Source organism: Bacillus sp. TE8-1 (assembly GCF_008368855.1).
Taxonomy (GTDB): Bacteria; Bacillota; Bacilli; order Bacillales; family Bacillaceae_G; genus Bacillus_A; species Bacillus_A cereus.
In genome coordinates, this window is the sequence record NZ_QPET01000049.1 from 1 (window position 1) to 57,671 (window position 57,671).

Below are 57,671 nucleotides of genomic sequence, written 5' to 3' on the forward strand. Positions count from 1 at the left end.
TTAGTTGTAAAATAATGTTTGTTGATGAATTTTATAAAAAGTATGTTAGATGAAATTCATCTGTAGGGATGACATATAAATATTTTCTTAATGGGTATAAAATTGTGTGACGTTTTGAAAATATATTAGGAGTACATAGTAGATTCATATTTTTAAAAATTAATGTGACAATAAAGGGAGGTTGAGATACATACACGGTGGGAGTGTGTATGTATTTATTATAATAATGAATAAGACAATCAAACAACAAGTAATCGCACTATCAACAAGTCTAGTGATTTTAGGGAGCGCACCTTTATCAGCATCAGCAGAAGAGATCAACAAATCTCAAACTGATCAACTTAATATTGCCCAAGGAGAACACGGAACGAGCGGATTAAATTATTCTAATTTCAAGTTGGAAGTTCCTGATCATGTACAAATTAACGAAGCAGAAGTATCTGAAAATGAAAAAATGCTTTTAGAAGAATATAAGCATAAACATGATGAAACAGAAGAATTAAACAAAATGCAAGATGCTAAGAAGGGACAAGTAGCAGAAAAGGAAGCTATTTCAAACATTGAAAAGGCATTTGAATCTGTAGATGGTCGAAATGATGGATCTGATCGTCAAATGAAACCTGTTGCAAAGCCAAGAGGTATTCAATATAGTGCACAGAGTACGAAGAAATATGGAACACTTGCAGGAGTTCCATTTGTGGAGTGGATTGTTCCAGCAGGAAATCCTGATATTCGTCCTGCAAATCCGATGAAAGCACGTTACATTACAATCCATGAGACCGCAAATACAGCTGCTGGTGCTAATGCTGAAAATCATGCGAAATATTTATACAAGCAAGCAACTGAAGGCACTTTCCGAACAGCTTCATGGCATTTTACTGTAGATGATAAACAAATTTATCAACACTTACCAACAAACGAAAATGGTTGGCATGCAGGAGATGGAGATGGTTCAGGAAACAGGGAGTCTATCGGTATCGAGATTGCGGTTAACCAAGACGGTGATTACAATAAAGCGTTAGAAAATGCAAAACGACTTGCAGGTTATTTAATGAACAAAGAAGGAATTGGTGCAGATCATATTTACAAGCATCAACAATGGAGCGGGAAAAAATGTCCTGACATTTTAATTTCACGTGGTAATTGGGCTGGTTTCGTACAAGGAATTCAGTGGTATGCAAATATAAATGCGCAGATTGATACGCCTTTACAAGATAAAAATGACTCATTTAATCCAAATGAAAATAATCCAGCTGAACCTAGCATGGAACTAGTGGTAAATGGTAGTGGCATCAATGTACGTAGTGATGCGGGTATTGAACATCGTGTTGTACGTAAAGCTTCAAACGGAGATCGTTACAAAGTATTAGCCGTTAAAAATGGTTGGTATAAAGTAGGTAATGGAGAATGGATTTTCTATGACCCAAGCTGGATTAAAATTAACTACAATGTACCAAAGGAAGAAGTACAAAAACCAAAAGATGATATTACAGGTGGCTGGTTTGAAGGGCATATTCGTAAATTAAACAGTCTAGGTATTATGCAAGGCGAAGGTAATGGTGTATTTGCGCCATATCGAAATGTAACGAGAGCGGAGTTTGCGAAATTAATCTCGAATGCTCTTAAACTACCAGAGGGAAATAAGTCATTTGTAGATATTAATGAGGCACATCCATCACTTCATGACGGTATTAAACGTTGTGCAAGTGCAGGAATTATTAATGGTCGTGGTGAAGGGATTTTTGATCCTAACTCACCAATTACTCGTGAAGAAGTATCTATTATGATTGACAAAGCATTACGATATAAAGGAATTACAGGTGAGTTAGTAGCATTACCATTTACAGATAAGCATTTAATAACATACAAAGAATCGGTTCAACGATTATACAGTCTAAAGGTAGTTAATGGTATTGGAAATAATGAGTTTGATCCTCGAGGCACAGCAACTCGTGGTCAGGCGGCTGCCTTTATTGTGAAGATGTTAGATTCAATGCAAAAATAAAAGGAAACTTTAATCAGTGAGGGCCACTCGCATTGCAATCAAGCAGTTTATTCACCAAATTTTGAAATGAGAGTTTTACTGCCCACAAATAGCAGAAGAAATTGTATGTAGAAGCTGACATTGGTAGAAGTAAAAAAATAAGAAGAATTTGAAAGGAGCTATCCAAAATAATAATTTGGAATAGCTCCTATTTAGTAGGAAGAACAAATTGTATTTGATAGATTGTAATGTAGAATGCCCTTCCAAGCCCCTTATAAGCACCTACCAAGTAATAAATCACTAAGAAAAAACAAAAACAAAAACAACTACAAGAACAAAACAAGCGCGAAAAAATGAAACTGGCGTTGTAGTAGTAAAAAAATTGTAATTCGAATGCCAAAACCATTCTCGCATGCCTATCTTTATAATGAAGGATTAAAATTTTCCTATTTACTAGCAAAGAGTGGAGGGAAACATATGGCGGTATACCGTAATGTGCAGGTGAACTTTTGGCAAGATGAATTCATATTAGATTTAACGCCAGAGGAGCGTTATTTTTACATATATTTGTTAACTGGTACGAAAACGAAGCAATGTGGTATTTATATATTACCGAAGCGTGTGGCAGAGCTTGAAACAGGTTATAGTATGGAGACTGTTGAGAAGTTGCTAAACAGGTTTGTTGAGTATGGAAAGATTCTATATGATACGGAAACGAAAGAGGTATTCATAATAAACTGGTTACACTATAACCCTATTTCAAATACGAATGTGGAGAAGTGCGTATTACGTGAGTTAAAGACTATAAAAAGTAATGAGTTCATACATATATTTTTACGTAAATGCCTTGAAGAAGAATACAAGATTCCATTATTATTGCAGCATTTTGGTATGCCAAAAGAAGAGGATAATAGTAGTTCACAAGTAGTTATTGAAGAGAAAGAAGAAGCGGAAGAGATAGAGGTGGAAACCATAGAAGAGGACGTTCCAAATAGTGAAGTTTATAAGTTTTATGAACAAAATATTAGTAGATTATCCCCATATATTGTGAAGGAATTGAAGAATTGGATACAAAGACTTTCTGGAGAGAAAGTGTTAGAGGCACTTAAAATTGCGTTTGAAAATAATAAGAAAACGTTAGCTTATGTGAAGGGGATTTTGAGGAATTGGTGTAGCAAAAAGTTAAAGGATTTTAGTGGGGAGAAGTCTGTAATGGGAAGTTTAGAGAGAAGGAAATGTATGTTGAGTAGTGTATTTTAATTTACATTAATTTAATATAGAATGTACGTTCGTTTTTGTTGGTTTTATGCTATACTACCATTAAATAAGGGTATTTTTATAATAGATAAAAAGATGCGGGGGGTACAAAGTTTGACTACTAGTACATCTGAGTTGTTTCAATATATTAATATGACAGAAGAACAGAAACAATTATCACAACGATATTTACAGACAAAAGAAGAAGAGATTTTAAAAAATATTCAACTAACGACAATTCGTGATCAAAAAAGAAGTGATTTTGCGGAGCGATTTATAAACGATTTTAGGAAAGTGCATAAACAAGATCCGGATTTTTTTCGATTATTTTACCATATACTCGAGGAGCAATTATTAAATGTTCTTGTAGTCCGTTTTGCGCATGTCAGTTTTTCTAAAATGAAGATTTATTTAGAAAAAAGTGCACTTCCTTTGGACAAACTTGTAGCAATCGCATGTAAATATTTATCCAGTATTTCAAGTTATGTAAATGAAGCAGATGTTTTTCTTAGAGATTTAACAAAAGAGAGTCCGAACTATATAGAGGGACAATTACATACTTTACCAACTAAGCAACAATTAACATTACTTCTCATAATGTTTGATGTAGATTATGAAAAGTTTCGTACATATAGTTCTTTATTGAATGAAAGGTTAGAAGAACATACAGAATTTATATTAAAACTGCTAGGGGAAAAGGAAAAGGTTGAAGCAGTTAAACGGTATTTAAAAGGTGAAGATGATAGTGAAGTATTTATAGGTGGGAATTTACCGGAACATATTTGGCGGCTATTATTTTGTGTTCATAAATATTCGAATGTTGCGAGGCGATATATTGAAATATTGGCGAAGAAAAATGTTTGGGGTTTTATAAACTATGCAACACGTTATATGTGTCACACTCTCGGTCAGTCTCAAAACTACAAAAAAACTGGTAGTGTAAATAGAGAAACATATGAAGAAATTCAAAGTTTTTGTACACAGTTTTGGATTTCTAAGGAAAGATTTTTTGCGCATCGTCTAAGACAACATGATTTAAATAGTGAGGATTTTTGTAAGACGTATGAATATGAATTGCTATGCTTTATGTTGGAGGAAGATCCTGAATGTATTCAACATACTTTGCAATATGTAAGTAAAATGAATTATCTCATCATCGCACGAACGTTAGCTGAAAAAGGATATGAGCTAGATATAGGGAAAATGCGAGAAGAATTTTTTGTTGCTGCTTTGCAAATTAAATTGTCTACAGTGCGGGATACATATCGTGATTATTTACTAGGGAAATTGTCACTTGAGGATATGGAGCAAATACTTAAAAATCCGAAATATAGAAGTATGTATTGGGGTATGCCGGTGTTAGAGGTTGCGCTTCTTTGGGATATAGATGATGTAGCGAAGAGGGAAGCTGTACTTACACTACAGTTTGGAGATGATGATAGTGTTAATTTATACGAACTTCTTTACGAATGTTCTGTCAGAGGAGTAGAACCGAAACAAGTATTAGAAGATCTGCTTTCGTATGGGTTAAGTAAGGAAAAGCTTATCGCTTATGCAGTTGAAGAAGCTGCATGCTACAGTGAAGAGAGAAATAAGGCGAAGGAAGCGCTTGTTTGTGTAATTGTAAAAGAACAAGCAAATATAATTGAACGGTTTGATGAGTATTCTGCTGTGGCCAAAGCATATATTTTTGAAGAGTTAGCAAAGGATAACATGATTAAAATGCGTCCAATTTTAATTAAAAGCTTAGGAGATTCATCTAAAAAAATGCGTGAGTCTGTAGTTAAACTGCTTTCAAAAGATGTAGAAGCTGCAGCAGATGTAGCAGTTGAACTTCATAATAAAAAGAAAATTGTTCGTGAAAATGTGATAAAAATACTTATAGAGTATAAGATTGAAAAATATACGAAACTTGTACAGGAAGCTTTGCAAGAAAGTAAAAATGAATCTTTCGCAAGAAAATTCTCATTTTTATTCCAAACGGAGGAAGAAAAAATAGAAGAACTATGTGCACGTATTTTAACTGAACAAACAAGAAATTCACTTCTGCAATTGATTGGAGATGAGCCACAAATCCGTTTACGTGACTCTGGTGAAATTGCTGATGCTGCAATTCCGTTAGCCTATTTACAACAGTATATTTCAGATGCTGTTATTGAGAAGAAAGAAACGGCAGAAGTAATTGGTAGAGCTTTAAATGAAGAGGACTTAAAAGAATGTGTGCAAACAATATATCAAATATGGATTTCTCAAGACGCAGATGTGAAGAAGCGTGGAATTCTTTCGTTATACGGAATGTATAGTGACGACAAAATGATCGACATACTTATAAAGCAAATTGATGAATGGGTGCTTCAAATGAGAGGAAAGATAGCAGCGGATGCCGTTCGTGCTTTAGGTTTGTCTTCATCTAAGCTTGCACTTATGTCTATTCATGCAATAGCATTTAAATATAAACATAAGCAAGTACGTAATGCAGCAAAAGAAGCGCTAAGTCTTGCTGCGAAAACACGTGGTATAACAGAGGAAGAGCTGGAAGATCAATTGGTGCCGGACCTCGGCTTTACTATACAGGGTGAAAAGATAATTGATTTCGGGAATCGAAGTTTTACTGCCATTTTAACTACAGAGTCAAAAATTGAATTAGAGACAGAAGAAGGAAAACGTATGAAGTCACTTCCAAAGCCGAATGCAAAAGATGATGTAGAAAAGGCTGAAGAGGCTAAAAAAGAATTAGCCTCTTTAAAGAAGGAACTCCGAACTACTCTTTCCATGCAAAAACAACGATTAGAAGTGGCACTTTCGTTAAAGCGTTATTGGTCACATAATGCATGGAAGTCTGTATTTATGGATAATCCAATTATGAAGCAATTTTCTATTTCACTCATTTGGGGTGAGTATAAGGAAGGGAAGTTGCTGAAGGCATTCCGTTATGCAGAAGGTGGCGTGTTCTGTACAATTGACGGGAAGAGTTATGAACTTTCATCTGGCACTGTTATTGGTTTCGTTCATCCGTTAGAATTGTCTGGGGCGGAGAAGGAATTATGGAAAGAGCAATTAGAAAGTGCGGGAATTGTTCAGCCGTTCCTACAAATTGAGCGTCCAGTGTTTGTAGTAGAAAAGAATGATGAGAGTGCTATTGAGAGATTTGGCGGTATTTTACTAAATGGTCGTTCGTTATTCGGTAAGATGACAAAGCTTGGATGGATCCGTGGGTCTGTTCAAGATGGCGGTGTGTATTATACATTTTACAAAGAAGATACTCGTACCGGATTAGGCGTGCAATTGTCATTTAGCGGAGCGCCCATTGGTTATGAAGATGAAGAAGATGTATGTGTATTTGACATTCAATTTTATAAAGCAGGTACAGTGAATCGTGGTTCATATGAATACGATGAGATTGATGATGAAAGACGCATTGTACCAAAAGAAGTAGATAAACGCTTCTTTAGTGAAATGTTATATGATGTCCAAGTAGCGACAGATTCAAATCTTGGGCATAATGAAAGTTGGCGTAGCGAACGATAAGAAAAACCCCCTTCATTGGTAGGAAAATGAAGGGGGTTTTTCAATGTCTTTAAAAGGTTCTTTCTCAAAAAGAAGCGAATAGTGTGAGAAAGGGGTGGTTATATGGAAGTCGTTATAAAGAAGAAACGAAAAAGGGGAAAAAGAATTTTTATTTGGGCTAGTAGTATCGTTCTTTTGTTAGTTATTTCCGCTGCGATTTTTTTGAACATATATACGCTGAAATCTATGCCAAAGATAGATGGAACGATAAAGCTAGAGGATTTACAACAAGCTGTTACGGTGAAGCGTGATAGTAAAGGTGTACCGCATATTAAATCGGAAAATGCACATGATTTATATTTTTCACAAGGATATGTGCAAGCGCAAGATCGTTTGTTTCAAATGGATTTAAGTAGAAGACAAGCGTCTGGTATGTTAAGTGAAGTTGTTGGGGAAGCAGCTGTTGATCGAGATAAATTGTTTCGAACACTCGGTTTACGGCGAGCTGCCGAAGCTTCAGTTAGTCAATATGATGGAGAAGCGAAATATGCCCTGCAGTCATTTGCTGATGGGGTGAACGCTTTTATACGTGAGGCGAAAGAGGAAAAGAAATTACCAGTTGAGTTTACTATATTAGGTTATGAACCTGCTGAGTGGTCAATTGTTGATACTTTAACGATCGGGAAGTATATGGCGTTTGACTTAGGAGGACATTGGCACGGACAGGCATTTCGATATTGGGCGCTGAAAAATCTTCCGAAAGAGCAAGCGAATGAGCTATTTCCTGCATATCCGAAAGATGCTCCTAGATTGCTAGCTGAACTGAAAAATACAAATGTGGACGTAGCACAAAGTTTTTCAAAAACGATAATTCCGCCGGAGTTTAACGGTAGTAATAACTGGGTTGTGAGCGGTGAGAAGAGTGCGTCAGGTAAGCCAATTTTAGCAGATGATCCTCATTTATCTCTTGCGACCCCTTCTATTTGGTATCAAACGAGACTTGAAATGAAAGGTTTAAATGTGAGTGGCGTTATTTTCGCTGGAGTACCAGGTGTTATATTAGGACACAATGACAAAATAGCGTGGGGTGTTACGAATACAGGGCCTGATGTGCAAGATTTATATATTGAGAAGAGAAATCCTAATAATGAAAATGAATTTCTGTATAACGATAAATGGGAAAAAGCTACCGTTGTAGACGAGTCTATTAAAGTAAAAGGCGGGGAGACAATTCCTTATAACGTTACGATTACGAGGCATGGACCAGTAATTTCAGAGTTTGCGGATAAGGGGAAGGAGAAAACGAAAACAGTATTCTCTTTAAAGTGGACAGCTTTAGAACCGTCAGCTGAGTTAAAAGCTGTATTAAATATGAACAAAGCAAAAGACTGGAATGAGTTTGAAACCGCTCTTCAAGATTTTCATACACCAACCCAAAACTTTGTGTTTGCATCAAACGACGGCACAATTGCTTATAAAGCGAATGGAAATATACCAGTGCGTAAAAAAGGTGATGGTAGCTTACCTGTTCCAGGATGGACAGATGAATATGAATGGGAAGGGTATATCCCGTTTGATCAACTTCCAAAAGTAATTAATCCAAAACAAGGGTTTATTTCAACTGCGAATAATAAAATTGTTGATGATGATTATCCGTATCATATTAGCAATACGTGGGCGCAGCCATATAGGCAAATGCGTATTCAAGAATTTTTGCAAGAGAAGGAAAAGTATACGGTGAAAGATTTAGAAGAGTTACAGATGGATCAAAAGAATTTATATGGGAAAGAGTTTACTCCTATATTTTTAAAAGAGTTAAATAAAGCATCTTTAAATGAGGTAGAGAAAGAAGGCGTAGACCAATTAACAAAGTGGAATTTTTACGATAGTAAAGATGAAGCGGCACCATTAATATTCCATTTGTTAATGAAAGAGATTTCAAATACGTTATTTTCAAAAGAAATACCGAAAGATGTAATGGAGTTATTTGAAGGGAAGTCACAAGTTGTTGATGAATTGATTCGAAAAGAAGTAGCGGGAGAAAATAGCGTTTGGTTTACGAAGTACAGAGGTTTCACAAAAGTTGTGCATACATCGTACGAGAATGTAATGAAGAAATTGCAGAAGGAATATGGACCCGATATTGGAGAGTGGAGGTGGGGCGATTACCATCAACTCGCTTTTACACATCCAATTTCGAAATCATCGAGTATGTTAGCATTACTCGCTTTTAATCGTGAGAAACCAGTTCCGATTGGTGGGAGCCAAGTTACCGTGCAAGCAGCGAGTTACGGCGAAAACGGCATTGTAAATCACGGGGCGTCTTGGAGATTCATTATTGATACGAAAGATATGTCAAACGGTTATCATATCGTAGGGCCAGGACAGTCGGGCCATTTTAGAAGCGATTGGTATCATGATCAAATAGATGATTGGGTAAATGGCACGTATCATACGACTACATTGAATACGGAGGGGATAGAGGGGAAGGTGCTAAATTTAGAACCGAAGTGATAGGGTGTTTTTGTTTGTGGAGGGAACTAGTAATACTCTTTTTGATAATGAAAGCTTATCATTTAGGACATAACCCAGTTCTTAAATAATTTTAACAGCCAGCCTACTATCATTTAATTTGATAGTAGGCTGTTTCCATCTTCGAAATACGCTGTAGCAACTTCTTCAGGATTACGATTATTTCCACATGCTGTAAGTGCTGTAACTAATAAAGTCATTACAACTATTAACATGATCATTCCAGTTTTGAGGGGAATTAGTTAACAAAGACTAGGTATTATTTGCAACAGAACTGTTCCTCTATCCCCCTTGTTTCATCATTTTTCTAGGCCAGCCAACTTGACAAATGTTTTTTTATCAAACTACAATGAAAATCATTATCAATAATATAGGGAGGATACTTTGGTCAATAAATGAAAAACAATATATTTATAGGTTAATAACCAGATCTTGTTAAGTTGTATGTACTATTTTTAGTTTAGCGTTTCCCAGAATGTACACCAATTAATCTCGCGAATTACAAGAAAACTATTATTGAAATGAGGCGTGTATTGTGAAGTTAGACGTGAATGAGTTAGCAGAGTATCTTGCCAATACTCCTTTCCGAGTAGAAGGAGTATATCGTTATGCTAAAAATCCAGGTGTGCCTTTTGCTGAATCTACAGATTCTTTCCCAGGATTTGTATTTCCAATTACAGGGAAGACGCAATTTCAATTTAATGGTACGCCGTATACTCTTTCCCCAGGAAAAGTTATACATGGGGGTGCAAAAATGACATTAGCCCATAAAATGCTTGGTGAAATAAACTGGGAATATATTCTTGTTTTATATCGGATAAGCAATTCAGAACGAGAAGACTCTGGCTTTACTCATCAGCATTTTGAATTATTAACAGGACAATCTCCTCGTCTTGTCGAATTACTTATGCGTCTTTGGGATGTATATAATCAGCGTGGAGGCATTTCGATGTTTCAGACCGAAATGCTGTTTCGCGAAGCGTTGAATGAAGCTTTATTAAGTGTTTTCAATAGAGAAAGCAATTATGAGTCGCATACTTTATTCGAACGAATATCTAGTTACGTTCGTAAATACTATTATAAAGATATTACAATTCATACACTTACAGAACAAAATAATGTTAATCGAAATCGTCTTTCTTACGTGTTTAGAAAGCATGCAGGTATGGGGGCAGCAGAATATTTATTGAACTATCGTATAAAGATGGCTCAAAAAATGTTATGTACAAGTGATGTGCCTGTACAACAAATTGCGCAGGCTGTTGGAATCGCAGACCCTTTTTATTTTAGTAGAGTTTTCAAGAAGCGAGTTGGCATTTCGCCTACTAAATATCGCGAGAAGTTCATCAATAATCCATACTAATGTCAACAGGGGTCCATTCTTATTTGAAAATCACTGTTCTATACTTATGGAGAGTTAAAGGAAACATTGGATTGAAAGTACTTTCATTGAAATCACTCCTTTGTACTATCTGAATGAAAAGTTCTGGCCGGAGCATTTTCTTTTTAAGCGTAATAACGACTTTTTTACTTATATTACTGTAATATAGTGGAATTTGAAAGTGAGGAGGGATTATTATCCATTACCAACCTATTAAACTAAATGACGAGTTATCTAAAATTAACGATTATTGGTATCCACAAGTGATTGGTGAAATGAATGACGATCAAATTCAGCTTTTTAAAGCTAATGGAGATTTTATATGGCATGAGCATCCTAATACAGATAAGCTATTTATTGTGCTTGAAGGGGAGATGTTCATCGATTTTCGTGATGGACAGGTGAAAATTTCTAAAGGCGAGATGTTTATTGTCCCGAGAGGCGTTGAGCATAAACCTTTCACTGAAAAGGAATCCCATATCATGTTGGTAGAGCCTAAAAGGGAAATGGATTGATAATTGTAAAAAGATAAAAAAGGAGCGGAAATCCGTTCCTTTTTTATTTATCTTACTATTTTTAGGAGCTTAGTATGAGTAAGATGTGAATAAAGGATGAATAGCATTTTTATCAATAAAAATTTATTGGATTTTTTGTGGAATATATATGAAACGTTGTATAAAATAATCAAGAAAGCCAAAAATTATAGGGGGAAAGTTGTGAAGAAAAATAAGAGTTTAATAAGTTTTTTAGGAGTGTTTATTATGTTGTTTTCTTTTTGTTTTCAAGGAAATGTACAGGCAGATGTAAATACTGTTCAATCTGGAAAAATCAAATCAGGAAACGTAACAGTATGGGAAGTTGGAAATGTAGCGAAAGTATTAGCGGATGTGGAGCGCTTAAATTTAAATACAGTAAATGTACCGATTCAAGTAGATATCCCAAATGTGACTTCTACTAACATGGTAATTAATCAAGCGCAAAAGCAACAAGCTATTATTTTAATTCAAGAATTATTAAAGCGTAATATTCAAGTTATAGTGGAACCGTTCCCGTATATTCAGCAGGGGAATGTTGGAGAGACAGAATGGAACCCAAGTAACATTAATGATTTCTTCTGGAATTGGAAGACGGTTATTCTGCAAGATATTTTTAATTCCATTACAAGTAAATACAATGTGTATGGACTAAAGATTGCTTCTAATTTCGTGAATATGGAGTATGCAGAAGGATACTGGAGCGATACAATTGATTTTGTTCGTAATCAGTATAAAGGAAATGTTTTGTATCAAATGAACTGGTGGTTAACAGCAAGCTGGGACCCTTCTTATGAAGCGAAGTTTGAAGAGAAAATCAATCGCCCGTATTTAAAAAAGGTGGATATTGTTAGCATAGACAGTTGGTTTGAAGTTTCAGGAAAAAGAAATCCAACATATGAAGAAGTGAAGCAAAGTTTATTTGCGACAACAGTATATAATCGTGGGCAAAATGTTGTTCAGCAATTGGAACAATTACATAATGCAACAGGAAAGCCAGTTTACTTCGGTGGATTTAACGTTCCAGCACGTGAACTTGGATTACAAAATCCATGGAATCCAGATGTTTCAAATGTGTTTTCGAAAGATGTACAATTAAATGGATGGCGTGCTTACCGAGATGTATTAGAACCGAAACCATATTTTAAAGGTTTTTCAATTTGGTTTATTGGCTCTAATGATAGTACACATGCGTATCAAATACATAGTAAAGAAGCAGAGGCAGTTATTAGCGGGTGGTACCGAAAATAATTTTTATAAAATAGGTAAGTTTTAAAGTTTACTACATATATTTCTAGTGAAAGGCCTTTCACCATCTTATCACCTAGGGGGCAATCATAATGAAATTTTTGTCTTACCTTACAGTAATATTGGTGATTCTTGGCGGTTTGAATTGGTTATTGGTAGCGTTAGATTACAATGTAGTTGAGAAATGGTTTGGTTCTATGCCGGCGCTTGTGGACACTATTTATTGGCTCATTGGTCTTTCTGCTATTTATCAAATTTTTGATCGGTTCTTTACGAACGACTAGCTATTATTCTTTCATTATTAGAGTGTTAAGTACGATTATGTACTTAACACTTTTTTATATGTCCATAAAAAAGTCTGCACTTGCAAGCGATTCCATCGCGTCTTGCGCCCTAATAATAGAAAACAAATTGACCGTATATTATATTTTAGGTTATAATTCAGAAAGTTTAAAAATATCCAAATAAAAAATAGGGAGGTTATGAAGGTAATGGAGAGAGTCTATAATTTTTCAGCAGGACCATCAATACTCCCTTTGCCAGTTTTAGAGAAAGTGCAAAAGGAGCTTTTAAATTATAACGGGACAGGCATGTCAATTATGGAAATGAGTCATCGATCTTCTTATTTTCAAAGTATTATAGAGGAAGCGAGTAACTTACTTCGTGAATTAATGAGCATCCCTGATGAGTATGAAGTTTTATTTTTACAAGGCGGTGCGTCATTACAATTCTCTATGATACCACTGAACTTAATGAATACGTATAAAAAAGCTGGATACGTACTAACTGGCTCATGGTCTAAAAAGGCACTGCAAGAAGCCGAAAAAGTTGGGGAAGTACAAGTGATTGCTTCTTCCGAGCAAGAGAAGTTTACTACGATTCCTAAACTGGAAGGTTTACTAAGCGATGAAAAACTAGATTATGTACATATTACAACGAATAATACAATTGAAGGGACAAAATATGTGGACATTCCACATGTAGAAAGAGTGCCGCTCGTTGCGGATATGTCTTCAAATATTTTGTCAGAACAATATGATGTTTCGAAGTTTGGTCTTATATATGCGGGGGCGCAAAAGAATTTAGGACCTGCGGGCTTAACGATTGCGATTATAAAAAGAGATTTAATCGGGGGAGCAGATCGCTCTTGTCCGACAATGTTAAATTATGAAACTTACAGTAAAAATAACTCCTTATATAATACACCGCCATCCTTTAGTATTTACGTAACAAAACTTGTACTAGAGTGGTTGAAAGAGCAAGGCGGAGTATCTGCGATTGAAGAACAAAATAGAATGAAATCTTCACTTATTTATCATTTTTTAGATGAATCTAAATTGTTTACTTCACCAGTTGATCCTGCGTATCGATCACTTATGAACATTCCGTTTACAACACCGTCAGAAGAACTTAACAATGAGTTTTTACAAAAAGCGAAGGAACGCGGCCTTGTTACGTTAAAAGGACATCGATCAGTCGGTGGTATGCGCGCTAGTATTTACAATGCGATGCCAGTACAAGGCGTACAGCAATTAGTAAATTATATGAAGGCATTTGAGCTTGAGAATAGATAGGGAGATGGGGATATGTTTCGTGTTCAAACGTTAAATCAAATTGCAGAAAAAGGTTTGCAAGTTTTTACTGAAGAACGTTATGAAGTAGGAGATAGAATCAATCATCCAGATGGAATTTTGCTTCGTAGCTACTCTTTACATCAAGAAGAGTTTTCAAAAGACTTAAAGGCGATTGCAAGAGCTGGCGCTGGTGTAAATAATATTCCTGTCGAGCGATGTACAGAAAAAGGAATTGTAGTATTTAACACGCCGGGGGCAAATGCAAACGCTGTAAAGGAACTCATTATTGCCAGTCTTATTATGTCTTCACGTAACATTATTAATGGTGTAAGTTGGACGAAAAACTTAGAGGGTGAAGAAGTACCACAGCTTGTTGAATCAGGAAAAAAACAATTCGTTGGATCAGAAATTGCAGGGAAACGTCTAGGTGTTATCGGACTTGGCGCAATCGGTGCTTTAGTTGCGAACGATGCGTTAGCGTTAGGGATGGATGTTATCGGATATGATCCTTATATTTCAGTTGAAACAGCTTGGCGTCTTTCTACACATGTGCAAAGAGCATTTAGCCTTGATGAAATTTTTGCAACGTGTGATTATATTACACTGCATATTCCTCTTACGAATCAAACGAAGGGGATTATTGGGGAACACGCTGTAGAGAAGATGAAAAGAGGGATGCGTCTATTTAATTTCTCTAGAGGAGAACTTGTAGATGAAAAGGTTCTTCAAAAGGCATTAGAAGAAGATATTATTACACATTACGTAACGGACTTCCCAAATGAAAATGTAATAAAGATGAAAAATGTAACAGCGACGCCTCACCTTGGCGCATCTACGTCTGAATCAGAAGAAAATTGTGCAGTAATGGCAGCACGTCAATTACGTGAATATTTAGAGACAGGAAATATTCGTAATTCAGTAAACTATCCAAACGTAGAATTGCCGTATATCGGAAAGAAACGAATTACAATTATGCATCAAAACGTCCCGAATATGGTAGGGCAAATTACAGGATGCTTAGCGGAACATCATATTAATATTGCCGATATGATTAATCGTAGTAAACATTCTTGGGCATACACAATGATTGATATCGATAACGGAATTGATGATATAATAAAAGAGAATATTGTAGAAAATATAAGCAAAATTACAGGTGTTGTAGCCGTTCGAATGATTGTGTAAAGGAGAGAGGAATGTGGCAAAAATACGACCGTTTCGGGCCATTCGTCCAGTAGAGGAAAAAGCGGCACAAGTGGCAGCTTTACCGTATGACGTATTAAATAGTGAAGAGGCAAGGGAAGTTGTAAAAGGGAATCCATATTCTTTCTTGCATGTTGATAAAGCAGAAATTGATTTAGATCCTGAACTGTCACCGTATGATGATCGCGTGTATGAAAAAGCGGGTGACAATTTAAAGCAATTTATACGAGAAGAAGTGTTCATACAAGATGAAGAGCCAGCGCTATATATTTATGAACTGACGATGCAAGGAAGAACGCAGTCAGGTCTTGTTGTTTGTACATCTATTGATGAGTATGAAGATGATACAATTAAAAAACATGAAAGAACACGTCATGAAAAAGAACTAGATCGTATTCGCCACGTAGATGTGTGTGACGCCAATACAGGCCCAATCTTTTTAACGTACCGTACAAAAGATGAAGTAAAGCATTTAATTAGAAGCTGGAAAGAAGAACATGCGCCAATTTATACATTTACAGCAGAAGACGGTGTTAAGCATGTTGCGTGGAAGATTGCAGATGAAGATGTAATTACGACTTTAGTAAACGCATTTGAAGATATTCCTAATCTTTATATTGCAGATGGGCATCACCGTTCTGCATCAGCTGCAAAAGTAGGACTTATGCGAAGAGAACAATATCCAAATTACACAGGAGAAGAGGAATTTAATTTCTTCTTATCGGTTCTATTCCCTCATGATGAATTATCGATTTGGGACTATAACCGAGTTGTGAAAGATTTAAATGGCTTATCAGAGGAACAGTTTTTAAATCAAATTACGCAGTACTTTTATGTAGAAGAAGCACCTGTTTCTCCGTATAAACCAAATGAGCCAAAAACATTTGGTATGTATGTAAATGAGAAGTGGTATAAGCTTACTGTGAAAGAAGAAACATTTGATGCGAATGATCTTGTTAGAGGTTTAGATGTATCTATCCTGCAAGATCATTTATTAAGCCAAGTACTTGAAATACATGATCCGCGTTCTGATTCACGTATCGATTTTGTCGGAGGAATCCGCGGATTAGAAGAACTAGAACGCCTTGTGAACAGCGGCGAATACAAAGCAGCATTCGCATTATATCCGACATCTATGGAAGATTTATTAGCAATCGCAGATGCCGGAGAAGTCATGCCACCGAAATCAACGTGGTTTGAACCGAAACTGCGTAGTGGGTTGTTTGTCCATTCTTTAAAATAAATAGACTTCTTTAGTTAGAAAAACCGAAATGATTTTAGTTTCGGTTTTTCTTATTTTGGCTCAGTAAACGTTTAATGTTGATTTTAATGTTAAGATTGAAATATGTAACAACAGGTCGCTACAAAAAATGGAGGAAATACGATGAAAATGCAGCTGCAAAAAAGTTTTTATGTTGAATTGAAAAATGCAATTCGTTGTCATTATAACGAACTTTTAACAAGATGCGGTGTTGACACAATATACGGGTACTCCATATTAACAGACGATTGTGTCAATAGCATTGGACCAGTGGCAAATAAAGAAAGACTAATCAAAGTTAATAAATCGGACCCTTTATACAATTATTATAGATACGGAGCTGTTGAGTGGAGCGAATGGGACGATTTTGGAATGTTTGATGAAGTGAACAAAATTATTAAGAAATATCATAATATCGTCGAAGATGACTTTAACATACGAGTACATACACTGTTGAAAGAAACGTTAAATGTGTTAATGGAACTTGAATCAGAAGGGTTGTTTGGAGATAGAGATGATAATCGATTTATTGTCATTTGTGTAACTGATTCATCGAACGAAATCATGATTGAATCAGCTCGATTGCTTAATACATTAAAGACATACGAAGAATATGCTTCAGAATTTGCATAAGAATGGACATAAGTAAAACTGCGCTCTATAAGAGGCGATTTTCATTTAATAGAAAGTCACCAACTAATAGTAACCATTCGTTGTGACGTAACCATTGAACAATTAGAACCTGATGAAAAAACGTCCAAAGATAATTAAAATGTTTATATGTATGAATCAACTTGGAAAAGAAGTAATGCAGGGGAGCTTTTCAGGCATTATTCTTTGATTGGTAGGAAAAGTAATGAATAAGTGGGCCCCCGCTACCTCTCAGGCTTAGAGTTTTAATTCCCCTCATAACGAAAATTTGATGTATCGTTGAATACTGATAATAAGACGTTATGTAATATACTCTGTTCTTTTCTTAACTATTAGAAAATAGGTGAATAAGCTCGTCAACAAAAAGGACATTCCTAGTATTACAAGAAATGTCCTTTTCACTAAATTATAGGATATTTTGCTAAATTTCAAAATCTAAAATCAGTTTACTAGTTTGACCTGTAAACTGATAATTATAGGATCCTCTCAGGTTTTCTAAGTTACCGGTAGCTTTAATAATTGTTCCTGGGGAATCTAAATTTCCTTTATCAAATATTCCTTGCTCTATAGCTGTAAATGTCCCTTGTTGCCCCTTATAAATTCCTTCGAAGTGTAAAAAACCAGAAATTTTAGCAGTAGCCAAGTGACCATCATTTATATTTGAGTCCAAATAATATAATAAGTATTCAACAAAAGCTTTTCCTTGTAATTCCCCATCGATATCATATTCAACATGAGCAATATTAATAGGAAAATCTTTTCTAGTATCATCAATTGGTTTTTCATCCCATTTACTTACTGTAAATGTTACTTCCATACACGTAAATCCCCCTTTATCATTAGATAAGTAATCTCCATATCATTTAAAAAGTACTAATTCACAGTCATATCTTATAGGAGTGTTTTTATTTATTTAAGCCCTGTCATATCGTTATCTTATCTTAGAATCACCTGCGCCTCTCCATGAAGAACTTACTGTCGCCACGATATCTCCTGCTTGTAACCTCTTTGGTTTTATTAACATATGAATCCCGCTCCTACATAATTTAATGAACTACGGCTATACAAACCGTAGAGTTGAAGAACATTGTACATGACATTAGTTTCTCCGCCTCCAATAAGTTCACCTGCTGTAATTTGAGAATTTAGTATTAGTGCTGAATATAGGAATAATCTACAAACATTTTTGGTTAAAATTTATATTTGAAAATCACAGTATGCAACATTGCATGAGGAAAACGGTTGTTATTTTTATAACCTGTAACTATAATGATTACAGGTTGGTCGATACCAATCAAAAATAAAATCATCATGAATGGAGATGTTACATATGGGGATGAAAAAAATAATTTTAGCAGGTGCTTTAGGGATCGCAGCATTATCAGGAACAAATTTACCAGGACTAGAAGTAACAAAAGCGAGTGCAGCTTCTATTGAATCGAATTTCTCGACGTTAGAAGGACGAGTAGTAGAAGTAGATAACGGTGTAATTGTTGTTAAATCTAAGCAATATGAGGAACCTGTTAGTGTGTATATTGATTCACTTTCAAACGTGAAAGTAGGAGATGAAGTAAAAGCTACTGGATCTATGATGCGTAATTTTACAGAATATATGGTTGCAACTGCAATTGAAAATACAACAAACAAGTTAGGTATGCATATGAAAGAAGATGGCTCACCTGATTATGTAATTGGAGAAGTAGCAAAAGTAGGAACGATGGAAGATGAGGGAGACGGTGCTACTAAATATGTCGTAGTTGAATATCCATCACTAAATGGGAAGAAAGTTATTATTGATGTTTTCTTAACAAAGGGACAAGTATTTAATACGGGTGAGAAAGTAAAAATTGATATGAAGTATGTAGGCTGGGGCGGAAGTTCTATTAACTGGAACACAGTTGATCATATCGAAAGAGTTCATGAAGCAAAGACGAACACTGAAAATAATGATGATGTATGGATTTGGTCTTAATAAGGCGAGTATAGGTCGTTATTTGCAATTTTCTCCAAACAATACATGTGAAAACTAAATGTATCATGCAGTACCCATCTAATTATCATTGCGTATGACAATTAGATGGGTACTTTTTTATTTGAAATTTGTGCAAGTCAATGTTTAGCATTTCTTTTTAAGAGTAAATTACGGTTGAAATCAAAACTTTATTTGCAGTACATAATAAATAATGTTTATTTTTTATCTTATATTAAAATAAAAACAAACCACTGTTCGATTTGAATATTCCACGATATAATAGTGAGAGTTTATGGCAGAATAAATATTTACATAAGAAGTGAGGTACTGTATGAAAAAAAGAACGACAGACATTATTTTTATTATTATCGGTGCATTTCTTTTTGCGTTAGGTGTCAATTTATTTGTTATTCCGAACGAGTTTGGTGAGGGCGGGGTAACAGGTATCACGATTATTACGTACTATTTATTTGAGTGGTCACCAGGTTTAGTTAACTTAATTTTAAATGCGATTTTGTTAATAGTCGGTTATAAATTTTTAAATAAGATTACAACGATTTATACGATTATCGCTGTAGTGACCAACTCGCTATTTCTTCATTTAACAGAAGGCTGGACGATTGCTTCTGATGAAATGCTCGTAAATGCCATTTTCGGTGGAATATTTATTGGGTGTGGTATTGGTCTAATCATTCGTGTTGGCGGAACAACTGCAGGTACTACGATTTTAGCAAGAATGACGCATAAGTATTTAGGCTGGAGTATTAGCTATGGTCTACTGTTCTTCGATTTAATCGTTGCGTTTTCATCTTATTTCATCATTGGTGCAGAAAAACTGATGCTGACAATTATTATGTTATATGTAGGAACGAAAGTAATGGAATTTGTAATTGAAGGTTTAAATCCGAAAAAGGCCATTACGATTATTTCTGATAAACCAGATGAAATTGCTGGGAAGGTGACGACTTTAATGGGCAGAGGGGTTACTGTGTATTCAGGTCATGGCTATTACACGAAAACGCCGAAGGAAATTCTTTATGTTGTTATTAATAAGCAAGAAGTAGTGAAGCTAAAGCGGATTGTTCAAACTACGGATCCGGCGGCGTTCATCGCTATACACGATGTTCGTGACGTGTTCGGAGAAGGATTTGTTGATATTTCGAAGGCTTAGAAATTGTTTTTGATTAAAATAATCTTAATACTAAAACGTGAGAATCTATTTTGAATAATCTTTTTTCAAAATAGATTCTTTTTCTTTTTCTTGCAAAAAATCTAATTGTTTCTTAATGTAGTGATGTAGAAGGATGAACGAGAGAGGGTTTAATGAAGATGATACATATTTTATTAGCTGATGACGATAAACATATTAGAGAGTTATTGCATTATCATTTACAAAAAGAGGGGTTTAAAGTTTTTGAAGCAGAAGATGGAAAGGTAGCGCAAGACGTATTAGAGAAGGAAAATATTCATCTTGCGATTGTAGACATTATGATGCCGTTTGTTGATGGTTATACGTTATGTGAAGAAATTCGGAAGTATCATGATATTCCTGTTATTTTATTAACTGCGAAAGACCAGTTAGTGGATAAAGAAAAAGGATTCATTTCTGGTACAGATGATTATATCGTAAAACCATTTGAACCAGCTGAAGTGATTTTCCGTATGAAAGCTTTATTACGTCGTTATCAAATGCTGAGTGCAGATATTATTACGTTGCACGGAACGACAATTGATCGAAAAGGTGTAGAAGTAAAGTGTAACGGTCAAACAATTTTGCTTCCTTTAAAGGAATTTGAGTTATTATCACAACTTGCTAGTTATCCTGGAAGAACATTTTCAAGAGAAGAATTAATTGAATTAGTATGGGGAATGGATTTTGAAGGAGATGAACGAACAGTTGATGTTCATGTGAAAAGGCTCCGAGATCGTTTCTCAAAACGAACGGATGATTTTCAAATTACGACAGTGCGCGGCCTCGGGTATAAGTTGGAGTTGAAATAAGATGAAATCACTATATTCTAGATTTGTATTTATGACGGTCGGCATTATGCTACTTAGTAGTATTATCGGCTTTTTATTAACGAACGTATATTATCAAGTGAAGTTAAAACCGTATAATAGTGAAAAGATTTTAAAGTATGCGGAAGAAGTTAAATCGTTATATGAAAAGCAAAGTGAAGAAAATCAAGAGACGTATTTGCATTCTATTGCAAAGTTAGGGTATGAAATTTATATTGTTGATGATCAAAAGAATGGAAAGCGTATCGGTAATGCGTTTCGTAAGACGTCTATTAGCGATGCTACTGTTCATAAAGTATTGCAAGGAGAAACGTTTAATGGTGTTTCTACGTATCCAACGCGTCTTTTTATTACAGGATTTTTCGATAATGAATTAATAAATAGTGTTGGTGTACCGGTAAAGCACGGTGATAAACAGTACGCGTTATTTATTCGTCCTGACATTCAGAACCAATTTGGCGAGATGCGAATTTTCTTAGCGGTATTACTTGGGTTTATCGTACTATTAAGTATTATCTTTATAGCGATTGCAGCAGGTTATATCGTTCGCCCAATCCGTAAATTTACGAAGGCTACGCAAAAAATTGCGAGTGGGGAATATGAAATTGAATTAGATGTAAAACGAAAAGATGAAATAGGAACGTTATCTACAAGCTTCCAAAAGATGACGAAGAGTATTAAAGAACTAGATGAAATGAGACAAGAATTTGTTTCGAACGTTTCACATGAATTTCAGTCGCCACTTTCTTCCATACAAGGTTTTTCAAAAACGTTGCAAACAGAAAAGATGAGTGAGGAAGAAAGAAATCATTACTTACAAATTATTGAGGGCGAAAGTAAGCGAATGTCTAGTTTATGTAAACAGTTACTTACGCTCGCTTCATTAGATAAAGAGGAAAAGGTTCTGCAAATAAGAGAATTCAATCTGCAGAAGCAAATTAAAGACGTCATTTTTATGCTTGAGTGGAAATGGCGTGAGAAAGATATTGCCGTTGAATTTGATGTGCCGGATATCACTATAAAAGGTGATGAAAACTTACTTCATCAAGTATGGAGTAACATTTTCACGAATAGCATCAAGTTTTCAAACGATGGTGGAACGATTGAGTTTTTTGTCGAAGAGTTAGAGTCTAGTGTCATTATCTCTATATCGGATAACGGAATTGGTATGGAAAAAGAAGAAATGGATCGTATTTTTGATCGTTTTTACAAAGTAGATACAGCAAGGGCAAGAAACGTAGAAGGTAGCGGTTTAGGATTATCGATTGTGCAGAAGATTGTTGAACTGCATAATGGAAATGTTTCAGTGTTTAGTACGAAAGGGGAAGGGACTACTGTTCAGGTGGAGCTTCCGAAATAGATGGAAGAGGCTGTTTGGAAACGGCCTCTTCTTTTTTTGTCTCTAGTATACGTGTAAAATGAAAAAATGTGAGTCATTTTCATTACATAATCAGACGAGTTTGTGGAGTGAGCTCGGGAGGAAGATTATTTGAACATGTAGAATCTCTACAGAGTTATAAGGATTGTATTGAAACTTTAGCTATTTAGGGAGGAAATTACTTTGAAACGAATTGACTTGTTATTAAACACACTAGATTCAACATTCGATAAAGAGAGTTGGTATGCACCGTTTAAACATGCTATAGAAGGACTTACAGCTGAACAGGCTATGTGGAAACCAGCTGGAGAGACAACGAATACCATTTGGGAGAATGTTAATCATCTCACTTATTACAAAGAAAGACTTGCTGCAAACTTGGAAGGACGTGAATGGACACATAATCTTGACGGTAATGACACCTTTTATCTTACTAAGCAATCTAATAATGATACGGAATGGAAGGAAGTCGTTGAACGCTCTGAAAATGCTCAGCGTAATTTAAGACAGGTATTAAGTGCAATTTCTGAAAGAGAGCTTGAACAAAATTCACTTGAAGGTAAATTACTGGACATCATGCTTCATGATGCTTATCATACAGGCCAAATTATTCAATTAAGGAAAATGCAGGGGGCATGGCCATCAAAGCGTTAACGGCACCTTTTAGTTGGTGCTATTGTTGAATAAATTTTAGATATTCAAACGACTTCATTGTTATATTTTTAGTGAAGTATTTTACATCCAAAATGAAATAATTATATTTTTAACCCCGTCCCCAATTTAGAACGGGGTTATGTTTGTTCTGTTATAAAGCCGCACCTTTCCCGCACTCTTCTTTAAACCGAAGCTCAAAAGTATCCGCTGTAATTTCATCAGCTTTTGGAAAAGCCCGTAATTTCGGATGAAGTAGCCATACGAGGGAAATGAATAAAATCCCAATGCTAGCAAGCGCGAAAATGAGTTGGCTACTATATACATTCGCAGTGTATCCGCCAATTAAAGAGCCGAGTGGCATAGCAATTGTGCCCATGCTTCGTGTGACTGAATTGATACGCCCAAGATATTGGTTTGGAATTACAATTTGACCAATAGTCGCAAATAATATGTTGGTCGCACCAATTGGTATCCAAGCTAAGCCGAATAAAAAAATGGATAACCATTGAAACGGTACAACTGTAGAGAGAAACCAAAAGAAAGCGCCAGTCGCAAAGCTAATAATGGAGACACGGCCAACATTATGTTTACCAACCCATGAACTGAATAGTGCTCCAATTAAACAACCGGCGGATATAGCGGCTAAAAAGAAACCATATAATTTTACACCGCCTAAAGAATCAGCGAAAGAAGGGAGTATTGCCATCGTCATACCGATTGAAAAATTAGCGACAACGGAACCGATTAAGAATACGCCCATTAAGGAACGGAAGACAATTGAAAAACCTTCTTTTAAATCAGAGAAATATTGTTTAGTTGAAAGTGATGTGCCCGTTTCGGTTTGCTTTGGTATTTTCAATGAAAAGAACAAAAGGGCAGTAATTGCGAATGTGAAAGAGTCAATTACATATAAAGTGATCGCGCCAAATAGTGCTACTAATATTCCAGAAAGCGTCGTACAAATTAAATCAATGCCTTGATATGCAAATGAGAAGAGTGAATTTCCTTTTAATAATTGTGTTTTATGCAGTAGAAGTGGTAAAGCTTTTGATTGTGCGGGATAGGCGAATTGTTCAATAAAGGCTACGATAGGCATGATGATGAGTAGTAGGTGGACTGTTAGTAGGTCGAAGTAGTGTGTAATAGGAATGATTAAAATAAGAATGCATTGCAGAACTTGTGTAATGACGAGGGTGTTTTTTATGGACCATCTATCAACGAATGGACCAGTAAGAAATTGTAATGCAGAAGGTAATAACGTAAGGGAACCAGCCAATCCAGAATAAAAAGGATTACCACTTAATTTGTATACGAGCCACATCGCGGCTACATAATACAAACTATCTCCTATGTTGGTGAAAATTCTTCCTAAAAATAATAAGAGGAAATTCCGGTTTTTTAATATGTCCACTTTATCTACTCCTTTATAATAAATTTATTCGGTAAAATAAATTTGACCGTTTATGTAAAAAAAATCGTATTACGATTTTTCTTCTTTTTTAATAAATTGCTGCATTGTTCTCTCAGCGATTTGAAGTGCAGTAGTAGAAATATAATAAGGTTTACTATTCGGATCTTTATCTGCACCTTTTGTAATTTCGTTTAATTCAGCCATTAATTCATAAAACTTTTTTACCCACACTTGAAATTGTTCTGGCGTAGCATCAAATTCCCAGCAGGATGAAACGTAATTCCACTTAGCTGGATCTTCACTTGCATTTCGTAATGTAAAAGCTTCTTCTGGTGCAGCGAGAATTTGGCTTTTCGTTCTTTCTATCATTTGTAAAAAGATTTGGCGACCTGATTCGCTTACTATCTCTAAATGAGGTAATAGATCTGTAGCAGGGGTGAAGCCTTTCGCGACAGATTGATAAAACTTTTGAATAATCCCATTCTTTTCCTCTGTATAAACGATCTCTATAAGACCATTCTTTTCTAATTCTTTTAAATGATAATGAATTTTCGCCCTTGAAATGCCGAATTTCTCAGATAGTAATTGTCCAGTATAAGGACGTTCGCATAGACGTATCATCATTTCGGCACGTAGTGGATCGCTTAATGCTTTTAGTTGGCTATAAGTAGTTAGTGTTAATACAGGCTTCAAAATGATCAACTCCTTAAATGAAATTACTCGGTCAAGATTATTTGACTGAATTGTATCAAGGATTTCAATTATTTTCAATACTTTCTGAAAATTAAATCTTACCCTCTGTAATCTTCTGTTCATATTCCGTTCATATTTCTTTTTTATGATAAGTGCATAGAAAGAAAGAGGAAGGAGCGAGCGAAATGTTTTTAGCTCTGCGTGAATTAAAACAATCAAAATTACGATACGGATTAATCGGATTGATTATGGTGTTATTATCATTTTTAGTCCTTGTTATTTCAGGATTAGCAAATGGATTATCATATGATAATGCTTCATCGATTCAAAATATGGAGGCAAATAAGTTCGTTTTAGCAGATGATGCGGAAAATAAATTACTTCGTTCACAAATTAAGAAAGACGATGTAGATAACGTAGTAAATCAAGTAGGTGACAAAGAGGCAGTTCCGTTTCGTGTGAAAGTTTCAACATATGAAAAGAAAGATAGTTCGAAAAAGGTTGATATCGCTATTTTCTCAAGCGAACGAGATTCATTTTTAGAACCGAACATTGTAAAAGGTGAGAAATTAGGTACAGCAAACAACGAGATGGTTGCTGATGAATCGATTAAAGAGAAGGGAATCGATATTGGAGATACAATTATCGATCCTGTTTCAAAGAAAGAATTTACAATCGTCGGATTTACGAAAGATCAAATGTTTAGCCATACACCAGTCGTTTATGTAAATGAAGACGTATGGGGATCTATTTCACAACCAAACCAAAAAGATTATAGTGCAATTGCACTTAACACAGATAAAGAAATTAAAAATGCTCACGTTATCGATAAAAAAGAAGTACTGCAAAGTATTCCAGGATTTAAAGAAGAGCAAGGAACATTAACGATGATCATTGCGTTCTTACTTGTGATCGCTGCGTTATTAATTGGTGTATTCTTCTATGTTATTACACTACAAAAAACACAGCAATTAGGTGTATTAAAAGCAATTGGTACAAAGAACTCATATTTAGCAAATAGCTTAGTCGTACAGGCGTTATTCTTATCAGTCGTTGCGATGGTAATTAGTATCGTTCTTGTACAAGGGTTAGAACAAATTTTACCAGCGGGTATGCCGTTCTTATTAACAACACCGATGATTGCACAATACGCAGCAATCTTTATCGTAATTAGTATTTTAGGAACACTTATTTCGTTATACCAAGTATTAAAAGTTGATGCATTAGAAGCAATTGGAGGCGGGATGTAATGACTTCATTATTGAAATTAGACAAAGTAAGTAAAGTGTACGGAGAAGGGAATACGGAAGTAACAGCCCTTCATCCGATGTCGCTTGATGTGAAAGCTGGAGAGTTTATCGGAATCGTCGGTCCTTCTGGATCAGGGAAAAGTACATTATTATCAATCGCGGGTGCACTATTATCACCGTCAAAAGGGGATATTTACATTCGTGAGCAAAATATTACGAAGCTATCAGAAAAGGAAATGACAGACATTCGTTTGAAAAAAATCGGCTTCATTTTCCAGTTTGCAAATCTTGTTCCATATTTAAATGTGAAAGAACAATTGCTTTATATTGCAAAGCTAAAAAAAGAAAGTAAACAAGAATCAGAAAAGCGTGCGGATCATTTATTAGCGGCATTTGGATTAGGAGAAAGAAAAAATCATTATCCAAATCAACTATCTGGTGGGGAAAAACAAAGGGTAGCAATTGCTCGTGCGTTCATGAACAACCCAGATTTAATATTAGCGGATGAGCCAACGGCAAGCTTAGACTCAAAACGCGCACGTGAAGTTGTTGAAATGATGAAACGTGAAGTGAAAGAGAGCCAAAAAGCAGCGATTATGATTACACATGATGAAAGAATGCTTGATGTATGTGATCGCATATTGACGCTTCGAGATGGACAGTTAATATAAAGAAAAAAGGCCAACCGTACATGCGGTTGGCCTTTGTATCATTGTTTTTAATAAGTATAATGGCTTTATTTTGAGAATAACGTTTTAATTTTATTGCGTGTTATTAATAAAATCCCGCCTAATACAGATAGCATTCCTAGAGCCATATTGTTTGATTGCTCGCTACCAGCGTTAGGAAGTTCTTTAGCGTTATTGTTTTTAGTACTATTATCTGCTTGCGTTTGTTTAGACTGTGACACTTCATTAATCTTGTTATCAACATTTTGCTTCGTTGTATGTAACTCAGCTAATTTGTCGTCAATTTTTTTCTCAGTATGCTTAAAGTCGTTGATTTTAATATCTAAGTCTTGTTTTTTCTTTGTTAAATCGTCTGAAACAGTTTGTTTCGATTGTTTAATTTCGTTAATTTTATTTAGTAAATCTTCTCTAGCCTTTTGTAATTCAGCTAGTTTGTTTTTTACATCTTGTTTAGCTAGTTCTAAGTTAGCAGAAAGACTGTCTAAATTGCCTTTAATTTTCTTAAGTTCCTCTAACGTATTACCAGTATTCGGCTTGTTTTCTTTTAGTTCAGCGAGTTTGTCTTCAGCAGTTTGTTTCGCTTTTTTTAACTCAGCTAATTTTTCATCTACTTGTTTTTTAACTTCCTTAAGTTCATTAACCTTTTGATCAATGTTCTCTTTATGTTGCTTCATTTCATTCACTTTTTCATCGACAGTTTGTTTATGTTCTTTAATCTCATTCACTTTGTTATCGATATTTTGCTTATGCTCTTTTACTTCAGCAACTTTATCTTCTACTTGTTTTTTATGCTCTTTAATTTCAGCGATTTTATCTTCGGCGATTTGTTTGTCTTGCTGAAGTTTTGCATCTAACTCTTGTTTATGTTGTTTAATCTCGTTAATTTTTTCATCAGCAACTTGTTTACGTTCATGTAGTTCATTCACCTTCGTATCAACATTTTCCTTAACCTTGTTAAGTTCATTCAATGTTTGATCCACGTTTTCTTTGTGTTGCTGCAATTTCGCATCTAACTCTTGTTTATGTTGCTTAATTTCAGCTAATCGATCTCCCGTACTTTGCTGAGGAGTAGCATCATTTACTTCCGCATGAGCAGGGTTCGCGCCAGCAATCATTGCTAAAGCTAGTGTAGACGCAGCGATTGTTTGTTTTGTTTTCATATTTTTGTACCTCTTTTCTTTCATATGCATGAACTGTTTTGTGTAAAAATGAGCATATAGAAGTAGATTATTTTATTATTATATACTATGTTAGGCGCTTAGAGGAAGGATTTGCATAATAATCTATGATTATGTAATTTTTATAATCTCTTATTTGGGGTAGGGGATAAACCTTTAGCTAGATGAACAATTTCTTCTATAGTAAAGCTTACATCTTTATTATTGCGAATAACAAACAAATAATCAGCCTCGTTTTCTACAGGATCTACCACATTATCGTGAAGTGATTCAGTTTGTTGTCGATCAAGTACTTCTTTGAAACTAGAATATCCACCTCTAAAAATATTCGTACTTCGCGTGCTTCGAGCCACTCTTTCGTAAAGTACATCATCTGGAATGTCAAAATGAACTAATATGCGTACATATTCATTCTGTGGAAATAATTCGTTTAGTAAATAGAATCTTCCGTTTTTACTGCGATTGGAATTACAAATAATAAGGTGTAAATTTGTATGTTCTTTCGCATAATCAACAATGAATTTTGAAAGACTGTGCTTTAGTGTATTTGATCCTTCTGTCGGTTGTAATTTTTCATAATGCGTGTTAATAAATTCAGCTTGATTATCTTGATCCATAACGAAAGAGTGGGGTAACTCTTTTTCTAATGCTCTTGCAAATGTAGTTTTTCCACTGTGTGTTTTTCCAACTGTAATGATGACTAATCTTTTCATGACGCCCTCCATTTGTATTGTTATGAACTGGAATATTCTGTGTAGATCGAAATCTTCCTGCTAGAGATTACACAAATTATTGGAGCGTTAGTAGGCTGAAAACTTGACAAAAAACTTATTTATGCTATAATTTACCAATATAAAAATAAGGTGTATAATAGGGTTCTCCTGGCCAGGGGAACCCTATTTTTGTTGTGAAAATGAAGGAGAGTGTATGTGCGTGAAACAAGGTGAAGCAAGTGTAACGACGTTAGTATCAGCTTTCAGCAGGGCATATCATAGTGAATTTGATAATCCGAAAATCTTTGATGATTATGTAGCTAAAGAGTTCATTTCGCCAAAAGAACGAATTAATATTGAAACGAATATGGTTCAAGGAATACATTTCTTCAATACAGACATTGCACAGCAGTTTCAAGACAATCCAAAAGAAATATTAAAATGGATTACGCAAGTTCAGTTATCACCAACACCTTTAGCACGTGCGGCATATTGTGAAAGAGTATTACTACATGAAATTACATTAGGAGCGAAACAATACGTCATACTCGGTGCAGGCTTAGATACGTTCAGTTTTAGACACCGAGAATTGGAAAATAAAATAGAAATATTTGAAGTGGATCATCCTTCTACGCAGGTGTTTAAGAAGGAAAGAATAAAAGAAACAGAACTTGAAGTTCCAAAAAACCTTCATTTTGTTTCAATGGATTTTACGAAAGGATTTTCCTATGAACAGTTAAGCAATGAAGGATTTGAACATAAAAAGACTTTCTTTAGCCTTTTAGGTGTTACGTACTATTTAACGAAAGAGGAACTTGCTAGTTTATTAGAATGTTTATTCGAGATGGTTCCGGCAGGTAGTTCTATCGTTTTTGATTATCCCGATGAAAACTTGTTTACAGAAAAGGGACTGTCCAATCGAGTTGAAAATATGGTAAAAATGGCTGCGGTAGGCGGAGAACCGATGAAATCATGTTTTTCTTATGCCGAAATGGAAGCACTGTTAGAGAAGGCGGGCTTACTCATTTATGAACATTTATCGCCAGAAGACATAAATAAATTATATTTTGAAGGACGAAACGATTATTTGAAAGCTTTTGAGACAGTGCATTATGTGCATGCGGTGAAAAGGTAGGAAATTAGTAGGCATGGGGAGGAATCTCTGTGTCTTTTTTTATAAAAAAGGAAATGAGCTGTAGTGGTGGAAAATATAATTATAAATATATATAAATTAATGTTTTGTAGAAACTAAAGGAAAGGGGAAATAGAAGATGTTGAAATTACAAGGGAAATACAATGAAGCAAAAGTGTTTACTACGAATGTAGAAAAAACTGCAGCAGGTCAAATTATTGATCTTTGTAACCAAGAATTCGTAAAGGATAGCAAGATTCGTATTATGCCAGATACACATGCGGGTGCAGGTTGCACGATTGGGACAACAATGACAATTCAAGATAAGATTGTTCCTAATTTAGTCGGGGTTAACTAATCGGCTCAGACTTTAAACTACTCACTCAATTGACTGGGAACCCTAACGATAAAAGGCGAGGGCAATCAGCAGCCAGTGGTTATGGTGACATAATCGAATGGTTCAGAGACTTGTACCATGTTAGCAGACTAAGGTACAGAATTATTCCTCATCTATTTTGAATTGAAGAGGAATAATTAATACGGTGAGCCTACAGTAGAGACTGCATATCTCGATGACTGTAGAGAAGGTATAGTCCACTCTTTCAGGAAACTGAGAGGTAAGTACGATATTGGTTGTGGCATGGAAGTTGTTATGATTAATAAGAAAAAAGAGGAAATCAACTTCGATCACTTAGACGAAACGATACGTAAATTTGTCCCAAGTGGTTTTCGTATTCGAGATAAGGAACATCGATTTTCAAAAATGATTGATTTTGATAGTGTAAGAGCCCCGTTTACATTGCAACGTGCTCAAAAAAGTATTGGTACACTTGGCGGGGGCAATCATTTTTTCGAACTGAATGAGGATGATAAAGGAAATGTATACATTGTCATTCATAGTGGTTCGCGTAATTTAGGGAAACAAGTAGCAGAGTATTATCAAAACTTTGCTTACGAGCAACTTATAAACGTTAAATCTATTAAAGAAGAAATGATTGAGCGTTTAACGAAAGAAGGTAGACAACAAGAAATACATGAAGCTTTACGTGAAATTAAGAAACCGGTGATTCGCAAAGAATTAGCTTATTTAGAAGGACAAGGATTTAAAGATTACATGAATGATATGAAAATTGCTCAAAAATATGCGGAGTTAAATCGTAAAGCAATGATTGATGAAATCGTCACTAAAATGGATTGGAATGTAACCGATCAATTCACTACAATTCATAACTACATCGATATGGAAAATATGATTCTACGAAAAGGTGCTATTTCAGCTCAGAAAGATGAACGAGTAATCATTCCAATTAATATGAGAGACGGTTCTATCATTGCATTTGGTAAAGGGAATCCAGATTGGAACTTTTCTGGACCGCATGGGGCAGGACGTATTATGAGCCGTAAGAAGGCGAAAGAAGTACTTAACTTAGAGGATTTTCAAAATACAATGACAGAGGTTTGGACGACATCTGTTGCAGAAAGTACTTTAGATGAAGCACCAATGGTATATAAACCAATGGATGAAATTATTGAGAATACAAAAGAAACAATTGATATTAAACATATTATTAAGCCACTTTACAATTTTAAGGCGAATTAAAAGAGGAGTAATGTTTATTAAAGAAAGAGAACTTGAAAAGATAGCATATTTTGTGGCGGTTATATAACGGAGATTAAAAAGACAACATATTAAACTAAGAGATTCATCATATTCATTTACATGTATGTAATGTAAAAGACTAGAAAGCTAGATTGGCGTGAATCGCGAATTGTGGAGTGCAAAAAACGACAAAATCTCTTAAAAAACACTTAACTTTTTACTCCATCTATCTTTACAATCCCTCTTTATAATGTGAATTGGACAAGCACCTAAGAGAAAGCAGAACATGTCAGTTTGTACATTCTATTATTAGGGGGAGAATTTGTATGAAAAAGACAGTTGCTTCGTTAGCAGTTATGGCGGCATTATTACCGACGTTTTCAGTGCATGCGGAAGGGAAAGAGCAAGCCCGAAAATCAGCTACAACTTTTAATGTTATTAGTGATATTCAAGGGGATTTAGGGGATTTTGATCATGTGCTAAAAGATATGAACAAAGTGACGCCACTTTCTAGAGCGCTTATTATGAATGGGGATATAACGCCGACTGGACAACAGTCACAATATGATGATGTAAAGCGTGTGTTAAATAAAAATAAGCATCCAGAAAATGTATGGTCTACTGTTGGGAATCATGAGTTTTATGCTGGTAAATGGACAGCGGATGGGAAACTCTCTCAAAGTACATGGCCAAATGGTGTAACTGAGGAAACTTTATTTAACCGCTATCTGAAATTTAGTGGACAAGAAAAGGTATATCATAAAAAAGAATTAGATGGTTATCCGCTTCTATTTTTAGGAACTGAAAAATATATGAAATACCACGATTCAAAAATGTGGGACGAAGTATATATGAGTGATGAGCAATTAGGTTGGTTAAAACAAAATTTAGAAGAGTATAGTCAAAAGGATAAAAATAAGCCAATCTTTATTCTCTCTCATCATGTTTTACCGGATACAGTATCTGGATCAAGACAATCACCATATTTACAAGACTATTTAAACGTCGATAAATTGTATGATATATTAAAAGACTATCCGCAAGTTGTTTTCTTCACGAGTCATACGCATTGGGATTTAAACTTACCTGACTGGGCTGGTAAAAAGAAAATTAAAGGCGGAGATGAAAAAGGATTTACTGTTGTAAATACGGGCGGGATTGAAACAGGCTGGATGTCAGCAGGACCAAATGGAGGAGAGAAAACTGCTCCAGATGGCTATTCATTTAAACAAGGGTTACAAGTGAAAGCATATGGTAACGATGTAATCGTGACAGCTTACGATTACAAACGTGATAAGGATATAAAGAAGTTATTAATTAGTGATTCAAAAATTGCGCAGATGGCACCAAATGTAACGGCAGATGATAGTAAAAATATAATTGTCGGTGCAACTGAATATATGGAGTACACTATAGAAGGAACGAATGAGTGGCATACGTATAGTAAAGCAAATCCTCCGAAATTTGATGGAGATAAAGTCGTATACGTACGCCATAAAGGTGAAATGAATTTAGAGCCGGGATTAACGCAGTTACTTCGTTTTACGGTAAATAAGTGATTGGAGGGAGTCTGCATTTGAATGTGTGGGCTCTTTTTTTGTTGATGAGAAAGGGGTTGCCTGTCTGTCGTTTTTTGTCGATAGATCGATATATTAAGAAAATCGTTGATATACTGCAAGTTACGATCGATATATTTGAAAAATCGTTGATATATTGTAAGTAATGAACGATATATTTAAAAAATCGTTGATATAAATTTCATGTACCGTAATTAAGTTAAAATCATTAATACGGTTTTACTTATCAAAATGAAATTCTAATACATTTTTAACCGAGAAAGATGACTTCACCATTTTTACGTGTAATAATAGTAACGTTACATATATTGTGAAAGAAGTACAAAAGGAGCGTTACAATGAATTTAGCTAAATTCCCGAGAAAAAAATATACAGAATCATATACACCAATTGAAAAGTTAAACAATTTTTCTGAAGCACTTGGTGGTCCGACTATTTATTTTAAACGAGATGATTTACTTGGTTTAACAGCCGGTGGCAATAAGACGAGAAAATTAGAATTTTTAGTTGCAGATGCACAGGAAAAGGGTGCAGATACGTTAATTACAGCTGGTGGTATTCAGTCAAATCATTGCCGTCTGACACTGGCAGCTGCGGTAAAAGAAAAAATGAAATGTATTCTTGTATTAGAGGAAGGGCTTGAGCCAGAAGAGAAGAGAGACTTTAACGGAAACTATTTCTTATATCACTTATTAGGTGCTGAGAATGTCATTGTTGTACCGAACGGAGCAGACCTGATGGAAGAAATGCATAAAGTAGCAAAAGAAGTAAGTGAAAAAGGTAGTACACCATATGTAATTCCAGTTGGTGGATCAAACCCTACGGGCGCAATGGGATACGTTGCTTGTGCCCAAGAAATTATGGCGCAATCATTTGAGCAAGGAATTGATTTCAGTTCAGTTGTTTGTGTAAGTGGAAGCGCTGGTATGCATGCTGGTTTAATTACTGGTTTTTCTGGAACGCAAAGCCATATTCCTGTAATCGGGATTAACGTAAGTAGAGGAAAAGCTGAGCAAGAAGAGAAAGTAGCAAAACTTGTAGATGAAACTTCAGCACACGTTGGTATTCCAAACTTTATCCCGCGCGACGCTGTTACGTGCTTTGATGAATATGTAGGATCAGGCTATGCGTTACCAACGCAGGAAATGGTAGAGGCAGTTCAGTTACTTGCGAAAACAGAAGGTATTTTACTTGATCCAGTGTATACAGGTAAGGCAGTAGCGGGATTAATCGACTTAATTAGAAAAGGTAAATTTAATAAGGAAGACAATATTTTATTCGTACATTCAGGTGGTTCACCAGCTTTATATGCGAATACGTCTCTATTTGCGTAAGTGTAAAAAGCATTGGGTATCCAATGCTTTTTGTTATATACTGGACTATTTGAGCTGCGGACCAATTCTATCACTTTAATTAACTAAAAGAAGAATTTCCCCATCCCGATTAAACTACTGATCATTCCTATTCCACTCATGGTGCCTTTTCCTGCTGTAAGTAAGTTTCCAAGCATTCCCAGATGACCGTTACCTCCGTTATTTCCCCATCCCATTGGGGCCCACGGACCACCCCATCCTGGAGGGTTTCCAAAAACACCCGAGTTATTGGTATTGAAATGAAAAGGCTTGGCTGGCGGCGATAGTAAAGCTGCAAGATGACCTTGTGCGAACATCCCTGTATGATTGAATGGTTGCGCCCAGGGGAAGGGAGGTTTTTGAAAATTAAAACCTGCATGACCTGGTAATGGAGTCCAATTAGCAGGGTGGCCTTGTGGTATTATCCCTGCATAATTAATTGGCTCCTGCCCCAAAGAGAAGGGAGGAGGTTGGGGATTGAACCCCGTATAATTGGCTGATGAATCCCAACTAACTGGATAAACTCGGTAACTCCAATTCTCAGGAAGCTTCAAATCATTCATTACCTCAAATTTAGTTATTTCGGGCTGTGAATATAATGAAATTTTGTTATTATATTGTTCCCCGTTTCCCTGTGACTTCAAATACCAATATTGGTGCATACGCTAATTCCCCTCACTTTAAAAATGTAATGTTAGACTTAGCCTATGTAATATTCCTTTTTTTGGATGGTTACATAACTAGATCTACAAGCCTGTATTTAAAGGAATGGGTGCGTGGTCTTGTTGATTTTTCTCACTGCCTGTAAAATTCCCATTGATTTAAAGTTTCACTTTATTTTAGAAGGGTATTTTCAGTTGCTTCTTTTTGTATTTCAGCCTAATTTAAATTCCGTTAACAAACGTTTTTATAAAGGTTTCATCAACAAAAAGATTTTAAAATGGTATGTTGAGCAAGTGGAATTGCTAAAAAGAGAATATCTATTCGAAGAGTTTGGCAAAATACTGCAAGGGTAATGTTTTCTTGTGCAAATATGTAAACGATTTAAACGAATCAATGAAATTTATAATGAAGGGGCAATTAAATATATGAATGAAACATTACATAAAAGAAAACCACCATATGTAATGCTTGTAATCCTTTTTATTGGGGCATTTGTTTCATTTCTAAATAACTCCCTTTTAAATGTAGCCTTGCCATCAATAATGAAAGATTTAAACATTCAAGATTATTCAACGATCCAGTGGCTTTCTACAGGGTATATGCTTGTAAGTGGTATATTAATTCCGGCCTCAGCATTTTTAATAACGCGTTTTTCAAATAGGAGCCTATTTATTACATCTATGGTGATTTTTATTCTTGGTACTGCCTTAGCGGCTGTAGCACCGAACTTTGGTTTATTACTTACTGGTCGGATGGTTCAAGCGGCAGGCTCTTCAGTTATGGGACCTTTGTTAATGAATATTATGCTAGTAAGCTTTCCGAGAGAAAAAAGGGGAACAGCAATGGGGATTTTTGGACTAGTTATGATTACAGCTCCAGCAATTGGGCCGACACTATCAGGTTATATTGTAGAGTATTATGACTGGCGTTTGCTTTTTGAAATGATTTTACCGTTAGCAATCATTAGCTTACTGTTAGGGATTTGGAAATCTGAGAATGTCATGAAACAAAACAAAAATGCAAAACTTGATTATCTCTCATTACTATTATCTTCTGTCGGTTTTGGCGGTCTGTTATATGGATTCAGTTCTGCAAGCTCCGATGGCTGGACGAATAAAGTTGTCTTAACAGCCTTAATCATAGGCGCCATTGCCTTAATTGCTTTCATTATCCGTCAATTAAAAATGGATGAGCCGTTATTGGATTTACGTGTTTACAAGTACCCAATGTTTGCACTTGCGTCTGTAATTGCAATTGTTAACGCGGTGGCCATGTTTTCGGGTATGATTTTAACACCAGCTTATGTACAAAACGTCCGTGGCATTTCGCCGCTGAGCTCTGGGCTGATGATGCTTCCAGGTGCGGTAATAATGGGGATTATGTCACCAATTACAGGTAAACTATTTGATAAATATGGTCCTCGGATTCTTGGCATAGTAGGGCTTTCCATTACAGCTGTTTCAACTTATATGTTGGCAAATCTGCAAATTGACTCTAGTCACACACATATTATTCTTATTTATACACTGCGGATGTTTGGGATGGCGATGGTGATGATGCCACTTATGACAAATGGTCTTAATCAATTGCCAACTCGCCTAAATCCACACGGTACAGCTGTTAATAATACAGCTCAACAAGTGTCCGGTTCGATTGGTACTGCTATTCTTGTTACGATTATGAACTCTGTAACAAAAACAAAAGCTGAAAGTTTAATGTCTGATATAGATCCAACAACCTTTACAGAAACTACGAAGGCAATAGTAACTCAGAAGGCTTTATTATCTGGAATTCAATATTCATTTTATGTAGCGCTTGGCATGAATGTTGTTGCACTACTATTAGTTTTTTTCGTTAAACGTGTAGATACAAGTGCGGAAGCTGTCGAGAAGTTAAATCGGTAGAGAAGAATAAAACGTTAGATAATGATTCCTACAAGTTGTTTGCTGCTAAGGCGCCGGTATTTAAAGCTGGAAAAGAACTGAAAGAAGCAGTGAAATAATTATGTGGTGAAAGAGGACCTGATGTTCATATCAGGTCCTCTTTCATTAGTAACACGGTATATTGCTTATTGTATTGGTTTAACTAAACCACTGATTTTTCAAATACTACAATCTTAAGCTCGTCAACTTCTCTATTTTGGGGTGTTTTAGAAGAAAATGAATCAAAATAATCATTTTTATGAACAAATACAAGAGATGAGATCCGTTTGCAATTTCTCATAAACATTACAAGTTTAGATTATCTTTTAATACCAACATTAAAAGGCTCCAACTATATTTATTCGCTTCATTTTAATTTAGTATTTTTCTACAAGTTATAAATCTAATTGCCAAGCTTATACGCAATATCATAATCATGAATAGTTAGGGAAAAGATAAAATAAGGTAATCAATTACATATCTTTATTTCATGCTTTTTTGAAAGGGTGTTTTTAATGGAAAAAAAAGTATCTGCCATTCCTCAGCCGAAAACATATGGACCGCTGGGCAATCTCCCATTAATCGATAAAGATAAACCGACCCTATCCTTTATCAAGATAGCGGAAGAGTATGGTCCCATTTTTCAAATTCAAACTTTAAGTGATACCATCATTGTCGTTTCTGGACATGAATTGGTAGCGGAAGTTTGTGACGAAACACGGTTCGATAAAAGTATAGAGGGTGCTTTAGCAAAAGTTCGTGCCTTTGCTGGGGACGGATTATTTACTAGCGAGACTCACGAGCCTAACTGGAAAAAAGCTCATAATATTTTGATGCCTACATTCAGCCAACGGGCAATGAAAGATTACCATGCCATGATGGTCGATATTGCTGTACAACTCGTTCAAAAATGGGCACGGCTTAATCCGAATGAAAACGTAGATGTTCCGGAGGATATGACACGTCTTACGTTAGATACAATTGGTCTATGTGGTTTTAATTACCGATTCAATAGCTTTTATCGTGAGACCCCCCATCCTTTTATTACTAGCATGACCCGTGCTCTAGATGAGGCGATGCACCAATTGCAGCGGCTGGATATAGAAGACAAACTTATGTGGAGAACGAAACGTCAATTTCAGCATGATATCCAATCTATGTTTTCTTTAGTAGATAATATTATTGCTGAACGTAAAAGTAGTGGAGATCAGGAAGAAAATGATTTACTTTCCCGTATGCTAAATGTGCAAGATCCGGAAACTGGTGAAAAATTAGATGATGAAAACATTCGTTTCCAAATTATTACTTTTTTAATAGCTGGACATGAGACAACAAGTGGATTGTTATCTTTTGCAATTTACTTCTTATTAAAGAATCCGGATAAATTGAAAAAAGCCTATGAAGAAGTAGACCGTGTTTTGACAGATCCTACTCCAACATACCAACAAGTTATGAAACTGAAGTATATACGGATGATTTTAAATGAATCGCTACGTCTATGGCCTACCGCTCCAGCATTCAGTCTCTATGCAAAAGAAGATACAGTGATTGGCGGGAAATACCCAATTAAGAAAGGAGAAGATCGTATTTCTGTTCTTATTCCACAGCTACATAGGGATAAAGATGCATGGGGAGACAATGTGGAAGAATTCCAACCTGAACGATTTGAAGAGCTGGATAAGGTTCCTCATCATGCTTATAAGCCATTTGGAAATGGCCAGAGAGCATGTATCGGTATGCAATTTGCACTTCATGAAGCCACTCTTGTAATGGGAATGCTTCTTCAACATTTTGAATTAATCGATTATCAAAACTATCAGCTGGACGTAAAACAAACATTAACGCTAAAGCCCGGTGATTTTAAGATTAGGATTCTACCCCGAAAACAAACTATTAGTCATCCTACTGTTCTTGCACCTACAGAGGACAAGCTGAAAAACGATGAAATTAAGCAACACGTCCAGAAGACACCTTCTATTATTGGGGCCGATAATCTTTCACTTCTTGTTCTGTATGGCTCGGATACAGGTGTAGCAGAAGGTATTGCAAGAGAATTAGCAGATACAGCTAGTTTAGAAGGAGTTCAAACGGAAGTGGTAGCTCTTAACGATCGAATTGGAAGTTTGCCAAAAGAAGGAGCGGTACTTATTGTGACTTCTTCTTATAATGGAAAACCGCCAAGTAATGCAGGGCAGTTTGTGCAATGGTTGGAGGAACTAAAACCAGATGAGCTAAAAGGGGTTCAATACGCAGTTTTTGGTTGTGGAGATCATAATTGGGCTAGTACCTACCAACGGATTCCAAGATACATTGATGAGCAAATGGCTCAAAAAGGAGCAACAAGATTTTCTAAACGCGGAGAAGCAGATGCAAGTGGTGATTTCGAGGAACAGCTTGAGCAATGGAAACAAAACATGTGGTCTGATGCGATGAAGGCATTTGGATTGGAGCTCAACAAAAATATGGAAAAAGAGCGCAGTACTTTGAGTCTGCAATTTGTCAGTCGTCTTGGAGGATCTCCTCTTGCACGAACATATGAAGCAGTTTATGCATCTATACTAGAAAATCGTGAACTTCAATCATCCAGCAGTGATAGAAGTACACGACATATCGAGGTATCTTTGCCAGAAGGCGCTACATATAAAGAAGGAGACCACCTTGGAGTGTTGCCAGTTAATAGCGAGAAAAATATCAACCGAATTTTAAAACGTTTTGGATTAAATGGGAAGGATCAAGTTATACTGAGTGCAAGTGGACGAAGTATAAATCACATACCTTTAGACAGTCCTGTTAGTTTATTGGACCTTCTTAGTTATAGTGTTGAAGTTCAAGAAGCAGCCACTCGAGCACAAATACGAGAAATGGTAACATTCACAGCATGTCCTCCTCATAAAAAAGAATTGGAAGCATTATTAGAAGAAGGAGTTTATCATGAACAAATATTAAAGAAACGGATTTCAATGTTGGACCTTCTTGAAAAGTATGAGGCTTGTGAAATCCGATTTGAACGCTTTTTAGAACTTCTTCCTGCGCTCAAACCGCGTTACTATTCTATTTCAAGCTCTCCACTCGTTGCACACAATCGTCTGAGCATTACGGTCGGTGTTGTTAATGCACCTGCATGGAGTGGGGAAGGGACATATGAAGGAGTCGCTTCTAATTACTTAGCTCAGCGTCATAATAAAGATGAGATTATCTGTTTCATTCGAACGCCACAATCAAACTTTGAATTACCTAAAGATCCAGAAACACCAATTATTATGGTTGGGCCAGGTACTGGAATTGCACCATTCCGTGGATTCTTGCAAGCGCGTCGTGTTCAAAAGCAAAAAGGTATTAACTTAGGACAAGCGCATCTATATTTTGGTTGTCGTCATCCTGAAAAAGATTATCTCTATCGTACAGAATTAGAAAATGATGAAAGAGATGGATTAATCTCTTTACACACAGCTTTTTCTCGTTTAGAGGGACATCCAAAAACATATGTACAGCATTTGATAAAACAAGATAGAATCAATTTAATTTCGTTATTAGATAATGGAGCTCATCTTTATATATGTGGTGATGGAAGTAAAATGGCTCCGGATGTAGAAGATACCCTTTGTCAAGCATATCAAGAAATTCATGAAGTCAGTGAACAAGAAGCAAGAAATTGGTTGGATCGTGTGCAAGATGAAGGGCGATATGGAAAAGATGTTTGGGCTGGTATATGAATGTTTCTTAATTAGATACATATTAACTAATGAACTTCTTTCGAATAAATTTCACTTTATTAGTATAGTGTATTTAGATGAATAGTGATTAACCAGATTATTTAGTATCTACTAAATAAAAAACAGGACCTGATATACATCTATCAGGTCCTGTTTCACATAGACATTATACATCGATATTTTCCACACATTATCAATGTTTGTAATGTAGTTAGCCTTTTGAGTCAGCTATAAAATCAGATATTATTTTTTCGATATCGAAAGGAGTAATCCCTTTATTCAAAGAGAAAATAGTTTCTGCTTCTTCGATGTCTTGAACGAGTTCACCTCTAGCTTCAATATGTAATCGGAACAAGTCATATAAATTCGGTTTAACTAAATTAGTTAAAGCCTTTCCAACTAGTATCATACCTTTTTGATTAGCTTCGATGGTATTATCATAAGTTAGATCTCTTGTAAGAGACAAATCTGTCCAAATCAATTTTCGTTCCTTTAAGTCTAAAATAACTGGAATAGAGATTTGGGTGTCGGCAGTAATATCCACTTTATCTTGAACAGTAGAAGGTTCAAATATTTCACCTGAACCAGGATATTGACGAACCATCCAACCAGTAAAGCATTCTGGTAAATCTTTATATGGTTGGTCTGTGTAAGAAAGCAAAGTCATAACTACATAGCGTCCACCATATTTCAGCACAGACGGAATATCGAAATCAATGAATTCAGATGCCCCCTTTGGTGCAGAAGTAATATCTCCGCTATGGTAGGCTTTGAAATTTTTTGAACGTAAGTTCGTGAAGGATACATGTTCTTTGTATTGCCAATCTTCGTCGTACATTGCAGCAGACAAATCAATGTCAACACGTCCTGTATGTTGTCCATTCACATAGCCTTCTTTCCACCATAGGAAAAAACGAATCGTATCTCCTTCTGGCAAATCTACTTTACTTCCTCGAGATAATGTGCGAAGCGCTTTGCTGGCTGAACGTTGAGAGAAGGGAACTAAGTGATTTTTTAACTGTTCATCCAAAAATACTTTTCCGAGACTTGGAAGTTCTGCGAAGCGATTTTTTAAAGTATCTTCACACATTTTTACAATCATTAAACAAATATCCTCTGAGATAAATGGAAGTGTATTTTCAATACCAATAGCTTTTGCTACATTTCCCTTTGGAAAAAAGGTGCGAAATTCATTTTTATCATTTCGATGCTTAAAATGAGCCGTGAGTTGAAGTAATACAGGAGTAGAAACGTCTCCTATTATACTTAGAAACTCTTCGAGAATATTGAAAACATTTGTTGATGTATCACTACATAAACGGATTAAATGATCCAAGCGTCTGGCAAATTCCCCCGGGCGAGTTTTTAAAAGATTTTTCGCTGTCATGATATCACGATTCAACAAAGCTGCTTCTATTTTTCCATTAAATGTTTCAACTTTAATGTTGTTGCGAAGAATCTCAAATGCTCGGTGGGTTTTTGGGAAACGAGTATGATATTCTGCTGGATGAAGAATTTCACCTAAACGAATCCAACGTTTTTTGTATCGAAGCATATCTTCGGTAATGTTTCCGCATTGCTCTAACAATCCTAAAAGGAAGCGTCTTTCTGCTCGGTTAAACTTCTTGAATCGAACGGAGGATGCTAAACTCACATCGCCTTCAGATAAAGCAACTGCAAGGCGAAGAACATCAGTTGCTGTTTTAAAATACTTTGCAGCAGCATCGGCTGATATTTTTCTGTTTATTAATAAAACCCCAATTATAAAAGACATATTTTCCTTATGAGGAATTACATTAGGTAGAAAACAGGAAACATCTTCAGTGTGTGTAATAGCCCATTCTACATCTGTCTTATCAGTTGAGGAAATAGAGCTGTTTGCACGAATCAATTGAGAAATCATTTGATTGAAATCTTCTTCACTTCCTAAGTCAATAACTTTCAAATCAACGCTATCTAAAAGAGGAAGTCGTTCTTCTACTTTTGATACAGGTAGGCGCAACGTCACATAATGAATAACGGCATTGATGTATAAATCAGCGTCACTTAAATCCATCATTTGTTGCGGAAAGTTTGGATACATAGGAGTAAACTGAATATGTGCACCAACCATTTCTTTTAAATGTTTTACCAACTCTTTGTAAAACGATGTGAATGCACCAACCGAAAGTGTTTGCAACTCTTCTATTAAAGGCTCAGAAAAAGTAAATCCTAAACTTTCCAAGTTTTTTAAAGCAGTGGCTAAATACATGTTCGGTAGTTTATTTTCTTCTCTTTTTATAATTACTTTCAAACTTCTTCTTATGTAAATAGAATTTTTCATGAGAACGCCAGCTATTCACTCCTTATAAAAGAGGGGAATAGTCTGACTGTCCTCCTTTCAGTGGTAGATTTTTATTTTTACATGCATAAACACACTAATTGTAGAGAAATGCACTGAGGGTATAAAGCTATTTTTTAGTGAAAAATTAGGGGTATAACATTTAGTTGTTAAGTGGTAATTTGTTAATTAAGAAAAGAAAACCTCTACATCAATGGTTGATAAACTAAAGTTTATTCAAATCCAAAGAAGAAAGAGGTTTTATAGTCTAATTATTTTCATAGGAAATTGACAACTCTAAAACAATTTGAAATTTCTACAAAGAAGGAAGAATTGTCATAGCCTATGTGTTTAGCAGGAAAGTAACATCCCTATTTCGCCAAAGAAGTTAGAAGGAAGGAACGTCATAGCCTGCTTTATTAGTATATTCTCTTGCGAAGAGCAATTCAAGTATACTGTCTGATTTTTTATATTTTTCTTAAAGGGGAATTTTCATGTTTATCCCGCGTTAACGGGCAGCCAGATTGGTGAGGGTGATTAAAGTTTCATTTTATAAATAGGGGGAACATCACATTCTCTTTTTATAATACTATTAAGGGAGGATTTTTATTTTTGATATATTATACCATTTATTTAATGGTATAATATGGTATGTGTTCTATGGAATGGAGTTGAATGAGTATTATAAATACAAAAGGTGAAATTAAAAAAACAAAAAGAAAAGTATTACTAACTATACTTACTATGTTAGTAATTATAATTGGATTTGGATATTGGAAACTTTTTAGTTTGCAAGGCGTTCCAAAAGGGGAATTAATTCGAACAGTGAAATCTCCAGATGGAAAATATCTCATCAAGACTTATTTTCATAATGCAGGATCATTAAGTGCGGATGCTGTTAGGGGTGAATTAGTTAACCTTGATACAGATTCAGAGAAAAATATATATTGGAATTATCCAGATACCGATCCATATATTGAATGGGTAAATAAGAATATTGTTAGAATTGGAGATCAAACTTTAGATATTTCACAGAAAGAAACCTATGATTGGCGTGATGATGATAAGCACGTTAAAGAAATGCCTAAACAGTTTATTAGATAAAACAAGAAAATTTAAATTTATTTAATCTTATTCGTTTAACTATAGATAGGATTATATGAGTGAAAAAGTCCATTTAGATCTTCTAAATGGACTTTTTTAGGTTTCTAGATACGACTACTGATAAAAATGGAACAAACTTGTTACTTAGGTTGTCTATTAATTATACGCATAAAACAGGAGTTCATGATAGTTCGCTCATTTTATCCCGCTATTTGCCCGTAAAAGTCCGACTGATGAGGGCTGATTAAAGTTTCACTTTATCTTTTACTGTACCTTGTAACTACATTTTACCTTGCTGTAAAGAAACAAAAAACGTTTTTTTATTCAATAATTCCAATTTCTAGAGCCTTTTGCACAGCTTCTTCTTTGTTGCGGACTCCTAGCTTTGTATAAGCTGTGGAAGCATAATTTCTGACCGTACCATTTGATAAATATAACCTTGATGCTATGGTAGTGTATCGAAGTCCCTTTGCTACTAGTTGCAATATTTCTATCTCCCTAGCTGTTAGCTCATAAGCGGTTGCTTTTGATTGTGGTGTCTCTTTTTGCTCATCAAATTTCTCAAATATTTTGTGAGACATTCCCTGATCAATCAGTGTCCCACCTTTGTGAATAAGTCGGATCGTATTAGCTAGCTCCAATGTTTCAATGGATTTGAGTAAAAAGCCATCCGCACCGTTGCGAAGCGATTCCAACGCCTGTTCGGTATCCTGAAAAGTGGTAAAAATCAATATGCGGATATGTGGCCATTGTTGCTTAATCTTTTTGGTTGCTTCGACTCCATCCATGTGCTGCATATCTAAATCCATAAGTATAACATGGGGTTGAAGGCGCCCACAAAAATCGATGGCTTCATTGCCATCCTCGGCCAAACCGATTACATTTAAATCTTCATATCTATCGAGTAGTGTCCTCAAACTTTCCCGAACAAATGGCTGGTCGTCTACAATTAACAAACGAATAAGTCCATCTTTTATTTCAGTTTGGTGCGGTATGGTACATGTAACAAGCATTCCTTCATCTGGCTTTGTATATACAGACAATTGGCCTTGCAAATTCATTGCTCGTTCTTTCATTGCATTCATACCAAAGCCTTCTTGCCATTCTACATTTCCTTTTCCATTATCTTGAACTTCTAATCTCGTATATTGTTGTTCAAACTGCAATGAAACTATAATTTCAGTTCCTTGACCATGACGTACTGCATTCGTAAGGGACTCTTGTAAGCAACGAATGAACGCTATCTTCGCTTGCCGAGACAATTCATATTCCTCTCCGTATGCCCGAAAACTTACATTAATCTGAGCGTGCTCCTGAAATTCGGCTCCAAGATTTTGTAGAGATTGAATTAAGGAAGGCGATTGACACGGAGACTCCATTTGATGTAGGTAACCTCTCACGTCCTCGATGCTTTTACGTCCCATTTCAAGCAGAGAATCTAGCCTCTGTATACCCATTTCAGTAGCAAGTTCGGTGCGCAACGTTTCCATCCCCATAATAATAGAAGTATAAGCGTGACCAACTGTATCATGAAGCTCACTCGACAGTCGGTTTCGTTCTTCCGCCAGTGTAATGCGTTCAATCTGAGACATATATTGCTCAAGTACCGCGTTTTGTTTACGAATTGATTCATTTTGTTTATGATTGACGATTAATAAATGAAAAGCGAAGCCCATTACATATGCGAATCCATAATAGGTGACCATAACCCAATAGCTATTACTGGGCGCAACCGCATAGAAAATTCCAGTTGTTATAAAAACCGTTATTGGAGCTGTCCAATAATAGGACAAATGCTTACTATTCGCAGCAATTAGAAACACCGATATAAGAAATGTGTTGTAAGCTTCTGGAAATAATAAGGTTAAATATATACATAGTCCACCATATAGCAGTATTTCTGTGAACAAATAATATTTATAATTGAATAGTAAGGCTACCCATGGAACAGAGAAGGCAATAATTTCCCAAAGAATAATAATCCAAAGTGGTAATGTTAAACCATCCTGAAAATTTAATGTAGCTAGAATGATAGACACACTAGCAAGTAGGCGTACCCCTAACATAATCCAATTATACCAAAACCAATACTTAACCATATCTAACAAGTCCTTTACCCCCTAAATAGCCTACCATTTTACTTCCTATATAATAATTTAATCCTTCCTGCCTTATTATACTTTTTAATTTAAAACTACGATACTACTCACAGACTGCAAACTTCTATTGATTTAGTTGCCGAATCATACTACGTGTATAGCCCCCAATTTTCTTTGTCAAACCATCGACTATTCTAATACTTATGGCGGTAAATACTATACCCATAAACATTACAAAGAGTGACTTGGCAAAAGTATCTATTTGTATAAATATAATATTCATATCGATGTATCGATACAGTAGTGGTGCCAACAGGAACATAAGTGGCATTACGTAAAAAATGATTGCACTAATGAGACTGAAAATGCCAATCGTAAATTTCTGCATTAGCCAATAGACAGCACACCAAGTGCGACGATCTGTTAGCACTAATTTCACCTGAGACCAGTTCGATGTATCCATTGTTATACTTCTATCGTAAGAGTCTGTTGAAATATCTGTATAAATTTTCGTCTGTATGCGCTCGAATTGGATAAAGGGTGTGGTAGTCTGTAGTACGCGCATAATTAATGGAATCCCAACAACAGTAAATGAAAGGGTTAAACTAAATAGCAGAGCTATTAGGTAAAAACAAAAATAAAACAATCCTGTACCGAAAGTTAGCAATAAAAAATAACCATTATGGATGAATCTTGATTTCATAAAGTTCATCGCTCCTATCTGTGTAATAACCGAATCATACTGCTTTTTTTGTCATTCTCACTAGTGTAAAAGTGTCATATGACAGTTCTAAATGATGTTAAAAAGGGGAGAGCAGCTTACTTCTGGTTAAAAAAGATGCTTTTATCCCGCTATTTACTGGGCAGTAAGACTCCCACCTCAAAATTCAGCGTTAGGTGGGGGGGCGGGCTGCCGGTAAACGCACGATTGGTGAAGGCTAATAATCAGTGGGGGATGAACAAAAACCTGCTGATTAAAGTTTCACTTTATTAATCCTCCACAAAGCAATCCCGTTCTTACATCTGCAAGAACGGGATTGCTTTGTACTTTTATTTAATATGAGATGGACTTGTTTTTCGAATATGAAAAATAATATCAAATTGCTCAAGCAATGAAGTATCAAAATACACCGAACTGTTCGGGAGGATTTGTCCCCCTATACTTAGTAATGGTCTTTTTGCTTTAACCCATTTTTCTGCTTGTCCTTTAAGGTGACGGTTATCCAATAAAAACATTTTATATGGCACTTTTCCGAGAGTATAATTGAAACTTTTTACATCTTGTGGAATAGTGTCGGTTGTAATCTTACCTCCAGTGGAAGGATCATATTCGCTGTATAAGGTAAAATTCCCCTCCGTAGTTGTACTACCAATTGTGACATAATTATTGTCTAAACGTTCCTTCAAAAACTGCCCCGCAACATAAGGGTATAATTTCTCATCGATAATTCCTTTAGCTATATGAATATTGTGTGCCCATACCATCGTTTTACCACCAAATGTCTCTTGTGCCCACATTGCATGATCGGCCAAGTATTGTTCATGTAGTTTTATTATACTTGGATAGTCGTTAGGGAGTAGCATTGTGGTAAATTTCTCTATTGCACTTGCCGTTGCTTTCGCCCAGATGTACTCGGATGGAATTATTTCTGTGTTGGCTTGTTCATTCTCATCTTTTAGTAATCGGGCTACTCTCTCAGCGTTTGCTTTAAACTTCTCTTTCCTTTCAGGAGCAAGTTTCATATATTCCTGTATACTTCCAGTAAAAGAAGACAATTCTTTATAATTTTCTTCTACTTCTGCCAGCAAATCTGGTCGATGCAGCCTTACATAATCAATTACTTTATTAAAGCTACCTTGGTCCAACGCCTTTAAGTCGAGCCCAATAAATTGGATCTTTTTTTTATTGGATGGATCAGCATTATAATCTTTCATCCACTCAATCATGGCTATAATTTCATCAGTAGGATATAACAATTTTAAAAATTCCCTAGGGTTTCCTTTTCCTGTTTGGATATATTCATTTAGTTTTAAGCCGTTTCCCCAATCTTCTTCCATTGCAAAATTCGTAAAACCCATTTCAGTAACCAAATATTTCACAAGGCGAAACTTCATAGTAAAAATTTCAGAGCTTCCATGAGTATTCTCTCCTAATCCTACATATTGCGCGTTCCCAATCATTTTCTTAAGTGGTTTTAAATCTTCAAATGGTTTTGACGGCTCTATCGTTTTTAATGGGTTAGCCTGTGATTGTATTGATTTAACTATATTTTTTTGGACTGATTGACCTGAATTTTCGACTGCTACAGTTTGAGCGTTTCCTACTTCCGCGCATCCTGTGACTAATAAAGCTGTACTAACCATTGCAATCATTCTTTTCTTATTCATTTTTGCCCACCTCAATTGAATTATTTTCAAAAGCAAGATTGATTCATGTACTTGCACGAATCAATTGCCTTAATTCAATTGTTATTTATTCCATATCATATTTTCTAGTTACATATTGTCATAAGATTAATTGACACAAGTCATAGGTTAATCATTACACTTTTGTACTATCGGCTATGACAGTTTATAAATAATAATTAAATTGTTGAATCGCAAGTAAGACTAGATTATGAATTTGGGAGGGATTGTAAAGATGAATGATCTGTATGTCAAAATATTTTTATTCTAAGTTGTAGCTGTTGAAATGACAGGAAGTAAATTTGATAAACAAATGAATAAAAGGGGAAGGGGGGATTACAATGTTATTACACGGAGAAGCATTCCACAATAAAGATAAAATCCAACGTGCTAAAATAGGACTTCAACTCTTTCTAAGTATCTTAACCATTACTTCTATTATTCTAAATGTAGTAGTAATGATTACTAAAAGTATGCCGCTTATTGTGGTATATATGTTTACCCCAGCATTTTCTTCTATTTTGACTCGCATAATATTGAAAGAAGGGTTTAAAGATGTATCTTTTAGTCTCGGTAACTTAAAGATATGGAAGGGGATTGGTTTTGCGCTGTTAATACCTATGATAATATGTGGAATTACTTATTCTATCGCCTGGTTTAGCGGACTTGCGAGGTTTCAGCCCTCGCAAGGTGGTATGCTAGAACCTATTTACAATATACTTGGATTTCAATATCTACCGATACCATTAAGTTTCATTTTTATAGTAGTATTGAGCGGAGTTTTAGGTAGCTTGCTTAACTTAATTCCAGTTATGGGAGAAGAAATGGGTTGGCGAGGTTATATGCTTACAAGACTAATCGATGCAGAGTTTTCACGCCCAATCCTTATTAGCGGATTAATTTGGGCAACGTGGCATGTTCCAATTGTTATTGCTGGTCTATATGTAGAGGGAACATCTGCCCTACTTTCAGTACTTGGCATCTATTTTTGTATTGTGCCATTCAGTTATATTACAGCTTATTTACGACTTATCACAGGTAGCGTTTGGCCTTCGGTTATCATTCATACTACTTGGAATGCCATTATTCAAGGACCTTTCGCACGTGCAAGTACAGGAGATCAAACTGAGATTTGGATTGGAGAATCTGGTTTGATAACCGCTATTATTATCTTGGCTACTGCAATAATTATGTCTCGAATCGTAAATTTTACTAAATAGCATACGGATGTGTTTTAAATTCAATTAGTGTAATATAACGAGGTTGAAATAAGATGCTCCTAAAAATATTAGAAAAAATCTAGTTGAACGGACTCTTACTTAATCTTAGGCTGCTGGACATGCTGTGATATCCCATCGTCATCAAGCTAAGAAAATAAACTTGGTTGCCATAAAAAAACATAATGTTTTCATTTAAAGTCTTGGAGATGAAATTTCATCATCTTCATCACGTTTGACCTTCAGGAAATAAAAAGTTAAACGATTATACAAATACTCTAACTGAAAAAACGATAGTCCTTTTATCAAAAATGTAGAAGGACTATCGTTTATTTTTTTTGACAAAATTAGGGATTGATGTTCATAAAAATGGATAATATAATTCGCATTTTACGTAAAGAGAAAAATTTCCCCCTAGAATATTAAGCTAAATCTCTTGGTGTGACGGTTAATTTAAGTTTTACTTTATGACTTGTAAAGGGCTGTTCAATGCATCGTACTATTAAAAAATCTAAATTAAATCATTAAATTGCGATAAAATGTGGTCGGAAATAATGAAATTTTAGGAAAAATAAGGTACACTAGTTTATGATTTTAGTTGAAAATCGTTTGACGTTAATGCATACGGGGGAAAGATTGATGAACAACAATACAACAAATGAATCAGTTGAAGAAATTGATCAAAAACGAGTAAGATCAAAAAAACGTTATACAAATTGGAAGTTTATCGCAGTGGGTATTGGTGTAATTGCACTTCTTATTGGGGGAATGAGTTATTATCAGGCAACTCACTTCAATTCGAATGTTACAATTAATGACACAAAAGTTGGTGGTCTGAGCGCTGATCAGGCAATACAGAAATTAAAGACATCTGGACTAGCAAACAAAGTCTATGTTGATCAACAACAAATTTTAGATGAAAAAGATACAAAAACGGAACTTACGGAAAAAGATTTGCCTCAAGTTAAGAAACTATTAAAAAGTCAGTGGACATTTTTCCCTTCCTCAAAGGGAGAAAATTATTCATTGCTACCAGAGAAGGCAGATCAGTATCGTAGTGAAACGATGAAAAAACTTGTAGAAGAAACGCTCATCTCTATGAATGAAAAATTAAAAGCGCCTCAAGATGCTATGGCGAAGCTAGAACAAGGGAAAATTGTTATTTCGAAAAGTGTGGAAGGGAAACAGTATGATGTTACTAGTCTACTGAAAGATTATGATAAGCAAAAATATAAAAGCGAAATTCATCTGAAGTCTGCATACATAAAACCTATTAAAGAAGACGATCCGATTGTCAAAAAAGAGGAGAAAGCACTACAGAATCTTCTTGGGCAGTCTGTTGAGTATAAAGTGCAGGATGAAGTTTATCCTTTAAAAGCGAAAGATTTAATTCAAAATGCCTCTATGTCAAAGGATATGAAAGTTACAATTGATGCGAGTGATATTAAGAAGAAAATTACTGAAATTAATAATGCCAAATCAACATTAAATAAAGATTTCTCATTTAAAACGCATTCCGGTTCAGTCATATCAGTAAAAGGACAAGGATACGGCTGGGCACTAGATGTTGAAAAAGAAACTAAACAAGTTCAACAAGCCTTTGAGAAAGGCGAAAAGTCGCTTTCTGCTTCTAATATTCACGGAAATGGTTGGGAGAAGGAAGGTATCGGTTATAAAACAACATCGAATAATGGCATCGGAGACACGTATGCAGAAGTTTCAATTGCAGAGCAACAAATTTGGATTTACAAAGATGGAAAATTAGTTGTTACAACAAATGTAGTAACTGGTAAACATAGTACTGGTGAAGATACATCACCAGGTGTGTGGTACGTCCTCTATAAACGAACACCATATACGCTAAGAGGTAACGCAGTAGGAAAAGCTGATTATGCGGTTAAAGTAGATTACTGGGTTCCATTCACAAATAGTGGTCAAGGATTCCACGATGCCGGCTGGCGAAAAGACTGGGGAAATAATGCTTATTTAACAGGAGGATCAGGTGGATGTGTGAACCTTCTTCCTAATGTTGCAAAAACTGTATATGATAGTTTGAACACGTATGATCCAGTTATCGTGTATTAAAAAATAGCTACGTATCAAGAAATAAACAAAACAGGAAATCTTACCTGATGGTATATGAAAAAACACCTCTTGCATTCGCATACTAAGTGTGCAAATGTAATGGAGGTGTTTTTGTTTGAATACAAAAGTGTATTGTTAATAAGAAACAAAGTAGGAAGAGATTAAGAATAAGTATTCAAATAGTCAATAAAATTGACAATGAATATCATTTTCACTTAATATAGAATCGTTGCATTTAATTAGACATGAATTTTTTGTTAATATAATAGAGTTCTATTAAGTTGTCACATTTAAGAACTATCATTAAATCTTTTAAGAATTTAAACGTAGGAAAGGGTAATATAAAATGAACTGGAAAAAAGGCGGATTATGGGTTATTATTTTTTTCGTTGTAAAAGGCACGATTTCTACACTTTTAATCGTTACAGGTGCTAAATATTTTGATTTATCATTTCTGCAACTTATCTTATTAATTCTGACCTTATTAGTGATTTCTCTAATAAGTCGAAAAGTGCTGTATAGACATAAACAAAACAAAAAGCAAAAAGAGCTAAATATATAGTGGAGCCCCAGAGACCGTTGGATTTCTGGGGTTTTATTTCGATAGTTTTTTCATGTTTATACGTTACCATTTTAAAATGTGGAAAATCTTCATACTTCTACAATCTATATAAATGGCTTAAACTTCACATCTTATGAATTCCTTGAACCGCTAAACCTAAGCAAAATAATGAACTATCCTATAGAAGAAAGTTGAGGGAGCTAATCGCATATGTTTTATTGAAAGGATGTGATTGAATTATGGAACGGCCGAATTGGGGAATTGGAGGATTAGTATTCGTTGGCTGTATGTTTCTTGGTGGAGGAGTGGGATCTATGTTAGGTAATGCCCAAACTGGATGGCTAATAGGAATGGGCATTGGATTTCTTGGGATGGCTTTAACGAGACTGTTCAGAAAATAATGTAACTGAGATTCTTCTTCTGGTAAATAAGGAAATATGTAAGTAATTCATGGCATAAGAGTTCTATAAATTATAGTTAGAATCTTCTCTTTTGTATTTGTCTTTTCTAAATTTCTCCATACATAGATACGATTCTCAAGTCGGAGGATAGCACCTTAGGGTGTCTTTTTTATGCTTTTTAAAAATGTCTTACCATATAATAGCTGAGTTTTGCTTTCAGTCTCCGATGCCCATTAAACATAAAATGAAAATTCCGCACCATTTAAACTCTGATAACAATTCATACGATCAAGAATAATTGAGTTAATAGCTTTCGGTAGATTGTCATCATTTTTTTATAATACATTAGATTCATTACCGTTTCAGACCTATGTATTCATTCATAACCTAACAGTAAAAGGGGGGATGATTAAAGGTATGGCAGTTAATGAGGAATCAATTTGTCAACAGTTTGCAAGAATTATCGGTGGACAAGAAGGATTCGCCGGTGGGAAATGCGTGGCAACAATAAACAGGGATGAAATACGAGCAACAATCTTGGGAAAACGTTTTAGAGTAACAACTTCCTTTTCATTCGAATCACGAGACAATAAAACTGGACGGGCATTATGCCTAGGCCGAGTAGCACTCTTACAAAAAGAAGTCACTGAATTTGTGGCGACAATTATTAAACAAGGAATAATTGTTTCGTCTATACACAATGAGTGGTTATGTGATGATCCAAATTTGATTTACGTTAATATCGAAGACGTTGATGATCCACTAAATTTTGCAAGAAAAGTGAGAAGAGCATTGTGCAATTAACAAATTTTTTTAGTTAATGGATTGATTACGTTAAATAGAAGATTTCAGCGTGTTGAATGTTATAGTTGTAAAATAGATTTAAGTGGATGGGTTTATAAAATGAAAGAAGGCATTCCGTATTTGGAATGTCTTTTTTATGTTTTTGTTGCTCATGAGGGTGGTTAACTGATTATATGCTGTTTATCTTGCAACAGCAAGAACTGGACGAGGTATCTTTAAAGGTATTTGACTATTTGTAGATACCATATTTTATCAAATGTTATTAGCATATCATAAAACGACAGGGGAGAAATCGCCAGAGAAATACGTCAAATTAGTCATTCCTTCTATAATCTAAGGGGGCGATTTTGTTTTCGAAAAATAATAGGTAAATCATTTGACAATTAAAATGATCTACTTTAATATATATGCCATAGCATATATTTGGCGAAACAAATACATTCATTGTGAATGATTGACTGGTATGCTATATCCTTTTATATCTTAATTTATAGAGGTGATATATGAACTTACATGATTTAATAGGCTATCTTGTTCATCGTACTGATGTGAAAATGACCAATTATTTTACGAAGAAATTAAAGCCGTATGGAGTTACGCCAGAGCAGTGGGGGATTATTAGTGTTCTTTGTAGCCAAAGGAGCACTACTCAAAAAGAGTTGGCGGAAGCTATTGATAAAGATCAAACTACTGTTGTTAGAATGATACAGTCAATGGAGAGAAAAGGGATTGTAAAGAAGGCTTTGAATGACCAAGATAGGCGTTCACATAACCTTTTTTTAACTGAAAAAGGTGACGAGTTAAAGAAAACAATCTTGCCTGTAGTGAAAGACGCTCACCATTTCGTTACGAGTAATTTGAGCGAGGAAGAAATTAAAGTATTACAATCGCTATTAAACAAATTGTATGATACAAACTATTAATATTTGTTCCTTATTGATGCTATGCTATTCATAAGGAACAAACTTTGTTTTAGGTATTATATATGCTATAGCACATAATTTTTTGTTTGTTTAGAGGAATGGGAAGATAGCTTTATTTTGTATGATATCTGATTCAGGTTCACTTTTTTGCCTAGTACCAGTCAAATTTTTGTATTATATATGCTATAGCATATAATTTTCAGCCCTTTAATATTGAAAAGGGTAATGTAAATTGAAGCGACTTCCATATGGGTAATCTCAGGAAATAGGGTAAAGGTAGTGACTATTATCTGAACAATACTGAGTTTTTACCAAATAATAAGAGAGGTGTGATTACTATTTTAATTTTCATTAATATTGTAAAAGTAGTGTTGTTTCTGTTCTTTTTAATGACAGGAACGAAAATTATATCCGGGAAAATGGCAGATGAGTTCAAACGATTTGGTTTACCTTCGTTTTTTAATTTCTTAACTGGAGCTTTTGAGATTGTAGGAGCGATTGGAATGTTGATAGGAATCTGGATTCCAGTAATAGCTTTATGGGCAGGATTGTTATTAGGTGGTACGATGCTTGCAGCTGCATTAACGCTAATTGTATTAGCGAGAGATCCCTTTAAGAAAGCGATACCTGCACTTGTTTTGTTTGTCCTTAGTTTAGGGATAAGTTTGTATCACATTTTTTAAAAATAACCGAAAACTATTAAACTTTCACTTTATGCGTTCAAGTTACTATCATTATGTGATTATTTTACAAATAGGGGGATTCTCAAATTAGTGCTTGAATAATAATAGCAATACTGATTTAGACATTACGATCATTTGAATCATAATCAGTAAAAGAATGGGAAGAATTTTATATTAAAAATAGGAGTGAGTGAAAATGGCATATTTATTACAAGTTGATTTTCCGTTTGAAGGTCCTTTTGGTGAAGAAATGGAAAAAGGATTTTGGGATTTAGCAAAAAGTATTAACGAAGAAGAAGGATTCCACTGGAAAATATGGACTGAGAATGAAGAAACAAAAGAAGCTGGAGGCATTTATGTATTTGAAGAAAAACAAGATGCTGAAAAATACGCGGAAATGCACAAGAGCAGACTTGAAGCAGCTGGTGTAAAAGATATTAGAGTGAAAATTTTTAACATCAATGAAAAGTTAACGGAACTGAATCGTGGGTATATTAAATAATTTCGAAAGTCGGAGCAAGCGTAAAAAGGAGGGGGATAATCCCCTTCTTTTTTTAATTCTTAAGTTGATGGTGAGGGGACTCTTACAAAAAAAATCTTTGCAAAATTTGTGAAAGAAAAGGAGAGATAAAGGTATTTTAACCTTATCTCTCTTTTTCTATATTCATTTATTTTCAGGTAAGGAGTTGATTAGTTATTACTATTTATAAGAACGTGAAGAAGTGTTGATGCCAGTTGGAACTGTTGTAAAGGTTGAGGGGGCATCCAAGGAAATAGCAGAGATGTGTATGATGATTTGGCGCAGGGGTATGAATCCATCTTCTATGAAATTGTGGGATTATATAAGCATTGATTATCCTGGAGATTTTAAAATGAAATTTACCTAATTATAGAAGTGATTTGAACGTAAGGAAATTGTAAGAAATGCATAAGAAAAAAGAAATTTTTATTATGTAGGATACAAATATAGAGAAGCACAAAAGAGGGAGGATAAATAGGGTTTATTTATACGAAAACTAAACTAGTAACAAGCGCATTCTAAATAAAAAATCATTTATGGTACTAACATACATGTGAAAAAGAGAGGTTTTACCGTTTGTTACAACAGTAGGGATAAAGCCAGAATAGTAGTTTATGTGATGTTTGTAATTGAACAAATAAAAGATGAAATTAATCATTTATCTAAGGAGGCATTTTTTTATGGAAAATAAATTATCTGGGGTGTTAGCCGCTACTTTGGCCCTAACGATGAGCTTGCCAACAGGAGCGATAGCGTCTTCTAGCAGTAAGGCTCCGGTTGTATCTAGCCAAGAAGTTGCTAGTAAAGATTTGGAGAAGATTGCTGCAGAGAACGCTGAACTACTCACGAAGTCCTATGAGACGACTAGCGTGCAGTATGCGCTGATTGATAATGGTAAACTTATTTTGTCGGGGCAGACAGGCAAGAACGACATAGAAGGGAAAGAACCATTAACTAAAGATACTCTATACGGAATTGGTTCAACCAGTAAAGTATATACAGCAGCGGCTGTTATGAAACTAGTAGACGAAGGAAAAGTTGATTTGGATGCTCCTGTTACTGGCTATATTCCTGAGTTCAAAATGAAAGATAAACGATATAAACGCATTACACCGCGTATGCTGTTGAATCACTCCTCAGGTTTGCAAGGTTCGACGTTCAATAATGCATTTTTATTTAAAGATAATGATGCTTATGCCCATGATATCTTGTTGCAACAATTGTCCAACCAAAACTTGAAGGCAGACCCTGGCGCGTTTTCAGTATACTGTAATGACGGTTTTACGCTGGCTGAGATCTTGGTAGAAAGAGTCAGCGGTATGAGTTTTACTGAATTTCTACATCAAAAGTTTACAGAGCCATTAAAACTGAATCAAACGATAACATCGCAAGACAAATGGGAAGACGAAAAGCGGGCTGGACAGTATTCTCCGACATACCAGGGACAGCTTCCAAGTGAAATGGTAAATGTGATTGGTACGGGAGGAATCTCCTCTACTG

At 35.3% G+C, this 57,671-nt stretch carries 47 protein-coding genes (1 of these 47 running past the window's edge); 37 read left to right on the plus strand and 10 right to left on the minus strand.

The window, feature by feature from the left end; genetic code table 11:
* Positions 1-226: 226 nt before the first annotated feature.
* The 12 genes from DN404_RS29390 (at position 227) to DN404_RS29455 (ending at position 17,113) form a co-directional block, all read left to right on the plus strand.
* On the plus strand, positions 227-2,005 hold the full coding sequence (locus tag DN404_RS29390) for an S-layer homology domain-containing protein (protein WP_033687774.1): 1,779 nt from the start codon (positions 227-229) through the stop codon (positions 2,003-2,005).
* A 456-nt stretch (positions 2,006-2,461) separates the two neighbouring features.
* Positions 2,462-3,244 carry a DnaD domain-containing protein gene (locus DN404_RS29400; protein ID WP_016122848.1) on the plus strand — a complete coding sequence of 261 codons (783 nt, stop codon included), beginning with the start codon at positions 2,462-2,464 and terminating at the stop codon, positions 3,242-3,244.
* A gap of 111 nt (positions 3,245-3,355) precedes the next feature.
* A complete protein-coding gene (locus DN404_RS29405) occupies positions 3,356-6,769 on the plus strand; it encodes a DUF4132 domain-containing protein (RefSeq protein ID WP_000213799.1) in 3,414 nt (1,137 codons plus the stop codon).
* 102 nt (positions 6,770-6,871) lie between these two features.
* A complete protein-coding gene (locus DN404_RS29410; protein WP_149215816.1) occupies positions 6,872-9,262 on the plus strand; it encodes a penicillin acylase family protein in 2,391 nt (796 codons plus the stop codon).
* Between the two features lie 553 nt (positions 9,263-9,815).
* Positions 9,816-10,643, plus strand: coding sequence for a helix-turn-helix transcriptional regulator (locus DN404_RS29415; RefSeq protein ID WP_000762815.1), 828 nt, complete (start codon positions 9,816-9,818; stop codon positions 10,641-10,643).
* Positions 10,644-10,936: 293 nt separating this feature from the next.
* A complete protein-coding gene (locus tag DN404_RS29425) occupies positions 10,937-11,176 on the plus strand; it encodes a cupin domain-containing protein (RefSeq protein ID WP_000997182.1) in 240 nt (79 codons plus the stop codon).
* Between the two features lie 201 nt (positions 11,177-11,377).
* On the plus strand, positions 11,378-12,445 hold the full coding sequence (locus DN404_RS29430) for a glycoside hydrolase family 113 (RefSeq protein WP_000739762.1): 1,068 nt from the start codon (positions 11,378-11,380) through the stop codon (positions 12,443-12,445).
* Positions 12,446-12,534: 89 nt separating this feature from the next.
* On the plus strand, positions 12,535-12,726 hold the full coding sequence (locus tag DN404_RS29435; RefSeq protein ID WP_000670805.1) for a DUF378 domain-containing protein: 192 nt from the start codon (positions 12,535-12,537) through the stop codon (positions 12,724-12,726).
* Positions 12,727-12,933: 207 nt separating this feature from the next.
* A complete protein-coding gene (gene serC, locus DN404_RS29440; protein ID WP_000442924.1) occupies positions 12,934-14,016 on the plus strand; it encodes a 3-phosphoserine/phosphohydroxythreonine transaminase in 1,083 nt (360 codons plus the stop codon).
* A gap of 12 nt (positions 14,017-14,028) precedes the next feature.
* The gene (locus DN404_RS29445) at positions 14,029-15,201 is read left to right on the plus strand and encodes a 3-phosphoglycerate dehydrogenase family protein (protein WP_000490228.1); all 1,173 of its coding nucleotides are present in this window, start codon (positions 14,029-14,031) and stop codon (positions 15,199-15,201) included.
* Between the two features lie 13 nt (positions 15,202-15,214).
* Positions 15,215-16,462 carry a DUF1015 domain-containing protein gene (locus DN404_RS29450; RefSeq protein WP_001063071.1) on the plus strand — a complete coding sequence of 416 codons (1,248 nt, stop codon included), beginning with the start codon at positions 15,215-15,217 and terminating at the stop codon, positions 16,460-16,462.
* Positions 16,463-16,603: 141 nt separating this feature from the next.
* Positions 16,604-17,113: a DUF4303 domain-containing protein gene (locus DN404_RS29455; protein WP_000783832.1), complete on the plus strand. Its 510-nt coding sequence runs from the start codon at positions 16,604-16,606 to the stop codon at positions 17,111-17,113.
* Between the two features lie 439 nt (positions 17,114-17,552).
* Here the strand turns inward: DN404_RS29455 and DN404_RS29465 are convergent, their stop codons facing one another.
* Positions 17,553-17,948, minus strand: a complete 396-nt coding sequence (locus DN404_RS29465) for a DUF3224 domain-containing protein (protein ID WP_113303477.1) — start codon at positions 17,946-17,948, stop codon at positions 17,553-17,555.
* A 513-nt stretch (positions 17,949-18,461) separates the two neighbouring features.
* Here DN404_RS29465 and DN404_RS29470 point away from each other — a divergent pair.
* From DN404_RS29470 to DN404_RS29490, 5 genes are all read left to right on the plus strand, one after another.
* Positions 18,462-19,103 (plus strand): hypothetical protein, encoded by a 642-nt coding sequence (locus tag DN404_RS29470; RefSeq protein WP_149215817.1) that lies wholly within the window; start codon positions 18,462-18,464, stop codon positions 19,101-19,103.
* A 331-nt stretch (positions 19,104-19,434) separates the two neighbouring features.
* Positions 19,435-20,274 (plus strand): YitT family protein, encoded by an 840-nt coding sequence (locus DN404_RS29475; RefSeq protein ID WP_000747497.1) that lies wholly within the window; start codon positions 19,435-19,437, stop codon positions 20,272-20,274.
* 152 nt (positions 20,275-20,426) lie between these two features.
* The gene (locus DN404_RS29480) at positions 20,427-21,104 is read left to right on the plus strand and encodes a response regulator transcription factor (RefSeq protein WP_000781961.1); all 678 of its coding nucleotides are present in this window, start codon (positions 20,427-20,429) and stop codon (positions 21,102-21,104) included.
* A gap of 1 nt (position 21,105) precedes the next feature.
* The gene (locus tag DN404_RS29485) at positions 21,106-22,482 is read left to right on the plus strand and encodes a sensor histidine kinase (protein WP_149215818.1); all 1,377 of its coding nucleotides are present in this window, start codon (positions 21,106-21,108) and stop codon (positions 22,480-22,482) included.
* Between the two features lie 201 nt (positions 22,483-22,683).
* The gene (locus DN404_RS29490) at positions 22,684-23,154 is read left to right on the plus strand and encodes a DinB family protein (RefSeq protein WP_006922808.1); all 471 of its coding nucleotides are present in this window, start codon (positions 22,684-22,686) and stop codon (positions 23,152-23,154) included.
* A 151-nt stretch (positions 23,155-23,305) separates the two neighbouring features.
* On the opposite strand, the gene DN404_RS29495 is transcribed toward DN404_RS29490, so the two are convergent.
* Together DN404_RS29495 and DN404_RS29500 are read right to left on the minus strand one after the other, a co-directional pair.
* Positions 23,306-24,565, minus strand: a complete 1,260-nt coding sequence (locus tag DN404_RS29495; RefSeq protein WP_149215819.1) for an MFS transporter — start codon at positions 24,563-24,565, stop codon at positions 23,306-23,308.
* Positions 24,566-24,634: 69 nt separating this feature from the next.
* Entirely contained in the window at positions 24,635-25,258 is a 624-nt protein-coding gene (locus DN404_RS29500) for an ArsR/SmtB family transcription factor (protein WP_000805790.1), read from the minus strand.
* Between the two features lie 185 nt (positions 25,259-25,443).
* Between DN404_RS29500 and DN404_RS29505 the strand changes: the two genes are divergently transcribed.
* Both DN404_RS29505 and DN404_RS29510 read left to right on the plus strand, forming a co-directional pair.
* Positions 25,444-26,508 (plus strand): ABC transporter permease, encoded by a 1,065-nt coding sequence (locus tag DN404_RS29505; RefSeq protein ID WP_006922800.1) that lies wholly within the window; start codon positions 25,444-25,446, stop codon positions 26,506-26,508.
* Positions 26,508-27,179: an ABC transporter ATP-binding protein gene (locus tag DN404_RS29510; RefSeq protein ID WP_000202606.1), complete on the plus strand. Its 672-nt coding sequence runs from the start codon at positions 26,508-26,510 to the stop codon at positions 27,177-27,179. The genes DN404_RS29505 and DN404_RS29510 overlap by 1 nt, the downstream gene beginning before the upstream one ends.
* Before the next feature lie 65 nt (positions 27,180-27,244).
* On the opposite strand, the gene DN404_RS29515 is transcribed toward DN404_RS29510, so the two are convergent.
* Positions 27,245-28,357: an LPXTG cell wall anchor domain-containing protein gene (locus tag DN404_RS29515; RefSeq protein WP_000851000.1), complete on the minus strand. Its 1,113-nt coding sequence runs from the start codon at positions 28,355-28,357 to the stop codon at positions 27,245-27,247.
* A 140-nt stretch (positions 28,358-28,497) separates the two neighbouring features.
* The gene (locus DN404_RS29520; RefSeq protein WP_000826991.1) at positions 28,498-29,088 is read right to left on the minus strand and encodes an ATP-binding protein; all 591 of its coding nucleotides are present in this window, start codon (positions 29,086-29,088) and stop codon (positions 28,498-28,500) included.
* A 214-nt stretch (positions 29,089-29,302) separates the two neighbouring features.
* Between DN404_RS29520 and DN404_RS29525 the strand changes: the two genes are divergently transcribed.
* The 5 genes from DN404_RS29525 to cuyA all read left to right on the plus strand — a co-directional run bounded on the left by DN404_RS29525 (position 29,303) and on the right by cuyA (position 34,731).
* Entirely contained in the window at positions 29,303-30,223 is a 921-nt protein-coding gene (locus tag DN404_RS29525; RefSeq protein WP_149215820.1) for a class I SAM-dependent methyltransferase, read from the plus strand.
* A 136-nt stretch (positions 30,224-30,359) separates the two neighbouring features.
* Positions 30,360-30,578 carry an RtcB family protein gene (locus DN404_RS29530; protein ID WP_000916240.1) on the plus strand — a complete coding sequence of 73 codons (219 nt, stop codon included), beginning with the start codon at positions 30,360-30,362 and terminating at the stop codon, positions 30,576-30,578.
* A gap of 282 nt (positions 30,579-30,860) precedes the next feature.
* Positions 30,861-31,820, plus strand: coding sequence for an RtcB family protein (locus tag DN404_RS29535; RefSeq protein WP_042867097.1), 960 nt, complete (start codon positions 30,861-30,863; stop codon positions 31,818-31,820).
* A 326-nt stretch (positions 31,821-32,146) separates the two neighbouring features.
* Positions 32,147-33,379, plus strand: coding sequence for a DUF4073 domain-containing protein (locus tag DN404_RS29540; protein WP_016122836.1), 1,233 nt, complete (start codon positions 32,147-32,149; stop codon positions 33,377-33,379).
* A 356-nt stretch (positions 33,380-33,735) separates the two neighbouring features.
* Complete coding sequence (cuyA, locus tag DN404_RS29545) at positions 33,736-34,731, plus strand: D-cysteate sulfo-lyase (RefSeq protein ID WP_016122835.1); 996 nt, start codon at positions 33,736-33,738, stop codon at positions 34,729-34,731.
* Positions 34,732-34,814: 83 nt separating this feature from the next.
* On the opposite strand, the gene DN404_RS29550 is transcribed toward cuyA, so the two are convergent.
* The gene (locus tag DN404_RS29550; RefSeq protein ID WP_149215821.1) at positions 34,815-35,411 is read right to left on the minus strand and encodes a hypothetical protein; all 597 of its coding nucleotides are present in this window, start codon (positions 35,409-35,411) and stop codon (positions 34,815-34,817) included.
* 426 nt (positions 35,412-35,837) lie between these two features.
* Between DN404_RS29550 and DN404_RS29560 the strand changes: the two genes are divergently transcribed.
* Positions 35,838-37,316, plus strand: a complete 1,479-nt coding sequence (locus DN404_RS29560) for a DHA2 family efflux MFS transporter permease subunit (RefSeq protein WP_149215823.1) — start codon at positions 35,838-35,840, stop codon at positions 37,314-37,316.
* 533 nt (positions 37,317-37,849) lie between these two features.
* Positions 37,850-41,047, plus strand: coding sequence for a bifunctional P-450/NADPH--P450 reductase (gene cypD, locus DN404_RS29565; protein ID WP_149215824.1), 3,198 nt, complete (start codon positions 37,850-37,852; stop codon positions 41,045-41,047).
* Between the two features lie 211 nt (positions 41,048-41,258).
* Here cypD and DN404_RS29570 read toward each other — a convergent pair whose 3' ends face one another.
* The gene (locus DN404_RS29570; RefSeq protein WP_000798036.1) at positions 41,259-43,370 is read right to left on the minus strand and encodes a TerD family protein; all 2,112 of its coding nucleotides are present in this window, start codon (positions 43,368-43,370) and stop codon (positions 41,259-41,261) included.
* A 672-nt stretch (positions 43,371-44,042) separates the two neighbouring features.
* Between DN404_RS29570 and DN404_RS29575 the strand changes: the two genes are divergently transcribed.
* Entirely contained in the window at positions 44,043-44,471 is a 429-nt protein-coding gene (locus DN404_RS29575) for a DUF5412 domain-containing protein (protein ID WP_098762768.1), read from the plus strand.
* A gap of 320 nt (positions 44,472-44,791) precedes the next feature.
* Here the strand turns inward: DN404_RS29575 and DN404_RS29580 are convergent, their stop codons facing one another.
* From DN404_RS29580 to DN404_RS29590, 3 genes are all read right to left on the minus strand, one after another.
* Entirely contained in the window at positions 44,792-46,579 is a 1,788-nt protein-coding gene (locus DN404_RS29580; RefSeq protein ID WP_149215825.1) for a helix-turn-helix transcriptional regulator, read from the minus strand.
* Positions 46,580-46,694: 115 nt separating this feature from the next.
* Positions 46,695-47,273, minus strand: coding sequence for a sensor domain-containing protein (locus DN404_RS29585; RefSeq protein WP_000842190.1), 579 nt, complete (start codon positions 47,271-47,273; stop codon positions 46,695-46,697).
* Positions 47,274-47,620: 347 nt separating this feature from the next.
* A complete protein-coding gene (locus DN404_RS29590; protein WP_001036230.1) occupies positions 47,621-48,958 on the minus strand; it encodes an erythromycin esterase family protein in 1,338 nt (445 codons plus the stop codon).
* 359 nt (positions 48,959-49,317) lie between these two features.
* Here DN404_RS29590 and DN404_RS29595 point away from each other — a divergent pair, with 359 nt between their 5' ends.
* The 10 genes from DN404_RS29595 to DN404_RS29630 all read left to right on the plus strand — a co-directional run.
* A complete protein-coding gene (locus tag DN404_RS29595; protein WP_149215826.1) occupies positions 49,318-50,196 on the plus strand; it encodes a CPBP family intramembrane glutamic endopeptidase in 879 nt (292 codons plus the stop codon).
* A 636-nt stretch (positions 50,197-50,832) separates the two neighbouring features.
* A complete protein-coding gene (locus DN404_RS29600; RefSeq protein WP_001064073.1) occupies positions 50,833-52,278 on the plus strand; it encodes a L,D-transpeptidase family protein in 1,446 nt (481 codons plus the stop codon).
* 346 nt (positions 52,279-52,624) lie between these two features.
* Complete coding sequence (locus DN404_RS29605; RefSeq protein ID WP_118414737.1) at positions 52,625-52,840, plus strand: hypothetical protein; 216 nt, start codon at positions 52,625-52,627, stop codon at positions 52,838-52,840.
* 239 nt (positions 52,841-53,079) lie between these two features.
* Positions 53,080-53,241, plus strand: coding sequence for a hypothetical protein (locus DN404_RS30710; protein ID WP_000441009.1), 162 nt, complete (start codon positions 53,080-53,082; stop codon positions 53,239-53,241).
* Positions 53,242-53,658: 417 nt separating this feature from the next.
* Entirely contained in the window at positions 53,659-54,045 is a 387-nt protein-coding gene (locus DN404_RS29610; protein ID WP_002204749.1) for a DUF1259 domain-containing protein, read from the plus strand.
* Between the two features lie 503 nt (positions 54,046-54,548).
* On the plus strand, positions 54,549-54,968 hold the full coding sequence (locus DN404_RS29615) for a MarR family winged helix-turn-helix transcriptional regulator (protein ID WP_149215827.1): 420 nt from the start codon (positions 54,549-54,551) through the stop codon (positions 54,966-54,968).
* Between the two features lie 332 nt (positions 54,969-55,300).
* Complete coding sequence (locus DN404_RS29620; protein WP_049108525.1) at positions 55,301-55,651, plus strand: DoxX family protein; 351 nt, start codon at positions 55,301-55,303, stop codon at positions 55,649-55,651.
* A 196-nt stretch (positions 55,652-55,847) separates the two neighbouring features.
* Positions 55,848-56,153, plus strand: coding sequence for a monooxygenase (locus tag DN404_RS29625; protein ID WP_000323757.1), 306 nt, complete (start codon positions 55,848-55,850; stop codon positions 56,151-56,153).
* A 226-nt stretch (positions 56,154-56,379) separates the two neighbouring features.
* The gene (locus tag DN404_RS30715; RefSeq protein WP_160310375.1) at positions 56,380-56,538 is read left to right on the plus strand and encodes a DUF4176 domain-containing protein; all 159 of its coding nucleotides are present in this window, start codon (positions 56,380-56,382) and stop codon (positions 56,536-56,538) included.
* 313 nt (positions 56,539-56,851) lie between these two features.
* A protein-coding gene (locus tag DN404_RS29630) for a serine hydrolase domain-containing protein (protein ID WP_049108421.1) crosses the window boundary here: on the plus strand, positions 56,852-57,671 show its 5' end (the start). Its footprint extends 1,256 nt past the window's final position; 820 of the gene's 2,076 nt are visible here — the first part of the coding sequence; it begins with the start codon at positions 56,852-56,854; the stop codon falls past the right edge of the window.

Coding starts and splice junctions, on each gene's coding strand:
- DN404_RS29445 (WP_000490228.1), top strand. CDS start 14,029: ATGTTTCGTGTTCAAACGTTAAATCAAATTGCAGAAAAAGGTTTGCAA.
- serC (WP_000442924.1), top strand. CDS start 12,934: ATGGAGAGAGTCTATAATTTTTCAGCAGGACCATCAATACTCCCTTTG.
- DN404_RS29400 (WP_016122848.1), top strand. CDS start 2,462: ATGGCGGTATACCGTAATGTGCAGGTGAACTTTTGGCAAGATGAATTC.
- DN404_RS29515 (WP_000851000.1), bottom strand. CDS start 28,357: ATGAAAACAAAACAAACAATCGCTGCGTCTACACTAGCTTTAGCAATG.
- DN404_RS29470 (WP_149215817.1), top strand. CDS start 18,462: ATGGGGATGAAAAAAATAATTTTAGCAGGTGCTTTAGGGATCGCAGCA.
- DN404_RS29625 (WP_000323757.1), top strand. CDS start 55,848: ATGGCATATTTATTACAAGTTGATTTTCCGTTTGAAGGTCCTTTTGGT.
- DN404_RS29540 (WP_016122836.1), top strand. CDS start 32,147: ATGAAAAAGACAGTTGCTTCGTTAGCAGTTATGGCGGCATTATTACCG.
- DN404_RS30710 (WP_000441009.1), top strand. CDS start 53,080: ATGGAACGGCCGAATTGGGGAATTGGAGGATTAGTATTCGTTGGCTGT.
- DN404_RS29480 (WP_000781961.1), top strand. CDS start 20,427: ATGAAGATGATACATATTTTATTAGCTGATGACGATAAACATATTAGA.
- DN404_RS29525 (WP_149215820.1), top strand. CDS start 29,303: ATGTGCGTGAAACAAGGTGAAGCAAGTGTAACGACGTTAGTATCAGCT.
- DN404_RS29570 (WP_000798036.1), bottom strand. CDS start 43,370: ATGAAAAATTCTATTTACATAAGAAGAAGTTTGAAAGTAATTATAAAA.
- cypD (WP_149215824.1), top strand. CDS start 37,850: ATGGAAAAAAAAGTATCTGCCATTCCTCAGCCGAAAACATATGGACCG.
- DN404_RS29510 (WP_000202606.1), top strand. CDS start 26,508: ATGACTTCATTATTGAAATTAGACAAAGTAAGTAAAGTGTACGGAGAA.
- DN404_RS29435 (WP_000670805.1), top strand. CDS start 12,535: ATGAAATTTTTGTCTTACCTTACAGTAATATTGGTGATTCTTGGCGGT.
- DN404_RS29600 (WP_001064073.1), top strand. CDS start 50,833: ATGAACAACAATACAACAAATGAATCAGTTGAAGAAATTGATCAAAAA.
- DN404_RS29615 (WP_149215827.1), top strand. CDS start 54,549: ATGAACTTACATGATTTAATAGGCTATCTTGTTCATCGTACTGATGTG.
- DN404_RS29590 (WP_001036230.1), bottom strand. CDS start 48,958: ATGAATAAGAAAAGAATGATTGCAATGGTTAGTACAGCTTTATTAGTC.
- DN404_RS29465 (WP_113303477.1), bottom strand. CDS start 17,948: ATGGAAGTAACATTTACAGTAAGTAAATGGGATGAAAAACCAATTGAT.
- DN404_RS30715 (WP_160310375.1), top strand. CDS start 56,380: ATGCCAGTTGGAACTGTTGTAAAGGTTGAGGGGGCATCCAAGGAAATA.
- DN404_RS29560 (WP_149215823.1), top strand. CDS start 35,838: ATGAATGAAACATTACATAAAAGAAAACCACCATATGTAATGCTTGTA.
- DN404_RS29550 (WP_149215821.1), bottom strand. CDS start 35,411: ATGCACCAATATTGGTATTTGAAGTCACAGGGAAACGGGGAACAATAT.
- DN404_RS29595 (WP_149215826.1), top strand. CDS start 49,318: ATGTTATTACACGGAGAAGCATTCCACAATAAAGATAAAATCCAACGT.
- DN404_RS29575 (WP_098762768.1), top strand. CDS start 44,043: ATGAGTATTATAAATACAAAAGGTGAAATTAAAAAAACAAAAAGAAAA.
- DN404_RS29390 (WP_033687774.1), top strand. CDS start 227: ATGAATAAGACAATCAAACAACAAGTAATCGCACTATCAACAAGTCTA.
- DN404_RS29455 (WP_000783832.1), top strand. CDS start 16,604: ATGAAAATGCAGCTGCAAAAAAGTTTTTATGTTGAATTGAAAAATGCA.
- DN404_RS29425 (WP_000997182.1), top strand. CDS start 10,937: ATGAATGACGATCAAATTCAGCTTTTTAAAGCTAATGGAGATTTTATA.
- DN404_RS29610 (WP_002204749.1), top strand. CDS start 53,659: ATGGCAGTTAATGAGGAATCAATTTGTCAACAGTTTGCAAGAATTATC.
- cuyA (WP_016122835.1), top strand. CDS start 33,736: ATGAATTTAGCTAAATTCCCGAGAAAAAAATATACAGAATCATATACA.
- DN404_RS29505 (WP_006922800.1), top strand. CDS start 25,444: ATGTTTTTAGCTCTGCGTGAATTAAAACAATCAAAATTACGATACGGA.
- DN404_RS29410 (WP_149215816.1), top strand. CDS start 6,872: ATGGAAGTCGTTATAAAGAAGAAACGAAAAAGGGGAAAAAGAATTTTT.
- DN404_RS29475 (WP_000747497.1), top strand. CDS start 19,435: ATGAAAAAAAGAACGACAGACATTATTTTTATTATTATCGGTGCATTT.
- DN404_RS29520 (WP_000826991.1), bottom strand. CDS start 29,088: ATGAAAAGATTAGTCATCATTACAGTTGGAAAAACACACAGTGGAAAA.
- DN404_RS29585 (WP_000842190.1), bottom strand. CDS start 47,273: ATGAAATCAAGATTCATCCATAATGGTTATTTTTTATTGCTAACTTTC.
- DN404_RS29485 (WP_149215818.1), top strand. CDS start 21,106: ATGAAATCACTATATTCTAGATTTGTATTTATGACGGTCGGCATTATG.
- DN404_RS29535 (WP_042867097.1), top strand. CDS start 30,861: ATGGAAGTTGTTATGATTAATAAGAAAAAAGAGGAAATCAACTTCGAT.
- DN404_RS29605 (WP_118414737.1), top strand. CDS start 52,625: ATGAACTGGAAAAAAGGCGGATTATGGGTTATTATTTTTTTCGTTGTA.
- DN404_RS29530 (WP_000916240.1), top strand. CDS start 30,360: ATGTTGAAATTACAAGGGAAATACAATGAAGCAAAAGTGTTTACTACG.